Origin of the sequence: Bacillus sp. RE35, from assembly GCF_052146655.1 — a bacterium.
GTDB classification, from domain to species: domain Bacteria; phylum Bacillota; class Bacilli; order Bacillales; family Bacillaceae_G; genus Bacillus_A; species Bacillus_A cereus.
The window spans coordinates 90001-146835 of sequence record NZ_CP197377.1 but is presented as its reverse complement, the minus strand read 5'-3'; the positions used below and the strand labels follow the sequence as shown (position 1 = coordinate 146835).

The window sequence follows — 56835 nt, the reverse complement described above, 5'->3', positions numbered from 1 at the left end:
TTTACATTTCCAGTATAACATATTTTCCGAAAACTTCGTTAACGAGAGAAGCTCAAAAAAATCCTCCTTATTCTGGAGGATTTCCTTTTTCCGTGAAATAACGTAATATACCACGGTATATTGCAGCTGCTACCTTTTGCTGATATTTCTCCGAATTTAACATATACCTTTCGTTCACATTCGATAAAAAGCCGGCTTCAATTAAAGCACCTGGTGTTTTAGAATACTTTAATAAATACACATGCGAAATTGTCTTAGCAGAACGATTCGTGTTCTCTAAACTTGTTCTCAATTCAGCCTGTATAAATTTTGCAGCACGTTCATTTTCAATCGAAGAGCGGTAATAGAACGTTTGTGCGCCTTTCGATCCACTACTAGTTAAAGCATTTAAATGAATACTTGCAAAAAAGTCTACATCAGGTTTATTGATGATTTCTACACGTTTTTTTAAATCCTCTGCTTTACGTCTACTATATGACTTTGTATCTTTGTTAGCTAAATCATAATCTCCCTCACGCGTTAAAATAACTAGTGCACCTTGTTCTTGTAAATAGTCTTGTACCTTTTTTGTAATTTCAAGCGTAATATCCTTTTCTATAATATCCTTTCCACCAACAGCCCCTCCATCTGGTCCACCATGCCCAGCATCTAATACAATTACTTTCCCTGATAAGGGTAAATTCCAAGCTCGCCACGATTTTGTAATTTGAAATTCTTGCTTGACTAAAAAAAACAATACAACCGCAGCGAGTGCAAAAGAGATAATTCGAATTCTCTTCATACCTTTCCTCCTCCAGCTAGTCCCTCTAATTACTTATATGGGACAAGAGGAAAGTTTATGCTTGTCTTAATGAAGCTTTAATCGATATCTTCTTTCACCTTTTTCATACCCTTCTTGCCACCACAATCCTATAAACTGCTGACAAGATTCAAAAAGTAACTCCTCATCTTTCAACTTTATTTCTCGCATAGTCATACTCGTTAAAAATTGAAATAGCGTTTCAGTTAATTGTTGTTCTTCTTCTAAAGCTCTATATTTCACATCAAAAAACGATTCACCATAATAACCAAATTTACTGTATCTCGCTCCTAATAAATAAGATTCTATCCCTAATTCAATACAGTAATCTTCATACTGACGATGAAGCTCTTGCATTTGAAAGGCATCACGAATATTTGAACGCAATGTTTTTAATGATAATTCCCGCAACATCTTCCGCTCGTATTTTAACTGCTTTTCTTTTTGTTTTTCTTGTAAGCTGACAATGACATTCATAGTACATATAAACCTCCCTAATACGTATTAGTCTAAACTTCTAAAGAAGAAGCATACGCGCGGCGGTAGCACTAAAATATTCCAAGCTATAAAAATTGCAAAAGAGGAATGAAACATAAAAAAACCCCAACCAAAATGGTTGGGGTTTGTAGTTCGCAAAAATTAACGTTTTGAGAACTGAGGTGCACGACGTGCGCCTTTAAGACCGTATTTTTTACGCTCTTTCATACGTGCGTCACGAGTTAATAGACCTGCACGTTTTAGTGTTAGACGGTATTCTGGATCAGCTTTTAATAAAGCGCGAGAAATACCGTGACGAATAGCACCAGCTTGACCAGTGTATCCACCACCATTTACGTTTACAAGTACATCGTAGTTACCTAAAGTTTCTGTTGCAACTAGAGGTTGTTTCACTACTTCACGTAATGCAGCAAATGGGATATAGTTTTCAAAATCACGACCGTTAATGATAACGCGTCCTTCGCCTGGAACTAGGCGTACGCGCGCTACTGAACTCTTACGACGTCCAGTGCCATAGTATTGAACCTGTGCCAAAGTAAGCCCTCCTTTAATTAATTATCCGCGAAGTTCGTAAACTTCTGGTTTTTGTGCTTGGTGTGGATGCTCTGCTCCAGCATACACGTTAAGTTTCTTAGAAACTTGACGGCCTAAGCGTCCTTTTGGAAGCATGCCTTTAATTGCAAGCTCTAACATTTGTACAGGGTAGTTTGTACGCATTTCAAGAGCTGTTCTTTGCTTAAGTCCACCTGGGTGGTTAGTGTGACGGTAGTAAATTTTATCGTTTAATTTATTACCTGTTAAATGAATTTTCTCAGCGTTAATAATAATTACATGATCACCCGTGTCAACGTGTGGTGTAAATGTAGGTTTGTTTTTACCACGTAAAATGGATGCTACTTCACTAGCAAGGCGACCTAAAGTTTGACCTTCAGCATCAACCACATACCATTTACGCTCAACTTCGTTAGCTTTTGCCATAAAAGTCGTACGCATGTGTTTCCCTCCTCGTTATCTTTTCCATAGAAAAAATCTATTGTTTATCTTAAACACGATTTCCTTCCGGGGCTAATCGTGGTTTTAGAAACAATACCATATGTTATGATATACTTTTGAGTTTCTAATGTCAAGCAAATGTTACACCAGGATTAGTTGTTATAGTTTACCTCCCACAAGTAAAGCCCATGACCTGGAGCCATCTTTCCAGCAAACTGACGATTTTGTTTCGCTAAAATCTCTGGAATGCTATCAGGATCAAGCTTTCCTTGCCCTACGCTAAGTAACGTACCAACAATAATTCTGACCATATTATATAAAAATCCATTACCTACAAAACGAAAAATTATTTCATCATCTTGTTCAATTAACTCGATTTCATAAATTGTTCGCACTTTATCTTTTTTGTCAGTTTTTGCCGAACAAAAAGAAGTAAAATCATGCGTTCCAATAAAATAAGGAATTGCTTTTCTTATAGAGTTGATTTCGAGCGGGTATGGATATTGATATACGTAATTTCTACGGAATACATCCGCAGTCTTTGATAATAATACACGATAACGATATTCTTTTTTCTCAACACCGTAACGTGCATGAAATTCTTCTGTTTTTTTCTCTACTTGCCTAATAACAATATCATCTGGCAACATTGTGTTTAAAGCATTACTCCATTGCCATTCTTCAAGAGACAAAGGAGTATCAAAGTGTATTACTTGTCCTTTTGCATGAACTGTAGAATCTGTTCTACCAGATGCCTGAACACGAACAAGTTCTCCCTTATGCAATTTCTGCAATGCTTTTTCTATCTCCTGTTGAACAGTACGATGGTTCGGCTGAATTTGATAACCACAAAAATGCATGCCATCATATGCAACCGTACATTTTATTCTATCCATTTCTCTATTCTCCATTACGATCGCACCCATGCCAAAATACAAGCTAAACAAAATAAGCTGACAATCGTTACTGTATCGCTTGTTTTCCAGCGTAGTTGCCTAAATTTAGTACGTCCTTCACCACTTTGATATCCACGAGCTTCCATCGCAATGGCTAAGTCCTCTGCACGCTTAAAAGCACTGATAAACAGAGGAACGAGCAGTGAAATAATAGCTTTCATTCTATCTTTTATCGGTCCCCCGGCAAAATCAATACCACGTGACGCTTGTGCTTTCATTATTTTACTCGTTTCATCCATTAATGTCGGGATAAAACGAAGAGAAATTGACATCATTAATGCGATTTCATGAACAGGAACCTTTATACGCTTCAACGGCTTTAATAACGTCTCCAAACCATCTGTAATTTCAATAGGTGTCGTCGTTAACGTTAATAATGTCGTCATTAAAATAATAACGAAGAATCGTACAGAAATGTATATCCCTTGCTCTAATCCTTTTTCATATATCGAAAACCAACCAAGCTGGAATAGTACATCCCCCTCTTTATTTGTAAAAATATGCAGGAAAAATGTAAAAAGAAAAATCCATAAAATTGGTTTTAAGCCCGAAAGTACATAACGAATCGGCACTTTTGCAAAAAATAAAGCAATGAGTGCATATAAAAATAAAAATCCATATGAAATCGCATTATTTGCTAAGAAAACAACAAATACATATAAAAAGACAATCAGCAGCTTCGTACGTGGATCAAGTTGATGAATAAGTGAATTCCCCGGGATATATCTCCCAATAATCAACTGCTGCATGATTCATGACCACCTTTTCGTAACACCTGCACAACTTCATGAGTAAGATCCTCTAAAGATAAGGTAGCCTTTGGAATTGAAATACCAAACTTCTCTTCAATTGCACGTTTATACTTTAATGACATAGGAAGATCCACACCAATTTTCTCTAGTTCATCAGCATGTGAAAATACTTCCTCTGCACTTCCTTGCAAAAAGACCGTTCCTTTATGCATAACTACAATCTGCTCCGCATACTGAGCAGCATCCTCCATATTATGCGTTACAAGGATGACTGTAAGACCCTTCTCCTTGTGCAGATTATAAAACATCTCCATAAGTTCGTTCTGCCCTTTTGGATCTAGTCCTGCTGTAGGTTCATCTAATACAAGCACTTCAGGTTCCATTGCCAGTACACCCGCTATAGCAACACGTCTCATTTGTCCACCACTTAATTCGAACGGAGAACGTGTTAACAGTTCTGGTTCTAGCCCTACAAGTTCAATTGCCTTTCTAGCCTTTTGCCTTGCTTCGTCTACAGATACTCCAAAATTAGTAGGGCCGAAACAAATATCTTTCTCCACAGTCTCTTCAAACAACTGATGTTCTGGAAATTGAAAGACAACCCCTACTTTTTTACGTAGTGGCTTTAGCTTTTTTTCTTTCTTTCCTGCCGAAATCAAATGTTCACCAATTTGAACTGTACCATTTGTCGGCTGCAATAAACCATTTAAATGTTGAATCATCGTCGACTTTCCTGAACCAGTATGACCGATAATGGCATAATAGCCCCCACTTGGAAACGACACGTCTACATCATAAAGTGCGCGTCTTTCAAATGGAGTTTTATATTGATAACGATGTTCTACTTTTTGGAATGTAATCTCCAAAGTTCGTTCACCAAGCTTTCCATTGTAAGATGCGTATTTTGCAAGAGAATTTCATTTCTTTTTAATAATTCTGCTATTTTCACCGAAAACGGTACATCTAAGCCAATTTCTTGGAGCATATGAGAGGATTTGAAAATTTTTTCTGGAGTCCCTTCCTCTAATATTTCTCCCTTATTTAAAATAATGACACGATCTGACTGTGCCGCTTCTTCTAAATCGTGCGTAATTGATAACACGGTAATACCTTTTTGAGTAACAAGTTGTCTAACCGTTTCTACTACTTCACGTCTCCCTTGAGGGTCTAACATTGACGTTGCTTCATCTAATATTAAAATAGATGGTTGAAGTGCTAAAACGCCTGCTATTGCCACTCGCTGCTTTTGCCCACCAGATAAGGAATGAGGCTCATCATTAAGAAAATCTTCCATACGGACAAGTTGCAAGGCCTGTTCTAATCTTTCAATCATTTGTTCTCTTGGCATTCCGATATTCTCCAAGCCAAATACAACATCATCTTGCACTGTCGTTCCAACAAATTGATTATCTGGATTTTGAAATACCATTCCAATTTGTTTTCGAACATCCCATACCGTTTCCTCTGATAAAACCATTGTATCATTTACTGTAATAGTCCCTGCTTCTGGCAAAAACAAACCATTCAATAATTTTGCAAGTGTAGACTTTCCTGAACCGTTTTGTCCAATAATAGATACCCATTCTCCCTCATATAAGGAAAATGAAACATCTTTTAATGCATAAGTGGCTGCCCCAGGATATTGAAATGATATATTTTCTATCCGAAGTTTCTCTTTTTTCAATAGAAGGCACCCTTTCCTTCGCCAAGTTAGCCTATTTTTATATTTAAAAAAAAGGGCCATGACCAGTTTCTTGAAAAGAACTGTCCTGCCCTTTTAATTATCATTATACTAACTCGATAATTACCATTGGTGCTGCGTCTCCGCGACGTGGACCAATTTTTGCAATACGAGTGTATCCGCCTTGGCGCTCAGCATAGCGTGGAGCTACATCAGCGAATAGTTTTTGAAGTGCATCTTGACCAGTCTCAGCGTTAGCTACTTCATTGCGAATGAAAGCTGCTGCTTGACGACGAGCATGAAGATCTCCGCGTTTACCTAAAGTGATCATTTTTTCCACTACAGAACGAAGTTCTTTTGCACGAGTTTCTGTCGTTTGGATGCGCTCGTTGATAATTAAATCAGTAGCTAAATCACGTAACATAGCTTTACGTTGCGCACTTGTACGGCCTAATTTTCTGTATGCCATTCGTAGTTCCCTCCTTTGTTGATGGGTTTAAATCCTCAGTCGTCTTTACGTAAACCTAAACCTAATTCCTCAAGTTTATGTTTAACTTCTTCTAAGGATTTACGTCCTAAGTTACGAACTTTCATCATATCTTCTTCTGTTTTGTTCGCAAGCTCTTGTACAGTATTAATTCCTGCACGTTTTAGGCAATTATAAGAACGAACAGAAAGGTCTAGTTCTTCGATAGTCATCTCAAGAACTTTCTCTTTTTGATCTTCTTCCTTCTCGACCATAATCTCAGCATTTTGTGCTTCATCAGTTAAACCAACAAAGATATTTAAATGCTCAGTTAAGATTTTGGCACCTAAAGAGATAGCTTCTTTTGGCCCGATGCTTCCATCCGTCCATACATCAAGCGTAAGCTTATCATAATTAGCCACTTGTCCGACACGTGTCTTTTCCACTTGGTAAGTCACACGTGATACTGGAGTATAAATAGAATCAATAGGAATTACTCCTATTGGTTGATCTTCGCTTTTATTTGCATCAGCTGGCGTATACCCACGGCCACGCTTTGCAGTTAAACGCACGCGGAAATGCGCATCTTTTGCTAACGTTGCAATGTGTAAATCTGGATTTAAGATTTCTACATCACTATCGTGAGTAATATCAGCAGCTGTGACAATACCTTCGCCCTGTACATCAATTTCCAACGTCTTCTCTTCTTCAGAGTAGATTTTAAGAGCTAACTTTTTCAAGTTTAAGATGATCGTCGTAACGTCTTCTACTACGCCCTCAACTGTTGAAAATTCATGTAATACGCCATCGATTTGGATAGCAGTAACAGCGGCACCAGGGAGTGAGGATAAAAGAATACGACGTAAGGAGTTACCCAAAGTAGTACCATATCCACGCTCAAGCGGTTCAATTACGAATTTACCATATTTAGCATCTTCGTTAAGTTCAACCGTTTCGATTTTCGGCTTTTCGATTTCAATCATTAACTAAACCCTCCTTCAAAACGTCGAAACCCCGGTTAAACAAAGGTATAACCCCTGTCTAACCGAAAGTCCCCCTTAGGCAGTTCCCGATTGTGCACAACAAGCGATGTTTCTGTACGAAATTTCTCGATAATGCATCATATCCATTATAGACAAAAGGGAAAATTCTATACAGAAAAATTACACACGACGACGTTTTGGTGGACGACATCCATTATGAGGAACTGGAGTAACATCTCTAATTGCTGTTACTTCTAGACCTGCAGCTTGAAGAGCACGAATTGCAGCTTCACGACCAGCACCAGGACCTTTAACAGTAACCTCTAAAGTTTTTAAACCGTGTTCCATTGCAGCTTTAGCAGCAGTTTCAGCAGCCATTTGCGCAGCGAATGGAGTAGATTTACGAGATCCACGGAAACCAAGTGCACCAGCACTAGACCAAGAAAGTGCGTTACCGTGAGTATCTGTAAGTGTTACGATTGTGTTGTTGAAAGTAGAACGAATATGAGCTATACCAGCTTCAATATTCTTTTTCACACGTTTTTTACGAGTGTTTGTTTTACGTGCCATTGTTAGTTCAACCTCCTTTACTTATTATTTCTTTTTATTTGCTACTGTACGACGTGGACCTTTACGTGTACGAGCATTGTTTTTAGAGTTTTGACCACGAACTGGTAAACCACGACGGTGACGAAGACCACGGTAAGAACCGATCTCCATTAGACGTTTGATGTTAAGAGATACTTCACGACGAAGGTCTCCCTCAACTTTAATACGATCGATGATATCACGGATACGTCCTAATTCGTCTTCCGTTAAATCACGAACTCGTGTTTCTTCAGAAATACCTGCTTCAGCAAGAATTTTTTCAGCAGTTGTGCGACCAATGCCGAATACGTAAGTTAAAGAAATAACAACGCGTTTGTCTCGAGGAATATCTACACCTGCGATACGTGCCATTACGAATGCACCTCCTTCTGATTAACCTTGTTTTTGTTTATGTTTAGGGTTTTCACAAATAACCATTACTTTTCCACGTCTACGAATAACTTTACATTTTTCGCAGATTGGTTTAACTGACGGTCTTACTTTCATGTCTCGAACCTCCTTAAAGATTACGGAGTGCTATATTATTTAAAACGGTACGTAATACGACCACGATTTAAATCGTACGGAGATAATTCTACCGTAACTTTGTCTCCTGGTAAAATACGAATGAAGTTCATACGGATTTTACCAGAAACGTGAGCCAATACGACATGCCCATTCTCTAATTCTACTTTGAACATAGCATTTGGCAACGTTTCAAGAACGGTACCTTCGACTTCAATTACATCATCTTTAGCCATTCAATAGTTCTCCCTTCTTCAAATCAGTAACATTTTACACTGCTCTGAAATCCCGGAGAGCCAGCTACTTATAAAGTGGTAAGGATTTCGTATCCTGCTTCTGTAAGAGCAATCGTGTGCTCAAAATGGGCACACCATTTACCATCTACCGTTACCACTGTCCAGTCATCAGATAGTGTTTTTACATATCGTCTTCCTTGATTCACCATCGGCTCAACACAGATGACCATTCCCGGCTTTAATCTAGGGCCTCTATTTGGTGGACCATAGTGCGGGATTTGAGGGTCCTCATGTAAGTCTTGCCCGATTCCGTGACCAACATACTCCCTAACGATCGAGAATCCATTCTCTTCAGCATGGGTTTGAACCGCATGTGAGATATTTGATAATCTCTCGCCTGGTTTTACTTGTTCTAGACCAAGATACAACGATTTTTCTGTGACATCAAGTAGCTTTTGAACAGATTCAGAAATGTTTCCAACTGGATACGTCCATGCAGAATCTCCATGGTACCCATTGTATTTCGCACCAATATCGATACTGATGATATCGCCCTCTTTGAGCTTGCGCTTCCCTGGAATTCCGTGTACAAGCTCTTCATTTACAGAAGCACATATGCTCCCCGGAAATCCGTTGTATCCTTTAAAAGATGGCGTAGCACCATATTTTTGAATCGTCTTTTCCGCTATTTGATCGAGCTCTTTCGTTGTAATTCCTGGAGTAATGTGCTGTTTCAACTCTTGATGAGTCAAAGCAACGATCCTGCCAGCTTCTCGCATGATTTCTATCTCGCGAGGAGTTTTGCAGATTATCATTACGCTAAGCCTCCGATGAGAACATCGATATCAGCAAATACTTTATTGATATCTTGCTCACCATTAATGCTTTGTAAGTAACCAAGCTCTTCGTAGAAATCAAGCAAAGGTTTTGTTTGCTTAATATTTACATCTAAACGATTTGCTACAGTTTCTTCATTGTCATCAGAGCGTTGATATAATTCGCCACCACATTTATCGCACACATCAGCTTTTGCTGGTGGATTGAATTCTAAGTGGTAAGTCGCACCGCACTCTTTACAAATGCGACGGCCTGTAAGGCGTTTTAATAACAACCCTGAATCCACATTAATGTTTAAAACATAGTCGATTTTTTTGCCAAGATCTTTCATAATTTCTTCAAGAGCTGATGCTTGTGCAACAGTTCGTGGGAAACCGTCTAGTAAGAAACCTCTTACGCAGTCGTCTTGACTTAAACGTTCACGAACGATTCCGATTGTAACTTCATCTGGAACAAGTGCACCTTTATCAATAAAAGATTTTGCTTGTAGACCCATTTCAGTTTCAGCCTTCATAGCTGCACGGAACATGTCTCCTGTTGAAATGTGAGGGATGTTATACTTGGCAACAATCTGTTCGGCTTGTGTACCTTTACCAGCACCAGGAAGCCCCATTAAAATTAAGTTCATCCTTGTTCCCCCTCAGAGTACATGAGCATGTAGGGAAGACAATTCTTCCCACTTACTCACTGCTTGATAAACCCTTTGTAATGGCGTTTTACCAGTTGGCTTTCTAGCTGCTTCATTGTTTCTAAAGCAACGCCGACAACGATTAACATACTCGTTCCACCGATCTGTGCAGATGGAGGAAGATTTCCCAATTTCGTAAAGATAACTGGTAAGATTGCAATCGCTGCTAGGAAAATTGATCCTACAAAGGTCAAACGATACAAGATTTTTGTTAGATATTGTTCCGTATTCTTACCCGGACGAATACCTGGAACATATCCACCTTGCTTGTTTAGATTCTCTGACATTTGCTCTGGATTAACCTGAACAAATGCATAGAAATATGTGAAGGCTACAATGAGCGCAACATATATGATCATTCCCACTGGGTGAGAATAGTTAAAGTTTGCAATAATCCACTGCGATACATCATGTTTCGGGAAGAACTGTGCAATAGTCGGAGGCGTAATTAAGAATGAAACAGCAAAAATTACTGGAATAACACCAGCACTATTTACCTTAAGCGGTAAATGTGTGTTTTGTGCTCCAGCATAACCACCATTTCCTCCTGTTACACGCTTCGCATATTGAATTGGGATCTTTCTAACAGCCTGTTGAATGAAAATAACACCCACAATAACTGCTAGCACAGCTAGTAAAATCAATGCAACTTTAACGATACTCATGAACAATTGATCTCCGATATTTTGAAACTGTTGCTGATACACTTGAGATATAACACTTGGGATCGCTGCGGCAATACCGCCAAAGATAAGGATGGAAATACCATTACCTACACCTTTAGCTGTAATCTGTTCACCTAACCACATTAAAAATGCAGTACCAGCAGTCAGTACCGTAGCAATGTATAAATAAGTGCTCCAACCTGGATTCAAAATTAATTGTCCACCTACCATACCGTTAAAACCGATTGACATACCAAACCCCTGAATAAACGCAAGAACAATTGTAAAGTAACGCGTGAATTGCGTTAATTTACGACGGCCCATTTCACCTTGCTTCGACCATTCCGAAAATTTAGGAACAACATCCATCTGCAATAATTGCACGATGATGGATGCTGTAATATACGGCATGATTCCCATCGCAAAGATGGAGAAGTTTTTCAAGGCTCCACCGCCAAATGTATTTAGAATACCTAAAGCATTTAATTGATCTTGTGCCTTCAGTACGTCTCCATTTGTAAATGGCACGGGGATAAACGTGCCAATCCTGAATACGATTAACATCGCTAAAGTGAATAATATTTTACGTCTTATCTCAGCAACGCGCATAAAGTTGGAGATTGTACGAAACATTAGATCACCTCAACTGATCCGCCAGCTGCTTCAATTGCTTCTTTAGCACTTGAAGAGAACTTGTGCGCTTTAACAGTTAGTTTTTTCTCTACTGCTCCGCTTGCAAGAACTTTAACACCGTCGTTTAACTTGCTGATAACGCCAGTTTCCAGCAATAATTCAGGTGTTACTTCTGTACCATCTTCAAAACGATTTAACGTTGATAAGTTTACAATAGCAAACTCTTTACGGTTAATGTTTGTGAAGCCGCGTTTTGGTAAACGACGGAATAATGGAGTTTGACCACCTTCGAAGCCAAGACGAACACCGCCGCCAGAACGTGCGTTTTGTCCTTTATGACCTTTACCAGCAGTTTTACCGTTACCAGAACCGATACCACGACCGACACGGTTACGTACTTTACGAGAACCTTCTGCAGGTTTTAATTCATGAAGTTTCATTCCCAGGCACCTCCTTATATTAATGAGTTATCCTTAAGCTTCTTTTACAGTTACAAGGTGAGAAACTTTGTTGATCATACCAAGAATAGCAGGAGTTTCTTCCTTAACTACAGTTGAATTCAACTTTTTAAGACCTAAAGCTTCTACCGTCGCACGTTGATCTTGTGGACGACCAATTACACTACGAGTGAGGGTAATTTCTAACTTTTTCGCCATTTGTTTTCCCTCCTTAACCTAGTAGCTCTTCTACAGATTTACCGCGTAATTTTGCAACATCTTCAGCGCGCTTAAGTTCGCTTAATCCGTTCACAGTAGCGCGAATCATGTTGATTGGTGTGTTAGAACCAAGAGATTTCGAAAGAATATCTTGTACACCAGCTAATTCAAGGACCGCACGAACAGGTCCACCAGCAATAACACCAGTACCCTCAGCAGCAGGTTTTAAGAATACTTCACCAGCGCCAAAATGACCGTTGATTGTGTGTGGAATTGTTGTACCAACTAATGGTACAGCGATTAAGTTTTTCTTAGCGTCTTCGATAGCTTTACGGATTGCGTCTGGTACCTCTTGTGCTTTACCAGTACCGAATCCAACATGACCGTTTTTATCGCCAACTACAACTAGTGCAGCAAAGCGGAAACGACGACCACCCTTAACAACTTTCGCGACACGATTTATCGTAACTACACGTTCTTCAAGTTCTAATTTACTTGGGTCAATGCGATGCATCAATTTTCCCTCCTTTGACCATTAAAATTGTAATCCAGCCTCACGAGCAGCTTCAGCTAGAGCTTTAACACGGCCATGGTATAAGTAACCACCGCGATCAAATACTACTTCTTTAACGCCTTTCTCTACAGCACGCTTAGCAACTGATTCTCCAACTTTCGTAGCAGCTTCAATATTGCTAGTACCGTTAAGAGCAAGGTCTTTATCAAGAGTAGATGCACTTACTAACGTTACACCATTCACATCATCAATAACTTGAGCGTAAATATGTTGGTTAGAACGGAACACGTTTAAACGTGGACGCTCTGCAGTACCAGTAAGTTTAGCACGTACACGTGCATGTCTTTTCTTACGAGTCGCATTTTTATCAGCTTTAGTGATCATTCTTGTCACTCCTTTCTCTCACCTAACGGGTTTACTTAGCAGTTTTACCTTCTTTACGACGAACAACTTCGCCTTCGTAACGAATACCTTTACCTTTGTAAGGCTCAGGAGCACGTACAGCACGGATGTTAGCAGCGAATTCGCCAACACGTTGCTTGTCGATACCTTTAATTACGATCTTAGTTGGTGCAGGTACTTCAACTTCAAGACCTGCTTCCGGAGTCATTTCTACTGGATGAGAATAACCTACGCTTAATACAAGTTTATCACCTTGTTTTTGAGCACGGTAACCAACACCGACTAATTCAAGTCCGCGTGCGAAACCTTCAGTTACACCTTCAACCATGTTTCCGATTAAAGCACGAGTTGTACCGTGTAATGCACGGTGTTCCTTCTGTTCAGATGGACGCTCAACTGTTAATGTATTCTCTTCAATTTTGATAAGCATATCAGCATTGAAAGTACGAGTTAATTCACCTTTAGGGCCTTTTACTGTTACAGTATTGTCTTCTGCAACTGTAATAGTAACACCTGCAGGGATTTCAAGAATCTTTTTACCAATACGAGACATGTGGTCACACCTCCGTTCGTTTTAAATATATATTACCAAACGTATGCTACTACTTCTCCACCAGTTTGTAATTGACGAGCGTCTTTGTCTGTCATTACTCCCTTAGATGTAGAAACAAGAGCGATACCTAATCCGTTAAGTACACGTGGTACTTCGTCAGCTTTAGCGTAAACGCGTAAGCCAGGTTTACTGATACGTTTTAATCCAGTGATTACACGTTCATTGTTTGCACCATATTTCAGGAAAATACGAAGGATACCTTGTTTGTTATCCTCGATGTATTCTACATCACGAATGAAACCTTCACGTTTTAAAAGTTCAGCGATCTCTTTTTTGATTTTAGAAGCAGGAACCTCTAATTTCTCATGACGTACCATGTTCGCATTACGGATGCGAGTAAGCATGTCTGCAATTGGATCTGTCATCACCATGTGTTTTACCTCCTTCCCATTTGTGGGTTTTACCAACTAGCTTTTTTAACACCAGGAATTTGACCTTTATATGCAAGTTCACGGAAACAAATACGGCAAAGTTTAAATTTGCGGTATACAGAATGCGGACGACCGCAGCGTTCGCAACGTGTATACTCTTGTACTTTAAACTTAGGAGTACGCTTTTGTTTCGCTATCATAGATTTTTTAGCCACGTTTTCGCCTCCTCTACTTAGCGTTGGCTTCCATTATTTTTGGAATGGCATACCGAATTGTGTTAAAAGTTCACGAGCTTCTTCATCAGTTTTCGCTGTAGTAACGATTACGATGTCCATACCGCGGACTTTGCTTACTTTATCATAATCAATCTCAGGGAAAATAAGTTGCTCTTTAACACCTAATGTATAGTTTCCACGACCATCGAATGATTTCTTAGAAACACCACGGAAATCACGTACACGTGGTAAAGAAACTGATACTAATTTGTCGAAGAACTCATACATTTGCTCGCCGCGTAAAGTTACTTTCGCACCGATTGGCATACCTTCACGAAGACGGAAACCAGCGATTGATTTTTTAGCACGAGTTACAACAGGTTTTTGACCTGTGATTTGTGTTAATTCTTCTACTGCGTTGTCTAACGCTTTTGAGTTAGATACCGCGTCACCAACACCAGTGTTGATTACGATCTTTTCGATTTTTGGTACCTGCATTACAGATTTATAGTTAAACTTGCTCACTAGAGCAGGAGTAATTTCCTTTTGGAACTTCTCTTTAAGGCGATTCAATGAAGTGACCTCCTTTCTTAAGAAAATTATTTATCTAATAATTCACCAGATTTTTTTGCAATACGAACTTTTTTACCATCTTCTACTTTGAAGCCTACGCGAGTAGGTTCACCTGTTTTCGGATCTAAAATCATAACGTTAGAAACGTGAATAGGTGCTTCTTTAGTAATAATTCCACCTTGTGGATTTAATTGAGATGGCTTAGAGTGCTTCTTAACGATATTGACACCCTCAACGATAACACGGTTTTGCTTTGGGAAAGCCACAAGGATAACGCCTTGTTTTCCTTTGTCTTTACCAGTGATTACCTGTACTTTATCACCTTTTTTTACATGCATCTTAATTCTGCACCTCCTTAGCAAGGCAATACCTTAAATTATAGAACTTCTGGAGCTAAAGAAACGATCTTCATGAAGTTGCTATCACGTAATTCACGAGCTACTGGTCCGAAGATACGAGTACCACGTGGGCTCTTATCGTCTTTAATGATAACCGCTGCGTTTTCATCAAATTTGATGTAAGAACCGTCCGGACGACGAGCTCCGCTCTTCGTACGTACTACTACTGCTTTAACAACGTCACCTTTTTTAACAACGCCACCTGGTGTTGCTTGTTTTACCGTAGCAACGATAATGTCACCAATGTTAGCATATTTACGACCAGAGCCGCCTAATACTTTAATTGTTAAAAGTTCACGTGCACCAGAGTTGTCAGCAACTTTCAAACGAGATTCTTGTTGGATCATGTTATGAAACCTCCCTTCGGACTAAAAATTCCGATTCGTCTATTTAGATAATAACCGCTTCTTCAACGATTTCAACTAAACGGAAACGCTTAGTAGCAGAAAGCGGGCGAGTTTCCATGATTTTAACGATATCGCCAAGTTTCGCTTGGTTTTGCTCATCATGGGCTTTGTACTTCTTAGAATACTTAACACGTTTTCCGTACAAGGAATGAGTTTTGTAAGTTTCAACTAAAACTGTAATCGTTTTGTCCATTTTGTCAGACACTACACGACCAGTATAAACTTTGCGTTGGTTACGTTCGCTCACTATGCAAACCTCCCCTCAATTTATCGATTAATTCCGATCTCTCTTTCACGAACTACAGTTTTCATACGAGCAATTGCTTTACGCACTTCACGAATGCGAGTTGGATTCTCTAATTGTCCTGTAGCAAGTTGGAAGCGAAGATTAAACAACTCTTCCTTTAAAGCTTTAACTTTTGTTTCGATTTCGGCAGTGGTTAATTCACGAATATCATTAGTTTTCATTAGATTCACCACCATTTTCTTCACGTTTTACGAATTTACATTTCACAGGTAACTTGTGAGCTGCAAGACGTAATGCTTCGCGTGCTACCTCTTCAGATACACCCGCGATTTCGAACATAATTTTCCCAGGTTTTACTACTGCTACCCAGCCTTCTGGTGCCCCTTTACCGGAACCCATACGTACTTCTAGAGGTTTTGCAGTGTAAGGTTTAGAAGGGAAAATTTTAATCCATACTTTACCGCCACGTTTCATGTAACGAGTCATTGCACGACGAGCAGCTTCGATTTGACGGTTTGTAATCCATGAAGCAGCTTGTGCTTGTAAACCGAATTCACCGAAAGCAATTTCAGTTCCACCTTTAGCACGACCACGCATTTTACCACGATGCTCTCTACGATATTTTACGCGTTTTGGCATTAACATATTATTTTCCTCCTTCCTCAGAAGCTTTCTTTTTTGTAGGAAGGACTTCTCCACGGTAGATCCATACTTTTACGCCTAATTTACCGTATGTTGTATCAGCTTCAACTGCTGCATAGTCAATATCAGCGCGAAGTGTATGAAGTGGAACAGTTCCTTCACTGTAAGATTCTGCACGAGCGATATCAGCTCCGCCAAGACGACCAGAAACCTGTGTTTTAATACCTTTAGCACCTGCACGCATAGCACGTTGAATAACTTGCTTTTGTGCACGACGGAATGATACACGGTTTTCTAATTGACGAGCGATGTTTTCGCCTACTAATTTAGCGTTAAGATCAGCTCTCTTAACTTCTAAAATGTTGATGTGTACACGCTTGCCTGTTAATTGGTTAAGAGCTTTACGAAGTGCTTCAACTTCAGTACCACCTTTACCAATTACCATACCAGGTTTTGCAGTGTGAATTGTAACATTTACACGATTTGCTGCACGTTCGATTTCTACTTTAGCAACAGCAGAATCTTTTAAGCGTACATTAATGTACTCACGGATTTTGATGTCTTCATGTAATAATGTAGCGTAATCTTTCTCAGCGAACCAACGAGATTCCCAGTCACGGATAACGCCGACACGAAGACCAATTGGATTAACCTTTTGACCCATCGATTATCCCTCCTTCTTTTCTGATACCACAACTGTGATGTGGCTTGTGCGTTTGTTAATTTGGCTTGCACGACCCATTGCACGTGGACGGAAACGTTTTAACGTTGGACCTTCGTCAACGAAAACTTTTTCTACAACTAGGTTGTTAATGTCCATCTCATAATTGTGCTCTGCATTTGCGATTGCAGATTTTAAAACTTTTTCTACAACTGGAGAAGCAGTTTTTGGTGTGTGGTTAAGGATAGCAATCGCTTCACCCACTTGCTTACCTCGGATTAAGTCTACTACTAAACGAACTTTACGAGGAGCAATACGAACTGTTCTCGCTACTGCTTTAGCTTGCATTGAAGTGCCTCCTCTCATTATCTTCTAGTTTTCTTATCGTCAGCAAGGTGACCTTTGTACGTACGAGTTGGTGCGAATTCACCTAACTTATGGCCAACCATATCCTCAGTGATGTACACAGGTACGTGTTTACGACCATCATATACAGCGATTGTGTGTCCGATGAACTGAGGGAAGATTGTTGAACGGCGAGACCAAGTTTTAACAACTTGTTTTTGCTCAGATGCAACTAATTTTTCCATTTTGCTCATTAAGTGATCATCGACAAATGGTCCTTTTTTTAAGCTACGAGCCATTTTGGTGCCTCCCTTCGTGATTGGCGTACGGTTCTAGAAATGAACCGTACTACAATCCCATTATTTTTTACGACGACGAACGATAAATTTGTCAGACGCTTTGTTTTTCTTACGAGTCTTGAATCCAAGAGTTGGTTTACCCCATGGAGACATTGGAGACTTACGTCCGATTGGAGAACGTCCTTCACCACCACCGTGTGGGTGATCAACAGGGTTCATTACAGAACCACGAACTGTTGGGCGTTTACCTAACCAGCGAGAGCGACCTGCTTTACCGATTTTGATAAGTTCGTGTTGTTCGTTACCTACTTGACCGATTGAAGCGCGACAAGCAGATAATACAAGACGTACTTCACCAGAAGTTAAACGTACAAGTACGTATTTACCTTCTTTACCAAGTACTTGAGCAGATGTACCAGCAGAACGAACTAATTGTCCGCCACGACCAGGCTTAAGCTCGATGTTATGAACAACAGTACCTACTGGAATGTTGATTAATGGTAATGCGTTACCGATTTTAATGTCAGCTTCTGGGCCAGACATAACTTCCATACCTACTTCTAAAGATTTAGGAGCAAGAATGTAACGTTTTTCACCGTCAACGTAGTTAATTAATGCGATATTCGCAGAGCGGTTTGGATCGTATTCGATCGTAGCAACGCGTCCTGGAATTCCATCTTTGTTACGCTTAAAGTCGATGATACGGTATTGACGCTTATGTCCGCCACCTTGATGACGTACAGTGATTTTACCTTGGTTATTACGACCAGCCTTCTTGCTTAAAGGAGCAAGTAATGACTTTTCGGGTCTATCAGTCGTGATTTCAGCGAAATCATTCGTAGTCATGTTACGACGACCGTTAGTAGTTGGATTATACTTTTTGATTCCCATCTCAATTTCCCTCCTTCTTTAGTAAGAATTAAACGCCTTGGAAGATTTCGATTTCTTTGCTGTCAGCAGTTAGCTTAACGATTGCTTTACGACGACGGCTAGTAAAACCAGCGTGACGACCAACGCGTTTTGCTTTCGGCTTGTAGTTCATGATGTTCACTTTTTCTACTTTAACACCAAAGATCGCTTCAAGAGCATCTTTAACTTCTGTTTTATTAGATTTAACGTCCACATCGAACGTGTATTTTTTTTCAGCCATCATTTCCATAGAACGTTCAGTGATAACTGGGCGCTTAATGATATCACGAGGATCTCTCATTATGCAAGCACCTCCTCTACTTTTTCCACTGCCGCTTTTGTCATGATTAGCTTATCATGATGAAGCACGTCTAAAACGTTTACGCCATCAGCAGTGATTACTGTTACTCCAGGGATATTGCGAGCAGATAACTCTACAGATTCGTTTGCATCAGCAGTTACGATAAGAGCTTTCTTCTCAACAGTTAATCCTTTAAGTACTGCTAGCATGTCTTTTGTTTTTGGTGCATTTAACACTAGGTCTTCAAGAACTACAATGTTGTTCTCAACTACTTTAGTAGCTAATGCAGATTTGATTGCTAAACGACGAACTTTCTTAGGAAGTTTGTACGCATAGCTTCTTGGTGTAGGTCCGAATACCGTACCACCACCACGCCATTGAGGAGAGCGGATAGACCCTTGACGAGCACGTCCAGTTCCTTTTTGACGCCATGGTTTACGACCACCACCGCGAACTTCAGAGCGAGTTTTTACTTTGTGTGTACCTTGACGTAAAGATGCACGTTGCATCATTACAGCTTCGAAAAGTACAGCTTCATTTGGTTCGATACCGAAAATAGCTTCAGCTAATTCGATTTCACCAACCTGTGAACCAGTTTGGTTATATACAGTAACTTTTGGCATTGGAATTCCTCCTTCCTATTGTGAATTATTTGCTAACCTTCACAGCGCCTTGAACAACTACAAGAGATTTCTTAGCACCTGGAACGTTACCTTTTACTAGTAATAAGTTGCGCTCAGTGTCAACTTGAACGATTTCTAAGTTTTGGATAGTAACTTGGTCTCCACCCATACGTCCAGCAAGTTTTTTGCCTTTGAATACACGGTTCGGAGCAACTGGGCCCATTGAACCTGGACGACGGTGATAGCGAGAACCATGAGACATAGGTCCGCGAGATTGTCCGTGGCGTTTGATAACACCTTGGAAACCTTTACCTTTAGAAATTCCTGTTACATCAACGATTTCACCTGTAGCGAATACGTCAACTTTTACCTCTTGACCAACCTCTAATCCGTCCACGTCTGCATCGCGGATTTCGCGAATGAAGCGCTTAGGAGTTGTAGATGCTTTAGCAGTGTGGCCTTGTTCAGGTTTGTTAGTTAACTTTTCACGTTTATCTTCAAATCCTAACTGGATTGCATTGTAGCCATCAGTTTCAGTTGTTTTCTTTTGAAGAACAACGTTTGGATTAGCAGCGATAACTGTTACTGGGATTAACTCACCGTTCTCAGCAAATACTTGAGTCATACCGATCTTTCTTCCTAAGATTCCTTTGGTCATGAGTTACACCTCCTACATTTTTAAGTTATATAAATTATAGTTTGATTTCGATATCTACACCAGATGGTAAGTCTAAACGCATTAATGAATCTACTGTTTGTGGAGTAGGACTCACGATGTCGATTAGACGTTTGTGCGTGCGCATTTCGAATTGCTCACGAGAATCTTTGTACTTATGAACAGCACGAAGAATTGTGTAAACAGTTTTTTCAGTTGGTAATGGGATCGGACCAGAAACTGTTGCCCCAGAACGCTTAGCTGTTTCTACAATTTTCTCAGCTGACTGATCAAGAATACGGTGATCGTAAGCTTTTAAACGGATACGAATTTTTTCTTTTGCCATTATTTTCCCTCCTTCGTTCGCCTATTTCTAAAATAGACCTTCTCCATGGAAATTTCCCCACACCATGCCATGGCAAAGCGGCCGGGTGTGTCAGCAACCTTCCACTTCATCGCAGTCAAAGACCAACATTGTCTATTATACAATGTTATTCGTCTAGATGCAAGCATCTTTTTGTTTGCATCTGCTTTTCTCTACTTTTGCTATTATACATGGCACTTTAAAGAATTTCAAGTTTTCATCTAACAGAATTCATTTTACAGTTTCTGGATTATCTTTTGTCGTTTTTATAATACTATAGAAGAAACTCGTCAAAACAAAAAACACCCTCTTCTTCCTTATATAAACGCAAACAAAAAACCTAAGGGAAAATCCCTTAGGTTTTTTTATATCAGTTAAGATTACTCAACGATAGTAGCAACTACACCGTAACCTACTGTACGTCCACCTTCACGAATAGAGAATTTAGTTCCCTCTTCGATAGCGATTGGAGCGATAAGTTCGATAGTCATTTCGATGTTGTCACCAGGCATTACCATTTCAGTACCTTCTGGTAATTGGATGATACCAGTTACGTCAGTTGTACGGAAGTAGAACTGAGGACGGTAGTTAGCGAAGAATGGAGTGTGACGTCCACCTTCTTCTTTAGATAATACGAAAACTTCAGCTTTGAATTTAGCGTGAGCTTTTACAGAACCGCTTTTTGCAAGTACTTGTCCACGTTGGATGTCTTCACGAGCAACCCCACGAAGTAAAGCACCGATGTTGTCTCCAGCTTGAGCTTGGTCAAGAAGTTTACGGAACATCTCTACACCAGTTACAGTTGTAGAAGCATTTTCTTCAGCAAGACCGATGATTTCTACTACGTCACCAACTTTAACGATACCGCGCTCAACACGACCAGTAGCAACTGTACCACGACCTGTGATAGAGAATACGTCCTCTACAGGCATTAAGAATGGTTTGTCAGTTTCACGTTCTGGAGTTGGGATGTAAGCATCAACTTCAGCCATTAATTCAATGATTTTTGCTTCCCAATCAGCTTCTCCTTGAAGAGCTTTAAGAGCAGAACCTTTGATTACAGGAATGTCGTCGCCTGGGAATCCGTATTCAGATAATAGGTCGCGAACTTCCATTTCTACTAATTCTAATAATTCTTCGTCATCTACCATGTCGCATTTGTTTAAGAATACAACGATGTAAGGAACACCTACTTGACGAGAAAGAAGGATGTGCTCACGTGTTTGAGGCATTGGGCCATCAGCAGCAGATACTACTAAGATACCGCCGTCCATTTGAGCAGCACCAGTGATCATGTTTTTAACATAGTCAGCGTGACCTGGGCAGTCAACGTGTGCATAGTGACGAGTTTCAGTTTCGTACTCAACGTGTGCAGTTGAGATTGTGATACCGCGCTCTCTTTCTTCTGGAGCAGCATCGATTTGATCGTATCCGCGTGCTTCAGCACCACCAGCTTTTGCAAGAACTGTAGTGATCGCAGCAGTTAATGTAGTTTTACCATGGTCAACGTGGCCGATTGTACCGATGTTAACATGGGGTTTAGAACGTTCGAATTTAGCTTTAGCCATTCTAAATTCCTCCTTAGTTTATATAGGTTATTTTATATTTAGACTAGAAAGTGAAACTTACGTCCCACTTTCTAAGCTTACATAAGTAGTTATACTTGAACAATCGATAAAAATCAATTATTCACCTTTATTTTTTTTGATAATTTCTTCAGAAACAGACTTTGGTACTTCTTCATAGTGGTCAAACACCATAGAGAATGTTCCGCGTCCTTGAGTGTTAGAACGTAATGACGTTGCATAACCGAACATTTCAGAAAGTGGAACCATAGCGCGAACAACTTGTGCGTTACCGCGAGCTTCCATACCTTCTACACGTCCACGACGAGATGTTACGTCACCCATAATGTCACCCATGTACTCTTCAGGAATTACAACTTCAACTTTCATCATTGGCTCAAGAATTACTGGGCTACATTTAGAAACCGCAGCTTTAAGTGCCATAGATGCAGCGATTTTGAACGCCATCTCCGATGAATCGACATCATGGTAAGATCCGTCAACTAATGCAGCTTTAATGTCAACTAGTGGATAACCAGCTAGTACACCATTTTTAAGTGCATCTTCAAGACCTGCTCCAACAGCTGGGATGTATTCACGAGGAACTACACCACCGACGATCTTGTTTTCGAATTCGAATCCTTTACCTTCTTCGTTAGGTTCAAACTCAATCCAAACGTGACCGAATTGTCCACGACCACCAGATTGACGAGCGAACTTACCTTCAACTTTCGCAGCAGCGCGGAAAGTCTCACGGTATGCTACCTGAGGAGCACCAACGTTTGCTTCCACTTTGAATTCACGGCGCATACGGTCAACGATGATATCAAGGTGAAGTTCACCCATACCAGCGATGATAGTTTGGCCAGTTTCTTGGTCAGTGTGAGCACGGAATGTTGGATCTTCTTCAGAAAGCTTAGATAATGCTGTACCCATTTTATCTTGGTCAGCTTTAGATTTTGGTTCGATAGCTACAGAGATAACTGGCTCTGGGAATTCCATAGACTCAAGGATAACAAGGCTCTTCTCGTCACAAAGAGTATCACCAGTAGTAGTATCTTTTAAACCTACAGCAGCAGCGATATCACCAGCGTAAACTGTTGAAATCTCTTCACGGCTGTTAGCGTGCATTTGTAGGATACGACCTACACGCTCACGCTTACCTTTAGTTGAGTTTTTCACGTATGATCCAGAGTTTAACACACCAGAGTACACACGGAAGAACGTTAACTTACCAACATAAGGGTCAGTCATGATTTTGAATGCTAAAGCTGCGAATGGTTCTTCATCGCTAGACTTACGTTCTACTTCTTCATCTGTATCCGGTAGAGTACCTTTAATAGCAGGTACATCTAGTGGAGATGGAAGGTAGTCGATAACTGCGTCTAACAGAATTTGAACACCTTTGTTTTTGAATGCAGAACCACAGATTACTGGGAAGAATTCTACAGAAGTTGTAGCCTTACGGATACCAGCTTTAAGCTCTTCTACAGTGATTTCTTCACCTTCTAGGTACTTCATCATCATTTCTTCATCAAGCTCAGCTACCGCTTCAATAAGTTTTCCACGGTATTCTTCAGCTAATTCTTTGTGCTCTTCAGGAATTTCAACACGTTGAATGTCTGTTCCTAAATCGTTACCGTACATGTAAGCACACTCTTCAACAAGGTCAATGATACCATTGAACTCATCTTCAGCACCGATTGGTAACTGAATTGGATGTGCGTTTGCTTGTAAACGATCGTGGATTGTTCCTACAGAGTATAAGAAATCTGCACCGATCTTATCCATTTTGTTAACGAATACGATACGAGGTACGCCGTAAGTAGTAGCCTGACGCCAAACAGTTTCTGTTTGTGGTTCTACACCAGATTGCGCATCAAGTACTGCTACAGCGCCATCAAGTACGCGTAAAGAACGTTCTACTTCTACTGTGAAATCTACGTGTCCTGGAGTATCAATGATGTTTACACGATGACCTTTCCATTGTGCTGTAGTTGCAGCAGAAGTAATTGTGATACCACGCTCTTGCTCTTGCTCCATCCAGTCCATCTGAGATGCACCTTCGTGAGTTTCACCGATTTTATGAATACGTCCTGTGTAGTACAGAATACGCTCAGTTGCTGTTGTTTTACCAGCATCGATGTGAGCCATGATACCAATATTACGAGTGTTTTCTAAAGAGAACTCTCTTGCCATTTGGTGTCTTGCTCCTTCCATATATGGATTGGATTTTTTTATTTTAAGTAGCAAAAAAGCCACTTTATATTGTTACACATGTCAGTATGTCCAGTACTCTCATTATGTAAAACGAGCGCCCGATGAAAGGGAGAGGCATTCTCCCTCTCCACACTTCCATAAGCGACAAATAAAGCGGTTTATGCTTACATTTATTTTACGTTGAATCCTACCAACGGTAATGAGCAAATGCTTTGTTAGCTTCTGCCATTTTATGAGTGTCTTCACGTTTCTTAACAGATGCACCAGCGTTGTTAGCTGCATCTAAGATTTCGTTAGCAAGACGCTCTTCCATAGTTTTTTCACCACGAAGACGAGCGTAGTTTACTAACCAACGAAGACCTAAAGTTGTACGGCGTTCTGGACGAACCTCAACTGGAACTTGGTAGTTAGCACCACCAACACGACGAGCGCGTACTTCAAGAACAGGCATGATGTTCTTAAGAGCTTGCTCGAATACTTCCATTGGCTCTTTACCAGTACGTTCGTTTACGATATCGAACGCATTATAAAGAATTGTTTGAGATTTACCTTTTTTACCGTCAACCATCATTTTGTTGATAAGGCGTGTTACTAGCTTCGAATTGTACATTGGATCTGGTAACACGTCACGTTTCGCAACAGGTCCTTTACGAGGCATATTGAGTTCCTCCTTTCATTTTAAAGTTATTATTTTTTAGCAGGTTTTGGTCTCTTAGTACCATATTTAGAACGTCCTTGCATACGTTTGTCAACACCAGCTGTGTCAAGCGCACCACGAACGATGTGGTAACGTACCCCCGGTAAATCCTTTACACGACCACCGCGAATTAATACTACGCTATGCTCTTGTAGGTTATGACCGATACCTGGGATGTAAGCTGTAACCTCGATACCGTTTGTTAAACGTACACGAGCGTATTTACGTAACGCTGAGTTAGGTTTCTTTGGAGTCATTGTACCAACACGAGTACATACACCACGTTTTTGAGGTGCAGAGATATCAGTTGATTTTTTCTTTAAAGAGTTAAAACCTTTGTTTAACGCAGGTGATTTAGATTTCCATACTTTATCAGTACGACCATTTCTCACTAATTGGTTAATAGTAGGCATTTGATTATCCTCCCTTCGCATGTTTGTATGACCACATATCCAGGTGGTTCATTATTAGTTGAAAACAAAGTTTTTGCAAGGAAGAGCAAATGCTCTCTCCTCACAAAAACAGTTTTAACTTATTATTCCTATTGCTGAAGCTCCCACTTGAATCCCCGAAGCTTTACCAAGCTTACGAACTGATTCAACTTTTGTTATGGGCACGTTATATTGCATTGCAATACGAATGATAGCATGGGTTAACCGCATGTCAGCATCCTCTGCGATGACAACTTCTTTAACTGTACCATTTTTGATTGCTTCCAATGTGCGTTTATGACCAACGACTACATTTTCAGCAGTTGATACTTTTTGATAAGACATATAAATATCCTCCAAAGCATCGTTCAGGAGCAACCTTGATTATAGTAACATTTTGACTCATACAATGTCAACTAAGATTAATTGTTTTTATACAAAATTTATGACGGAAAATTTTACTGTTCCACATAAACCTCATCGTTTTCTACGTTCATGTCATCTTGTGTTGTTTTTACAAGATCCACTTTGCGATAACGATTCATACCTGTTCCAGCAGGAACAAGTTTACCGATAATAACATTTTCTTTTAATCCTAGAAGTTCATCGCGTTTACCCTTAATTGCTGCATCGGTTAAGACACGAGTTGTTTCTTGGAACGATGCTGCAGATAAGAATGAATCTGTTTCAAGTGAAGCTTTTGTAATACCAAGTAGAACAGGTCTAGCTGTTGCTGGTTGCTTACCTTGCAGTAAGACCTTAGCATTCGCATCAGTAAACTGATGGATATCTAGTAATGTTCCTGGTAATACATCTGTTTCACCTGCATCACTTACACGAACTTTACGTAACATTTGACGTACCATTACCTCTACGTGTTTGTCACCAATTTCTACCCCTTGCATACGGTATACTTTTTGAACTTCACGTAATAAGTATTCTTGAACCGCCGTAATGTCCGTTACTTTTAGTAATTCTTTCGGATCAATAGAACCTTCTGTTAACTCTTTACCGTGGCTAATTGGCTGTCCTGGAGTTACTTTCAGACGAGCACCGTAAGGAATAGCATACGTACGAGCTTCAACTTCACCCTGTACAACTACTTCTTGGCGATCTTTAACGTCGTTGATCGCTGCGATAACACCGTCGATTTCACTGATAACTGCCTGACCTTTCGGATTACGAGCTTCGAAGATCTCTTGGATACGAGGTAAACCTTGAGTAATATCATCTCCGGCAACCCCACCTGTATGGAATGTACGCATCGTTAACTGTGTACCTGGCTCACCGATAGATTGAGCTGCGATAATACCTACCGCTTCTCCTACTTCTACGTCTGTTCCAGTTGCTAAGTTACGACCGTAACACTTCTTACATACACCGTGGCGAGTGTTACACGTAAACGCTGAACGAATGTTTACAGTTTCAACACCCGAATTTTCAACGATATGAGCGATATCTTCAGTAATTAATTGATTTTCAGCAACTAATACTTCACCTGTTTCAGGATGTTTTACAGTTTTTCTTGCAAAACGTCCAACAAGACGATCATATAATGACTCGATAACTTCATTACCCTCTTTAATCGCACCAATTAATAAACCGCGATCTGTTCCACAATCATCTTCACGAACGATTACATCTTGTGCAACGTCAACAAGACGACGTGTTAAGTAACCAGAATCGGCAGTTTTAAGTGCTGTATCGGCAAGACCTTTACGCGCACCATGCGTAGAGATGAAGTACTCAAGTACTGTTAAACCTTCACGGAAACTCGATTTGATTGGAAGTTCGATGATACGACCAGATGGATTGGCCATAAGACCACGCATACCAGCAAGCTGAGTAAAGTTAGATGCGTTACCACGGGCACCTGAGTCACTCATCATGAAGATTGGGTTGCGTTTATTCAAGGATTTCATCAGTTTTCCTTGGATAACATCTTTTGCATTACTCCAAATAGAGATAACGCGATCGTAACGTTCTTCTTCCGTGATTAAACCGCGACGGAATTGTTTAATTACATTATCTACTTTTGCTTGTGCTTCGTGGAGAATTTCATCTTTTTCGCCTAATACAAGAATGTCAGATACCCCAACTGTAATACCAGCTTTTGTAGAGTACTTGAATCCTAAGTTTTTCATACGGTCAAGCATGCGAGACGTTTCTGTAATTTGGAAACGTTTGAACACTTCCGCAATGATGTTACCAAGGATCTTCTTGCTAAATGGCGCCACTTCTTCGCGACTAGCAATAATTTCTTTAATGTTCGCACCTTTTTCAACGAAATATTTCGCTGGTGTTTCTTTTTCAAGGTTTGAATTTGTTGGTTCATTAATATAAGGGAACGACTCTGGTAAGATTTCGTTAAATATTAATTTACCAACTGTTGTTAATAGAAGCATACTCTTTTGCTCTTCAGTAAATGTTGCGTTGTTTACTGCACTTGCAGCTACTGCAACACGTGTATGAAGATGAACATATCCATTTTGATATGCAAGCAATGCTTCGTTTGCATCTTTGAAGACCATACCTTCACCGATTGCACCTTCACGCTCAAGTGTTAAGTAATAGTTACCTAATACCATATCCTGAGATGGAGTAACAACTGGTTTACCGTCTTTCGGGTTCAAGATGTTTTGTGCCGCTAACATAAGAAGACGAGCTTCAGCTTGAGCTTCTGATGATAAAGGTACGTGAACGGCCATTTGGTCACCGTCAAAGTCCGCGTTGTATGCAGTACATACAAGTGGGTGAAGACGGATTGCGCGACCTTCTACTAATGTAGGTTCAAACGCCTGGATACCAAGACGGTGAAGTGTTGGTGCGCGGTTTAGAAGTACTGGATGTTCTTTAATCACAGACTCTAAAACGTCCCAAACTTCAGGTTGTACACGCTCGATTTTACGTTTCGCACTCTTAATGTTATGTGCTAATCCTTTTTCAACTAACTCTTTCATTACGAAAGGTTTGAACAGTTCAAGCGCCATTTCTTTTGGCAATCCACATTGATACATCTTTAAGTTCGGTCCTACAACGATTACAGAACGACCAGAGTAGTCAACACGTTTACCTAATAAGTTTTGACGGAAACGTCCTTGTTTACCTTTAAGCATGTGAGATAGTGATTTTAATGGACGGTTACCTGGCCCAGTAACTGGACGGCCACGACGACCATTATCGATTAATGCGTCTACAGCTTCTTGTAACATACGTTTTTCGTTTTGAACAATGATGCTTGGTGCACCTAAGTCCAATAGACGTTTTAAACGGTTGTTACGGTTAATTACACGACGGTATAAGTCGTTTAAGTCAGAAGTAGCAAAACGTCCACCGTCTAACTGTACCATTGGGCGTAGTTCTGGTGGGATTACTGGTAGAACATCTAAGATCATCCAAGACGGTTCATTTCCAGAGTTACGGAATGCTTCTAATACTTCTAGACGTTTAATAGCACGAGTACGGCGTTGTCCTTGTGCTGTTTTTAATTCTTCTTTTAAGAAGTCTACTTCTTTATCTAAATCGATGTCTTGTAGTAGCTTTTTAATTGCTTCTGCACCCATAGCAGCTTGGAATGTGCTACCATATCGATCACGATATGCACGGTATTCTTTTTCAGAAAGTAATTGCTTCTTATCAAGTGGTGTATCTCCACTTTCTGTTACAACATAAGAAGCGAAATAAATTACTTCTTCAAGCGCGCGAGGGGACATGTCTAAGACAAGTCCCATGCGGCTCGGGATACCTTTGAAATACCAAATATGAGATACAGGAGCAGCTAATTCGATATGACCCATACGTTCACGACGTACTTTTGCACGCGTTACTTCAACGCCACATCGATCACAAACTACACCTTTATAACGTACACGTTTGTATTTTCCGCAATGACATTCCCAGTCCTTTTGTGGTCCGAAAATACGCTCACAGAATAAGCCATCTTTTTCAGGCTTTAACGTACGATAGTTAATAGTTTCTGGTTTCTTAACTTCACCGTATGACCAAGAACGAATCTTGTCAGGTGAAGCAAGTCCAATCTTCATATATTCAAAGTTATTTACATCTATCAAGGGGCCTACCTCCCTTTTAGTCTACAGGTTATCCCAATTATTCCTTAGTTGTCTCAACTTCGACATTCAATTTATCTGCTGATTGATGATCATCGTCATCTTCTGTATCACGCATTTCAATTTCTGTATCGTCGCTAGACATCATTTTAACGTCCATACCTAAACTTTGCAGCTCTTTAATCAATACTTTGAATGATTCAGGAACGCCTGGTTCTGGAACATTTTCGCCTTTAACAATTGCTTCATAAGTCTTAACACGTCCAACAACATCATCAGACTTCACTGTTAAGATTTCTTGAAGAGTATAAGCAGCACCGTAAGCTTCAAGTGCCCAAACCTCCATCTCACCGAAACGCTGTCCACCGAACTGAGCTTTACCTCCAAGAGGTTGCTGCGTTACAAGTGAGTATGGTCCAGTAGAACGAGCATGAAGTTTATCGTCAACCATGTGCGCAAGTTTGATCATATACATGACACCAACAGATACGCGGTTATCGAATGGTTCACCAGTACGTCCGTCATACAGGATTGTTTTCGCGTCATTTGCCATACCAGCTTCTTCAATTGTGCCCCAAACATCTTCCTCACGAGCACCATCGAATACTGGTGTTGCAATGTGAATGCCAAGGTATCTTGCTGCCATACCAAGATGAAGCTCTAATACCTGACCGATATTCATACGAGATGGTACCCCTAATGGGTTTAACATGATATCGATTGGCGTACCGTCTGGTAGGTAAGGCATATCTTCTTCTGGTAAAATACGAGAAATAACACCTTTGTTACCGTGACGTCCGGCCATCTTGTCACCTTCAGAAATTTTACGTTTTTGAACGATATATGCACGTACAAGTTGATTCACGCCTGGTGGCAATTCATCGCCATCTTCACGGTTGAATACTTTTACGTCTAAGATAATACCGCCACCACCGTGTGGTACACGTAGTGATGTATCACGTACTTCACGCGCTTTTTCTCCAAAGATAGCATGTAATAGACGTTCTTCAGCTGTTAATTCTGTTACACCTTTAGGTGTTACTTTACCAACAAGTAAATCTCCATCTTTTACTTCAGCACCAACGCGAATGATACCGCGCTCGTCAAGGTTACGTAATGCGTCTTCCCCAACGTTTGGAATGTCACGTGTAATTTCTTCTGGTCCAAGCTTCGTATCACGAGCTTCTGATTCATATTCTTCAATATGAATAGAAGTGTACACATCATCTTTTACAAGGCGCTCACTCATGATGATCGCATCCTCGTAGTTATAACCGTCCCAAGTCATGAAGCCAACAAGCACGTTACGTCCAAGTGCTAGTTCACCTAATTCCATAGAAGGACCATCCGCAAGGATTTCACCTTTTACAACTTCATTTCCAACACTTACGATTGGACGTTGGTTGTAACAAGTTCCTTGGTTAGAACGAATGAATTTTTGCATTTTGTAGCGATCTAAGTCGCCTTTTACTATTTGACCGTCAACTTCTACATAGCGACGTACCCAAACTTCACGTGCTTCTACGCGCTCAACAACACCAGGATGTTTACAGATTACTGCAGCACCTGAGTCTTTTGCTGATACGTACTCCATACCTGTACCTACAATCGGAGATTCCGGATTCATTAACGGAACCGCCTGACGTTGCATGTTCGCTCCCATAAGTGCGCGGTTAGAGTCATCGTTTTCTAAGAACGGAATACAAGCTGTCGCTGCCGACACTACTTGTTTTGGAGATACATCCATGTAGTCGATGCGTTCTCTATTTGTGACAATGTTTTCACCACGGAAACGAGCTACGATATCTTCACTTAGGAATTCACCTTCGTCAGATAATTTCATATTCGCTTGGGCTACAACATAGTTATCTTCTTCATCTGCTGTTAAGTAATCAACATGCCCTGTTACAAGACCAGTTTCTGGGTCAACACGACGGTATGGTGTTTCAATGAAACCAAACTCATTTACTTTCGCGAACGAAGATAATGAGTTAATCAAACCGATGTTTGGTCCCTCTGGTGTTTCAATCGGACACATACGACCGTAGTGAGAGTAATGAACGTCACGCACTTCAAAGCCTGCGCGCTCACGCGTTAAACCACCAGGTCCTAATGCAGATAGTCTTCGTTTGTGAGTTAACTCTGCTAATGGGTTTGTTTGGTCCATAAACTGAGATAACTGAGAACTTCCGAAGAACTCTTTAATAGATGCAATAACAGGACGAATATTAATTAGTGCCTGTGGTGTAATTGCATTTGTATCTTGGATCGACATTCTCTCACGAACAACACGTTCCATACGAGAAAGACCGATACGGAATTGATTTTGTAACAGTTCTCCAACAGAACGCAGACGACGGTTTCCTAAATGGTCAATATCATCTGTATCCCCTACTTTGTATAGTAGGTTGAAGAAGTAACTGATAGAAGCAAGGATATCACCTGGTGTGATGTGTTTCACATCACGAGTAATGTTTGCATTACCAATTACATTAATTACGCGTTCGCCTTCCGACTCAGGAGCATAAATCTTAATAGATTGCAGCTCAACATCGCCTTCTACCACTCCACCCATTGGTTTCGCTGTTTTGAATCCAATGTTTTTCTCTAAGTAAGGTAAAATGCGATCAAGTGTACGACGATCTAAGATTGTTCCTTCTGCCGCTAAAATTTCACCAGTTTCTGGATCCACTAATGTTTCAGCTAAACGTTGATTAAACAATCTGTTTTTAATGTGTAACTTCTTGTTGATCTTATAGCGACCTACATTTGCTAAATCGTAGCGCTTTGGATCAAAGAAACGAGACACAAGTAAGCTCTTAGCATTTTCTACTGTTGGTGGTTCACCAGGACGTAGACGCTCATAAATTTCAAGCAATGCTTTTTCTGTGCTATCTGTGTTGTCTTTTTCTAATGTGTTGCTTAAGTATTCGTTATCACCTAAAAGCTCGGTGATTTCTTGATCAGAGCCAAACCCTAATGCGCGTAACAAAACAGTTACAGGAAGTTTACGCGTACGGTCAATACGCACATATACAACATCCTTAGCATCTGTCTCATACTCTAACCAAGCTCCGCGGTTTGGAATTACAGTAGCAGTAAAACCACGTTTTCCGTTTTTATCCACTTTGCCACTATAGTATACGCTTGGAGAGCGAACTAACTGGGAAACGATAACACGTTCTGCACCGTTAATTACGAATGTTCCAGTCTCTGTCATGAGTGGGAAATCTCCCATGAACACATCTTGTTCTTTTACTTCACCAGTTTCCTTGTTGATTAGACGCACTTTTACACGAAGTGGTGCTGCATACGTCACATCACGCTCTTTGCATTCGTCTACAGAGTATTTAGGTTCACCTAAGCTGTAGTCGATAAATTCAAGCGATAGATTTCCCGTAAAGTCTTCAATCGGAGAAATGTCTTGGAACATTTCTCGCAAACCCTCATCAAGAAACCACTGATAAGAAGAGGTTTGAATTTCGATAAGATTTGGTAACTCTAATACTTCACTAATACGGGCATAACTTCTTCGTTGGCGGTGGCGTCCGTATTGAACTAGTTGACCTGTCAACTGCTTCACCCCTCAAATCATGAGTATTATAAATGCACAAAAAAATTTGTGCAAAATCACAAATAAATACAACTACTGCTATTAGCGTAGTCTCTTTCTCTTAAAGATAAATACGTTGAGTCTTTCTACCTGCTCAAAAAAGAAAAATGGCTTCTATAAGAAAACCATCATTCTGTTTCATAATCTGCTGATTTTACTATCTTTTCCAAGAGAAACAAAAATATACATCTTTCTCAACGCAGAAAATCATATATTGGCATTGTATAATGTTAACATAGCCAAAAATAACCGTCAACGTTTTTTTGATTTTATGATATAATATCCTTTTTTCTTTTCTACAACCTCAACCTCAGAAAATACTTCTTCTAGTTTTTTTAGCGCAGACGGTGCACCTTGTTTCTTTTGAATAACAATCCAAAGTTCTCCACCTGGAACTAAATACTCCACAGCTTTTTCTAAAATCTCATGTACGATATCTTTACCCGCACGAATTGGAGGGTTAGATAGAATAGCAGCATACTTACCATCTACATTTTCATAGACGCTACTTTGAAAAATACGTATATTCTCGATTTTGTTATTAGCGGCATTTTCTTTCGCAAGCCCAAGTGCCCTCTCATTCACATCCACCATGTGAACTTCACGACCTTGAAACTCTTTCGCTAACGACAAACCAATAGGACCGTATCCGCAACCTACGTCTAATATATTACCTTTAATATCTGGCATTTGAAACGCTTCAATTAAAAGACGGGAACCAAAGTCCACTTCGTTTTTCGAGAACACCCCATGGTCAGATAAGAAAGTAAATCGAGATCCACGAAGGACAAACTCCCATCGCTTACGATCACTTTTACTAGAAGGGTCGTTAGAAAAATAATGGTCTGCCATATGGCCACCTCTTTTCTTTACAGTTAAAAAAAAAGCTCGCATGAGAGCGAGCTTTTTTTAAAGCATCAAAAGTTAATTACTTAACTTCTACAGCAGCGCCAACTTCTTCAAGTTTAGCTTTGATTTCTTCAGCTTCTTCTTTAGCAGCAGCTTCTTTGATTACTTTTGGAGTGTTGTCAACTAATTCTTTAGCTTCTTTTAAGCCAAGACCAGTGATTTCACGAACAACTTTGATAACTTTGATTTTTTGTGCACCAGCGCTAGTTAGTTCCACATCAAATTCAGTTTTCTCAGCAGCAGCTTCTCCAGCGCCACCAGCAACAGCTACAGGAGCAGCAGCAGTTACGCCGAATTCTTCCTCGATAGCTTTTACTAAGTCGTTAAGTTCTAATACAGTCATAGATTTAACTGCTTCAATGATTTGTTCTTTAGTCATTGTAAATATCCTCCCTTAAATAGGTTTGTATTGTTTTATCGATAATACGTAATTATCTTTTAAAAAATTAAGCGCCTTGCTCTTCCTTTTGGTCTGCAACTGCTTTAGTAGCAAGTGCAAGGTTACGGATTGGAGCTTGAAGAACGCTAAGAAGCATAGAAAGTAAGCCTTCACGTGATGGAAGAGTAGCAATTGCTTTAACCTCATCAAGTGTTACAAGTTTACCTTCGATTACGCCCGCTTTAATTTCTAAAGCTTCATGATCTTTAGCGAAGTCGTTTAATACTTTCGCAGGAGCAACTACATCCTCGTTACTGAACGCGATTGCGTTTGGTCCTGTTAAGAATTCATTTAACTCAGCCATTTCAGCAGATTCTGCAGCACGACGAGTTAGAGAGTTTTTGTAAACTTTGAACTCAACGCCAGCTTCACGTAATTGCTTACGTAATTCTGTTGCTTCAGAAACTGTTAAACCACGGTAGTCAACAACGATTGTAGATTTACTAGCGCGAAGTTTGTCCGCGATTTCAGTTACAACTTGTTGTTTAGTTTCGATTACTTTGCTCATGTTATTACACCTCCTGTAGATTATATAGAAGATGTACCGAAAGTGCACTAAAAACCTCCATGCCCAACTTGTAGACATGGAGGCATATAGTCACAGAAAAAAGATTCCGCTTCGTATATTAACACCTAGGTAGGAAATTAAGTCTATTGACACCTACTGTCTACGGTACACTAATTAAATTCACAACATAAATGATTATATTAAAACTTCTTTATGAAGTCAACTTCCAAAATTTACGCTAATGTAGAAACGTCTACACGTACGCCAGGTCCCATTGTAGAAGCAACTGTTACGTTCTTCATGTAAGTACCTTTTGCAGCAGCTGGCTTAACTTTTTGTAAAGTGTCAGCAATTGTTTTGAAGTTTTCTACTAATTTAGCATCTTCGAAAGATACTTTACCGATTGGAACGTGGATGTTACCAGCTTTATCAACGCGGTATTCAACTTTACCAGCTTTGATTTCGTTAACAGCTTTAGTTACATCGAAAGTAACTGTTCCAGTTTTAGGGTTTGGCATTAAACCTTTAGGTCCTAATACGCGACCAAGTTTACCAACTTCACCCATCATGTCAGGAGTTGCTACTACTACATCGAAATCGAACCAACCTTGTTGGATTTTACCGATGTAATCAGTATCGCCTACGAAGTCAGCTCCAGCAGCTTCAGCTTCTTTAGCTTTTTCACCTTTAGCAAATACTAATACACGTTGTACTTTACCAGTACCGTGTGGAAGAACAACTGCACCACGGATTTGTTGGTCAGCTTTCTTAGGGTCAACACCTAAACGGAATGCAGCTTCTACAGTTGCATCAAATTTAGCTGTGTTTGTTTTCTTTACTAATTCTACTGCTTCTGTCGCAGAGTAAGCAGCTGCACGATCAACAAGCTTTGCAGCTTCTACGTACTTTTTACCTCTTTTAGCCATTTTTATTTCCTCCTCGAATGTGGTTTTAGCGGAATAACCTCCCACGTTTACGCCTGTTTTCAGGTATAACCTGAGGATGAGCGCCATCCATTTATTTAAAAACGATAATCATTTACGATAATAAAGGTTGCGAATTGGAATTCCAGACCCGCAACCTTTTTTAAAAACAAATCGAATTAGTCTTCGATAACGATGCCCATACTGCGTGCAGTACCTTCAACCATACGCATTGCAGCTTCTACGCTAGCAGCGTTTAGGTCAGGCATTTTAGTTTCAGCGATTTCGCGTACTTTATCACGCTTAACAGTTGCCACTTTATTACGGTTTGGTTCACCAGAACCAGACTCAATACCAGCTACTTTCTTAAGAAGAACAGCAGCAGGAGGAGTTTTAGTAATGAAAGTGAATGAACGGTCCTCAAATACCGTAATTTCAACAGGGATGATAAGACCAGCTTGATCTGCTGTACGAGCGTTAAACTCTTTACAGAAGCCCATGATGTTAACACCTGCTTGTCCTAATGCTGGACCAACTGGTGGAGCTGGGTTAGCTTTACCTGCAGGAATTTGAAGCTTTACCATTTTAATTACCTTTTTAGCCACGAGACACACCTCCTTAAGTCCGTGATGTGGTCAATTGGACAGTGATTTGCCCTCCCACGTCATATTTTATCTGTAAGGATAAAATCTTTCAAAAAACGTCTCCGATAACGAAGACGTACTGACTTAAAAGATATTATCACTTTTTACAATTCATTTCAAGTTTCATTTTATAATTTTTCAATTTGATGGAAGTCAAGTTCAACTGGAGTCTCGCGACCAAACATGTCCACAAGCACGCTAACCTTTTTCTTCTCCACATCAATTTCTTCAATAGCACCTGTATAATCTGCGAATGGTCCCTCATTTACACGTACTGTCTCATGAAGTTCAAAGTCGAAATCAACCACTTCGTTATCCATTCCCATATGTTTCATAATGGTAACAACTTCCTCTTCTAATAGAGGTGATGGTTTAGATCCAGAACCAGAAGAACCAACGAACCCAGTTACACCCGGCGTGTTACGTACAACATACCAAGAGTCATCAGTCATGATTAATTCTACTAATACATAACCTGGGAACACTTTTCTTTTCATTAATTTTTCTTTTCCGTTTTTCATTTCTACTTCTACTTCTTCCGGGACAACAACACGGAAAATTTTATCTTGCATACCCATTGATTCTACACGTTTCTCTAGGTTTGCTTTTACTTTATTTTCATATCCAGAATAAGTATGGACAACATACCAACTTTTTTCCATTCATTTAGGACGAGCGTCCTTCCCTCCCTGACGTACATTTTTTTGCGCAAATGAAAAAACCCGTTCACCGGGCTTTTACACAGTTCTTATAAATAACATTATATCATGGATAAGTGCTTCTTATTCAAGAATTAACCAAGAATTAACCGAATTAAAGAAGAAATGCCCATATCAACTACTGCGAAGAAAATCGCAAAGAACACAACTGTAGCAACAACAGTCGCTGTTGAGCGGAGTAATTCATCTTTTTTAGGCCAACTTACTTTTTTCATTTCGCGACCTACATCGCCGAAAAAGTTCGTTAAACGCATCTGCGGGACCTCCAGTGTATTATTTCAATTATTTATTTTGTTTCCTTGTGAACTGTATGCTGATTGCATGTTTTACAAAACTTTTTTATTTCAAGTCGCTCTATTGAGCTCGTATCTTTCATAGTAGAGTAGTTTCGATTTTTACACTCTTCACATGAGAGTACAACTTTTTTCCTCATTAGTTACACCAACCTTGTAACATTATGTCCCTAAAAATGTATCATACAATAAAAGACAATGTCAATGACATGCATTTTGTACTCTCTACAAAAGAAAACAGGTGATTTATTTTACACCTGTAGCACTTGTTACTTCTTATGAATTTAAAGTTGTACTTTCTCTCATTTCCATATATCGTTCCAATTTTCTCTTTACTCTTTGTAAAGCGTTATCAATAGATTTCACATGCCTGTTTAACTGTTCTGAAATCTCTTGATAAGAACGACCATCTAAATATAAAGAAAGCACTTTCCTTTCTAAATCGCTTAATAATTCAGATATTTTTGATTCTATGTCTGTATATTCTTCCTGGCTAATGATCATCTCTTCAGGATCAGTCACCTTCGCTTCAGAAATAACATCCAATAACGTTCGATCAGATTCCTCATCGTAAATCGGCTTATCTAAAGACACATACGAATTTAAAGGAATATGTTTTTGTCTTGTTGCCGTTTTAATAGCGGTAATAATTTGTCGAGTGATACATAGTTCAGCAAATGCTTTGAATGAAGACAGCTTGTCCTCTTTATAATCACGAATTGCTTTAAACAACCCTATCATACCTTCTTGAACAATGTCTTCTCGATCGGCACCCACTAAAAAGTAAGATCTTGATTTCGCACGAACAAAGTTCTTATACTTGTGAATTAAATATTCTAGAGCGTCAGTATTACCTTTTCGAACTAACTCAACGATTGCCTCATCCTCTAAATCACGAAATGTAACGTCGCCTATACTTACGAAGCCTGCTTCCACCTTGATCCCTCCGACCGCTATTTATTTAGCAATATTATACAGTAAAAAGATAAAGAGCGTCAATGCTTCAACGCTCTCCTCTTCTTAATTTTTCTAATTTTTCTGTAATATCTTTACTAAATATCTTTCGCATGGCGGGCTGCTGTTCTTTCGTGTCTTTTGTGCGCCTTCTTACTTGTTGTTCCATCGCTTGTACTTCCAACTCTAATTCACGCGCAGATTTTCGAAGGGCACCTTGCCCAAATATAACCCATTGTTCTGTATAATCCGAAGTCGCAACATATATTTGTGTATTTATATTTCTAAGCTCTATCGCAAGTTGCTCTATCTTTTCGTCTGCAGTTTGATTCTTTCGTGTGAATATTACTTCTACACGAGATTGTTTCATCTTTTTTTCAATACCATGGACTGTATAGGCATCAAAGACTATCATCACTTTTGTACCTGTATAACCTTGATAATCCGCCATCTTATCAATAAGCGCATCTCTTGATGATTGTAAATCTACATCCCGCAGTTTCTTCAAATCTCCCCAAGCTCCGATAATGTTGTAACCGTCAACGATTAAAATATCGTTCATTTTTTATTTACCAATTTCGTGACGTTTACGATATACCTCATACATTAACAAACTTGCGGCTACTGAAGCATTTAAGGATGTAACTTTACCAACCATCGGTAAAGTGATTAAGAAATCACACTTTTCACCAATAATACGACTCATACCTTTTCCTTCACTACCAATTACTAACCCAATCGGCATTGTACCATCTAAATTACGGTAATCCGTTTTCCCTTTAGCATCTGTACCAGCAATCCAAAGTCCACGCTCTTTTAATTCATCAATTGTACGAGATAAGTTTGTTACGCGCGCAACAGGAATGTATTCAATCGCTCCTGTTGATGCTTTCGCAACTGATGCTGTAAGTCCCACAGCTCTTCTCTTCGGAATAATAATTCCATGAGCTCCTGTTGCATCAGCAGTACGCATAATAGAACCTAGGTTATGCGGATCTTCAATCTCATCTAAAATCAAGAAGAATGGATCTTCATTACGTTTTTCTGCCACTTTGAATAAATCTTCTAACTCTGCATACTGATATGCAGCTACTTGAGCAATTACACCTTGATGATTACCCTCAACTAATTGATCTAACTTTTTCTTTGGTGCATGTTGTAAAATAATCTTATTTTCTTTCGCTAACGCTAGTACAATTTGTACTTGTCCTTTGGCAGCACCTTCTGCGATCCAAATTTTATTAATATCTCTCCCTGATCTTAACGCTTCAATTACAGGGTTACGTCCGATAATATATTCACTAGTCATGATGATGTGCCCCCTTCCTTTTCTTCTAAAACTGCAATTGCCTTATATACAATTTCGTCTAATCTTTCACGATTATTTAATAAATGATGATAACCAATTAGCGCTTCAAAGGCTGTACTATGTCGATATGTTTGTACATCCGTATTTTTCGGAACTGTACCTGAATTTGCATTACGCCCTCTTCTTAATACCGCCTCTTCTTCCTCTGTCAAAAATGCCGTCTCTAATAAATGATAAACAACTTTCGCCTGTGCTTTTGCTGAAACAAAGCTCGTCCCTAAGCGGTGTAATTGATTAGGGCGAACTTTTCCTTTTTGAAGGAGGTGATAGCGGATATATTGTTCATATACCGCATCACCCATATACGCTAACGCCAAGCTGTTTAATTGCTTTGCATCGATCATCCTTATCCTCTTTTCCATCTTGTACCTTGAGCGGTATCTTCTAAAATAATATTACGTTCTTTTAAATCGTCACGAATTTGATCAGACAATGCAAAATCACGATTTTTACGAGCTTCAATGCGCTTTTGGATAAGCTCTTCAATTTCTTCATCCAGTAATTCTTCTTTTGATAATTCTAATCCTAAAATATCAAATAACGTTTCCAGTTGTTTTACGTATGCTTCAATCACAACTTTAGATGTATGCTCTTCAAGTAAATATTGATTTGCATGATTTGCTACGTTGTATAATTCGGTAATTGCATTTGCAGTGTTAAAGTCATCATTCATTGCCTCTTCAAATGCAGTCTGGAATTTCTCTATTTCAGCTAACCATTTCTCATTATGATCCGTTAAATCCGTACTACTCTCCATACGATGCTTTAAGTTTCCATAAGCTGTTTTAATTCTTTCCAGTCCATTATTCGTACTTTGTAATAACTCTTCACTAAAGTTAATCGGGTGACGATAGTGTACTGATAACATAAAGAATCTAATTAACTGCGGGTCGTATTGCTTAATAATATCGTGAACTAAAATAAAGTTACCAAGCGATTTAGACATCTTCTCATTGTTAATATTAATATATCCATTATGCATCCAGTAACGTGCAAACGTTTTTCCAGTCAATGCCTCTGACTGCGCAATTTCATTTTCATGATGTGGGAAAGCCAAGTCTTGACCACCAGCATGAATGTCAATTGTATCCCCTAAGTACTTACGCGCCATTGCTGAGCATTCAATATGCCATCCTGGACGTCCTTGCCCCCAAGGGCTTTCCCAGAAGATTTCTCCTTCTTTCGCAGCTTTCCATAAAGCAAAATCAAGAGGGTCTTGTTTCTTTTCCCCTACCTCAATACGAGCACCGTGACGTAAATCTGCGATTGGTTGATGTGATAATTTACCGTAACCTTCGAATTCCTTCGTCTTAAAGTACACATCACCCTCTGATTCATATGCATACCCTTTATTCACAAGTTCTTGAATAAATTCAATAATGATATCCATATTTTCTGTTACACGAGGATGAACTGTTGCGTGTTTGCAACCTAGTGCTGTTACATCTTCAAAGTACGCTTCAACAAAACGATCAGCAATTGTCGGTACATCTTCACCTAATTCGTTTGCCGCTTTAATTAATTTATCATCTACATCCGTAAAGTTAGATACATATTGCACATCGTATCCTTTGTATTCTAAATAACGACGCACTGTATCGAATACCATAGGAGGCCTTGCATTCCCAATATGAATGTAGTTATAAACTGTAGGTCCGCATACATACATCTTTACCTTATTTTCTTCTAATGGAACAAACTCTTCTTTTTGACGTGTTAACGTATTATAAATGTGAATAGTCATTTTTATCCTTCCTTTCTACCTTTAATTCCAATTGTTTCTTCAATTTATCAAGTTCTACTTCCATAGCCTTTAATTTATCAAAAATCGGATCCGGAAGGTCAGAGTGATTTAATTCTTGACCAATCTTTACTCCATTTTGAATAACGACACGGCCAGGTATACCTACAACTGTAGAATGTGCAGGAACTTCTTTTAATACGACAGACCCTGCTCCGATTTTAGAATTCTCTCCCACAGTAATAGAACCAAGAACTTTAGCACCCGTCGCAATTAATACATTATCCTGAATTGTTGGATGCCTCTTTCCTTTTTCTTTTCCTGTACCACCTAATGTAACCCCTTGATAAATCGTTACATTATCACCAATTTCACAAGTTTCTCCGATTACAACTCCCATTCCATGATCTATGAAAAAACGTCGACCAATAGTTGCTCCTGGATGGATCTCAATGCCAGTAAAAAAGCGGCTCACTTGTGAAACAAAACGTGCAAGAAAGAAAAAATTTTTTTTATAAAAAGCATGTGCAATTCGATGGGCCCAAACTGCATGTAATCCAGAGTAAGTTAAAATGACTTCGAAATAACCTCTTGCCGCTGGATCCTGTTCAAAAACGACTTCAATATCTTCCCGAAGCCTCTTAAACATCGGTGTTCCCTCCCCTTTATGGGCTGCTTTTTTGTCGAGCGAACTAACTCCCCTAACTCATCACTTCTCCCCTAATTCTTTATATAAGGAGATAAATTCTATATTCATACCTATTTACACGGTATAAAAAAAAGGCGTCTCTGTCATATTGACAGAGACGCCTTTTAAGCGCGGTTCCACTCTGTTTAGGCTTAAAAAAGCCTCAAACTCATCCATGATAACGGTGTAAACCGCTTCTGCTTACTTTGCGGCCTAAGACATCCCACGAAGCAATTCGCTGTTCAGCAGAAGACTCGAAGGGGCATTTCAAAAATCCGCTTATAAACCACTCCCAGCCTAAAGGTGGTTCTCTCTGTAAAAAGCCTGATTTTCTACTTCTCCTTCTCGTCGCTTTTCCTTATTAGGTTTTAGGTATACTTATTATATTTCTAAACCTAGAAAATGTTAACCAATTACTTTTTGAAGACGATTTAAAACTTTTTCTTTTCCAAGAAGTGCAATAGCATTCGGAAGCTCTGGACCATGCGTTTGTCCTGTAGTTGCAACACGGATTGGCATAAATAAATTTTTACCTTTATGTCCTGTTTCCTTTTGAACTGCTTTAATCGCTGCCTTAATTGCTGCTGGCTCCATTGCTTCTAGAGCTTCTATTTGACCAGCAAATGCACGAAGTACTTCAGGTACTTGTTCACCATTTAATACTTCTTGTCCTTCTTCTTCATAATCAACATGATCTTTAAAGAACATTTCAGAAAGCTCTACAATTTCAGCTCCAAAACTCATTTGTTCATGGTATAAAGCAATTACATCACGAATCCAAGCTTGGTCTTGTTCGCTTAAAGTTTCTCCCACACGTCCAGCTTTCACTAAATGCGGTAAGCTTAACTCTACAACCGTATCTAAATCTTGCTTTTTCATATACTGGTTGTTCATCCATTTTAGTTTTTGAGAATCAAATAATGCAGGTGATTTTGATAAACGAGCTGCATCGAACATTTTGATAAACTCATCTTTAGAGAAGATTTCTTCTTCTCCTACCGGAGACCAACCTAGTAATGCAATAAAGTTAAAGATTGCTTCTGGAAGATACCCAAGCTCTTTATATTGCTCAATAAATTGAATAATAGATTCATCACGCTTACTTAACTTTTTACGACTTTCATTAACAATTAGAGTCATATGACCGAATTGTGGAATATCCCAGCCGAAAGCTTCATAAATCATCATTTGTTTCGGTGTATTTGAAATATGATCATCACCACGAAGTACATGTGTAATTTCCATTAGATGATCATCTACTGCTACTGCAAAGTTATAAGTTGGAATTCCATCCTTTTTCACAATAACAAAATCACCGAAATCATTTGAATGGAACGCAACTTCATCTTTTACAATATCTTTGAATGTGTAGTCACGATCAGCTGGTACACGGAAACGAATACTTGGAATACGTCCCTCAGCTTCAAATTCTTTCACTTGTTCTTCAGTTAATTCACGGTGGTTACCTGCGTAACGAGGTGTTTCACCGCGAGCGATTTGTCCTTCACGCTCTGCTTCTAGCTCTTCTTCTGTCATATAACATTTATAAGCTAGACCACGCTCTAATAAATCTTCATATAATTTTTTATAAATATCTAAACGCTCTGTTTGGCGATATGGTCCAAATTCACCACCAACATCAACACCTTCATCCCAGTCCATACCGAGCCATTTCAAGTATTTTAATTGGCTTTCTTCTCCACCAGCCACGTTACGTTTTACATCAGTATCTTCAATACGAATAATAAATTTGCCATCTAAATGACGAGCAAATAAATAATTAAATAATGCCGTACGCGCATTTCCGATATGTAAGTGTCCTGTTGGACTTGGCGCGTAGCGCACTCTCACTTGCTTTTCCATAATTGGTACACCTTCCATTCTTAATGTCAACACATTCTATAATTGTACACCAAAAAAATGTGATTATCCATCTTACGAATTAAAAACCATTATTTTTTCTGTAATAAAACAACCGCTTGAGAAGCAATCCCTTCTTCTCTACCTGTAAATCCTAATTTTTCTGTTGTTGTTGCCTTTACATTAATGTTATCGATAGACGTTTCTAACAGTTCACTAATGCGCTTACGCATACTCTCAATATGTGGTGCCATTTTTGGTTTTTGAGCAATAATTGTACAATCTAAATTTCCTAACTCGTAACCTTGTTCACGCACAAATTCCCAAACTTTTTGTAACAATACAGCTGAATCTGCATCTTTAAAAGCTGGGTCTGTATCAGGAAAATGCTTTCCGATATCTCCTGCTGCAATCGCACCTAAACATGCATCAGCAATCGTATGTAACAATACATCTGCATCTGAATGGCCGATTAATCCTTTCTCGTGTGGAATTGTAATTCCACCGATAATCAACGGGCGCCCTTCCGCAAATTCATGTACATCAAAACCTTGTCCAATTCGAAACATCCTTACTTCCTCCTTAAGCTAAACTACTGAGCTTTATGACTCTATATTATATCGCTATCCTTATAAAGAAAAGCCCGGCTGTTGCCGAGCTTTTCTTTATTAACACGTCATCAATGTTATTTCTTTTGAACACGTAGGAAACTTTCAGCAATTAATAGATCTTCCGGAGTCGTCACTTTAATATTATAGTAACTCCCCTCTACTACACCTACTTGCTTCCCAACACGTTCTACGAGACTTGCATCATCTGTGCCAAGAAAACAACTTTGCTTTGCGCTTCTATGAGCTTCTAGCAAAAGAGAAACAGAGAATCCTTGCGGTGTTTGTACAGCGTTAAGTTGAGATCGCTCTACCGTTTCTACAACAACACCCTGCTCTACTTTCTTAACAGTATCTTTTACTGGCACTGCACAAATGGAAGCTCCATATTTTTCTGCTGCAGTTAATACATCGCGAATCACTTTATTCGTTACGAACGGGCGCGCCCCGTCATGCACAAGAACATATTCGACACCACTCGCATACTGAAGTGCGTTATAGACGCTATCTTGTCTTTCGGCTCCACCCTGAATGAATTGTACGTGCTTTTCAATCTGGTACTTCTGCATTAACTCTTCAAAATACGGGCGTTCTTCTTCGTTAATTGCCATAATAATACTTTTGCACGCTTTATCTTTTTCAAAAGCACGCAATGTGTGCACAATAATTGGTACTTCATCTATAAGTAAAAATAACTTATTTTTACCAGCACCCATTCGTTTTCCTTGGCCCGCTGCCGGAATAATTAATGTATACATATTAATAATCCTCTACTTATAATGCTTTTTCTAGCAATTTACGTTTTGCGAAAATCATACGACCAGCCGATGTTTGTAATACGCTAGTAACAAGTACGTCAAGTTGTGAACCCACATACTCTCTACCATCTTCTACTACAATCATCGTACCATCATCTAAGTATGCAACACCTTGATTTTGTTCTTTACCATCTTTCACAACATAAACACTTAATTCTTCACCAGGGAGTACGACTGGTTTAATCGCATTAGCTAAATCATTAATGTTTAACACCGTAACCCCTTGTAATTCAGAAACTTTGTTTAAATTGAAATCGTTTGTTACTACAGTTCCACCAGTGATTTTTGCCAACTTTACAAGCTTGCTATCTACTTCTTGGATATCATCGAAATCGCCTTCATAAATTTCTACCGGAATTGGCATCTCCTTTTGAATACGATTTAAAATGTCTAGCCCTCTGCGGCCACGATTACGCTTTAAAGCATCTGAAGAATCGGCAATATGCTGAAGCTCTTCTAATACGAATTGCGGAATGACAATTGTTCCTTCTAAAAACTTTGTTTGGCAAATATCTGCAATACGTCCGTCAATAATTACACTCGTATCGAGAATTTTCCAATGAGTCGTAGATTTTTCTGCTTCGACCTCTACCTCTTCATTCTCACTATTGTTTTTCTTCTTACCTCCGCGTTGGGGTAATGTAAATAATCCTAGCAATTCATTCCTCTTTTTAAATCCTACTTGGAATCCTAAATATCCAAGTAAAAGGGTGAAGAACACTTGCAACACCGTACTAATAACTGGAATTGTAAATTCACGAATTGGTATCAAAATTAAATATGCAACAATAAGACCAGAGATTAATCCTAATGTACCAAATAAAACATCTGCTACAGGCGCCTTTACAAGAGCCTCTTCAATATGCTTAATAAGTTGAACAATATAATCTACAAGCCAAAATGTTGTTAAAAATAAAATAATTGCACCAATAATTGCACGAACATACGATCCTTCCAACAAAGGAACCGCACCGATATCTAATACATTAATAATTTTTGGGATTAAGTAAATCCCTAACGCTCCCCCGATCACTAAAAAGAAGAGCTGTACAATCCGTTTTAACATCCAACCACCTCCTACTCATTATTAACCATTGTTTCGCTAATCAAAACGCCGAATGCAAAAGCGGACGTGTTTTTTTGTAAATAGTTTTATTTACCAATATATCATATCATATACCAAAAATGTTCTAGTGTCGTTATATTATAGAATCAATGTAATATTCTTAATTGTGTCTACTCATATAGAGATGCTCTTGAATTCTTTTTAGACCTTCTCGTATTTTCTTCGCTCTCACTTCTCCAATTCCTTCCACATCATCCAATTCATTAATAGTTGCTCGGCAAACACCTTGCAATGTTTTAAATCGATTAATTAAATTCTCGATAATAAGTGGCGGAACACGAGAAATCTTGCTTGTGATTCGGTACCCTCTAGGTGTCACACTTTCTTCTAAACTTGTTTGTCCTGGATAGCCAAGTAATTTAACTAAATCACTATCCTCTAAAAGTTGTGTATTTGCAAGATCTTGTAACTTTTTCAAGATTTGATGATGGTCTTGTGTTTTCTCCTGGTGATAATCTTTAATTAACAATGCTGCCTCTGCCTCTAAATCAGCTAGTAATTCTGTAAGCTGTAAACGAATTAACCTACCTTCTGTTCCTAACTCATGAATATAGCTCAATATTTCATTTTTAATACGCAGCACCATTTCAACACTATGTAAAACGTGAACCACCTCGGACATTGTAACGACCTCTTCAAATTCTAGAATACCCAAATTCGTAATGCCGTCATTCCATACAGCCTTATATTTTTCTAGCGTTTGAATTGCTTGATTTGCCTTCGTTAAAATGACACCTATATCTTTTAATGTATAACGTAAGTTCCCTTGATATAGCGTAATTACATTACGTCTTTGTGAAATGGCCACAACAAGGCTGCCCGTCTGCTTTGCTACACGCTCTGCTGTTCGGTGACGCATACCTGTTTCAATAGAATCAATAGATGAATCTGGAACTAACTGTGCGTTTGCAATTAAAATTTTACTTCCAGTTTCATTTAAAATAAGTGCTCCATCCATTTTTGCTAATTCATATAAACTAGCAGGAGAGAATGCGCAATTAATATGAAAACCACCATCAACAATGCTTTTAATCTGTTCATTATACCCAAGAACAATTAGTCCCCCCGTTTGTGCGCGAAGTACATTATCTATCCCTTCGCGCAGTGGTGTTCCTGGGGCCACGAGCTGTAAAATGTTAATCATACTTTTGACACGTTGCTTATTTTCTTCCATAGCCTAGCCTCCTAATGTCAAACGAAGCGCTTCTCCCAAATTAGAAACACCTACAACCTCAATCCCCTCTGGAATTGTCCATCCCCCTAAATTTTTTCTAGGAATGATAGCACGTTGAAATCCTAATTTAGCTGCTTCTTGTACACGTTGTTCAATTCTTGATACTCTTCTTATTTCTCCAGTTAATCCAACTTCTCCTATTACCGCATCAGTTGGTGCCGTAGATTTATCTCTAAAACTTGAAGCTATACTTAAGGCAACAGCTAAATCAATTGCCGGTTCGTCTAATTTCAAACCACCAGCTACTTTTAAATACGCATCTTGATTTTGTAATAGTAAACCTGTTCTTTTCTCTAGTACCGCCATAATAAGCGAGACACGATTATGATCAATTCCTGTCGCCATTCTTCGAGGATTTCCAAAACTAGTAGGGGAAATTAATGCCTGTATTTCTACTAAAACTGGTCTTGTTCCTTCCATTGAGGCAACTACTGTTGAACCTGCAACTCCAACTGGTCTTTCCTCAAGGAAAATTTCAGAAGGATTTAATACTTCTGCAAGGCCAAGTTCTTTCATTTCAAAGATACCCATTTCATTCGTAGAACCAAAACGATTCTTTACAGCTCGTAAAATACGATATGTATGGTGTCGATCTCCTTCAAAGTAAAGAACTGCATCGACCATATGTTCTAGCATACGCGGTCCCGCAATTGCACCTTCTTTTGTCACATGTCCTACGATGAAAATTGGGATTCCCTTTGTTTTTGCAAGTTTCATTAATTCTGCTGTACATTCACGTACTTGCGCCACACTACCAGGAGCTGATGTCACCTCAGGTAAATGTATCGTTTGAATAGAATCAATAACAACAAAAGCAGGATTCATCTCTTCAATATGTGCTGCAATACGCTGTAAATCTGTCTCTGATACAACAAATAGATTACTACCATTTACATGTAAACGATCTGCACGAAGTTTAATCTGCTTTGCTGACTCCTCACCTGATATATACAATACATCATATGAAGCATCTGCTAATTGCGAGGAAATCTGTAATAATAACGTTGATTTTCCAATCCCAGGGTCCCCACCAATAAGTACTAAAGATCCATCTACAATTCCGCCACCTAGTACACGGTTAAACTCTTGAAATTTTGTTTCAATACGTGCCTCAGACTTTGTTTCTACTTCTGTAAGACGTCTTGGTTTTGTTACTTCTGTTTGAATTGCATTTGCATAATTTAGGCGTCTAGATGATACAACGGGTTCCATCTCTTCAACAAGCGAATTCCATTGACCACACCCTGGACATTTACCCATATATTTTGGTGATTGATAACCACACTCTTGACATGTGAATTTTGTTTTCTTTTTAGCCATATCTTTTTATATTTCACTTCGCTTTCATCTATAAACATTTGACCTTCTCGTACAAGAAAGAGGGCTATCTCGTAGCCCTCTTAGTTTGTCTATACTTATTTTACCTTTTCAGCACTATGAATGACAAATGTTTCCCCTTCTACATCAAAGATAACTTTTTGACCTTTCTCAATAGCACCTTTTAAAAGTTCTTCCGATAGTCTATCTTCTACATGCTTCTGAATTGCTCTACGTAGTGGACGAGCACCATATTCACGATCAAACCCTTTATCAGCAATAGCTGCAATCGCTCCTTCTGTTAAGTGCAATTCAATTTCTTGTTCTTTTAAGCGACTCACTAGCTGATTTACCATAAGAGTCACAATTTCTTGAATATGTTTTTTCTCAAGCATATGGAATACGATAATTTCATCAATACGGTTTAAGAATTCTGGACGAAATGCCTTTTTCAGCTCATCCATTACTTTACCTTTCATATCCGAATAATCACGGCTTTCATCTTGTACGTTAAATCCAAGATGTTTGTTACGTTTTAACGCCTCAGCACCAACGTTAGACGTCATAATAACAATCGTATTACGGAAATCAACTGTACGTCCTTTAGAATCAGTTAAACGACCATCTTCCAATACCTGTAGTAGAATATTAAATACATCAGGATGTGCCTTCTCTACTTCATCTAATAGGACAACTGAATAAGGCTTACGACGAACCTTCTCTGTTAATTGTCCGCCTTCTTCATACCCAACATATCCTGGAGGAGAACCAACTAAGCGAGAAGTTGAATGTTTCTCCATATACTCAGACATATCAATGCGAATCATTGCATCCTCATCACCGAACATAGATTCTGCCAATGCTCTTGCTAATTCTGTTTTACCTACACCTGTTGGCCCTAAGAAAATAAATGAACCAATTGGACGTTTCGGATCTTTCAATCCTGCTCTTGCACGACGAACAGCTTTCGCTACAGCCACTACAGCTTCATCCTGACCGATGACACGATCATGAAGAATGGATTCTAAGTTTAATAATTTATCAGTCTCTGTTTGTGCAAGTTTAGAAACAGGGATACGTGTCCATGTAGAAACGACATTTGCAATATCTTCTACCGTAACCTCTGAATTTTCTTTTCCTTGTTGTTCTTTCCACTGACGTTTTGTATCTTCCAACTTCTCACGTAAGCGTTGTTCCATATCACGTAAGGAAGCAGCCTTTTCAAACTCTTGACTTTGTACAGCCGCATCTTTTTCTTTTCGAATTTCCTCAAGCTTCACTTCAAGCTCTTTTAAGTTTGGTGGTGTTGTATAAGAACGCAAGCGAACTTTTGAAGCAGCTTCATCAATTAAATCAATTGCTTTATCTGGTAAGAAACGATCCGTAATATAACGATCTGAAAGTTTTACAGCTGCATCAATTGCATCATCTGTAATAGACACACGGTGATGCGCCTCATAACGATCGCGTAATCCTTTCAAGATTTGAGTTGATTCTTCTAGACTCGGCTCATCAACATGAATTGGCTGGAAACGTCTCTCTAAAGCTGCATCCTTTTCAATATATTTACGATACTCATCTAAAGTTGTCGCACCAATACATTGTAATTCTCCGCGTGCTAAAGATGGTTTTAAAATATTCGATGCATCGATTGCACCTTCTGCTCCACCTGCACCGATTAATGTATGAAGTTCATCAATAAATAGAATAATATTCCCTGCTTGACGTATTTCATCCATTACTTTCTTTAAACGATCTTCAAACTCACCACGATATTTCGTCCCAGCTACCACTGTTCCCATATCTAGTGTCATAACACGCTTATCTCTTAACGTTTCAGGAACTTCATTATTTACGATTTGCTGTGCTAACCCTTCAGCAATTGCTGTTTTACCTACACCAGGCTCTCCAATTAACACTGGATTGTTTTTTGTTCTACGGCTTAACACTTCAATTACACGTTGAATTTCTTTACTACGTCCAATAACAGGATCCAAACGATTCTCACGTGCAACAACTGTTAAGTCGCGCGCTAAACTGTCTAGTGTCGGTGTATTTGCATTTGTCGATGAACCACCTTGGTGACCTGAACTTGCTTCGTTACTTCCAAGAAGTTGTAACACTTGTTGTCTTGCTTTGTTGAGGCTTACACCTAAATTATTTAATACACGTGCCGCTACACCTTCACCTTCACGGATTAAGCCAAGTAAAATATGTTCTGTTCCAACGTAAGAATGTCCTAGCTTACGCGCTTCATCCATAGACAATTCAATAACTTTTTTAGCACGAGGTGTATAATGTACAGTTTGAGAAGCTTCTGTTCCACGTCCAATTAACGCTTCTACCTCTTTTTGCACTTTTTCCGGGCTCAATCCAAGAGCAATTAACGCTTTTGCTGCAATTCCTTCACCTTCGCGTACAAGCCCAAGTAAAATATGTTCTGTTCCAATATTATTATGCCCAATGCGAATTGCTTCCTCTTGAGATAAAGCTAATACTTTCTGTGCTCTTTCTGTAAATCTTCCAAACATCATAGAAATCGCCTCCTACTTGCGCTTAGTTTTTTTCAATACGTAATCGCTCACGGATTAAGGTTGCTCTTCGATAATCTCTTTCTTCTGGTCCTAAAGGTCCTCCTGCGTATTGTTGTAAAATACCTGGTTGCGTAAGAACCATTAGCTCAGTCAAAATATTTCTCGATATACCTTTTATATATCCTAGATCAATACCAAGTCGTACATCCGATAAGCAAGTTGCCGCTTCTGCAGATTGAATTAAACGACTGTTTGCTAGTATACCGTAAGAACGATAAACCTTATCTTCAAGCTCAATACTCGAATTTTGTACAATTAATTCTCTGGCCAATTTTTCTTGTTGTATAATTTGCTGCATGACACTCTTTAAATCTGCAATAATATCTACTTCGGATTTCCCTAGCGTCATTTGATTTGATACTTGAAATATATTACCTAACGCTTCGCTACCTTCACCGTATATTCCTCTTACTACTAACCCTAATTTTTGAATTACTTGTATAATACGGCTAATTCTTTTTGTTAAAACCAGCCCTGGTAAATGAATCATTACAGAAGCTCTTAATCCTGTACCAACGTTAGTAGGACAACTCGTAATATATCCAAGTGATTCATCAAAAGCATATTCAACCTCTTTCTCAATCCAATTATCTATTTGATTAGCGCTTTGAAGCGCCTTTGATAACTGTAGCCCTGGAAATAGGCACTGAATCCTAATGTGGTCTTCCTCATTAAGCATCACACTAATGTGTTCGCTTTCTGATAACAGACATGCTCCATATTCGGTCCCTGCGAGATTTGGACTAATTAAATGCTTTTCGACTAAAACTCTCCTTTGAAGAGGCGTTAATTCATTCATTTTTAATAATCCAAACTTCCCAAAGGGCTCTACCGATTTATTTATAAATTTCTTTTTAAATAATTCTTGAACCTGTTGAGCTTCCTCTTCGTTTTGCATAGTAGAAAATTGATATTGCTTAAAATTACGAGCCAAACGAATTCGACTACTTAAAACAATATCAGAATCAGGGCCATCCCCCTTCATCCATGGACTAATCGCTTCATTCATAATTTTGTCCAGTGACATAGAACTACTCCCCCTCTCTATGCTCACTAAGCTGAGTTTCAAGCCCTCGAATTTCATCTCTTACCTCAGCAGCTTTCTCAAACTCCTCATTCTGTACATATTGTTTCAGAATAAGTTTTAGTTCATCTAATTCTTTCTTTAAGTGGATATTTCCTTCCATTCGTTCCGGAATTTTTCCACAATGTTCTGTATGTCCACCATGAAGTCGCTTTAACAATGGGTTTAAATGTCCTTTAAATGTATCGTAACAAGAAGCACAACCAAGGCGTCCCACCTTTGTAAAATGTTCGTATGTCATCTTACAACCTGGACATCTTATTGTATTTGTATTTGAAAACCCGTTTTTTCCTTCTCCAAACATTGTTGATTCACCGTGTAATAAACCAGCAAATACATCATGAAATGAAAAGTTAGACTGTGATGATTGAAAGAAAGACGTATAGCCACTTTGCTCTGCACATTGCTCACAAAGATGAACTTCCGCCTTCTTCTCGTTGATTACTTTTGTATAATGTAAAGTTGCTGGTCTTATATTACAGTTTTGACAAGTCATCAATATCCCCACCTTTACAACAGGAACGATCTACCTCATGATACTTTTCATACATTACTAGATTGTCCTCTTTCCTTAATCCATTTAGATAAAAGTACATGCTCTTTTTCAAAACTTCTACAATATTTAACTGCCCTATCTTAATTATCATTCTTTTACAAAAGCTGTATTTATTTATATTTCAGTGTTCTTAACATTGCGCATAATATTCGAGCCCTAAGTTCATCTCGAGAAGGAATATCCATTGATAATACAGAACGATCTAGTACACTTAACATTAGTTTTGCTTCACGGCCTGTTATGATTCCCTCTTCTAATAAACGTATAATCATACTCTCTGCATTCCCTTGTGCAACGCTATGATCAATCATATGAAGCATTTGATCAATAATGTCTATATCATCATGCAGTTTGACTTTTATAATGCGAATGTAACCTCCTCCACCACGTTTACTTTCTACTATAAATCCTCTTTCTAATGTAAAACGGGTATTGATTACATAATTGATTTGAGATGGTACGCACTCGAATCGATCCGCAATCTCATTTCTTTTGATTTCAATCACATTATTATTACTTAAGTCAATAACTTGCTTTAGATATTGCTCAATGATATCAGATATATTTCTCATTTATCCGCCACCTTTATTGACTTTGACTATCTTTGACTTTAATTATATACGTATTAATAAAATTTGCAACTCTTTTGCTTATTCACTATCCTAGCCACATTCCCCTGCATTTAATCAAAATAGTAATTATTTAAGCACATTTTTTTAATTACTATGGATTATAAAAGAAAACACGAAAAAACACGAGTCATTTGACTCGTGTTTAGTTGCTTGGCGACGTCCTACTCTCACAGGGACAAGGTCCCAACTACCATCGGCGCTAGAGAGCTTAACTTCCGTGTTCGGTATGGGAACGGGTGTGACCTCTCTGCCATCATCACCAAACTATTGAAGGTATATTCCTTCAAAACTAGATAACATTTGCTACATATTATATGGTTAAGTCCTCGATCTATTAGTATTCGTCAGCTCCACATGTCACCATGCCTCCACCTCGAACCTATCAACCTGATCATCTTTCAGGGATCTTACTAGCTTACGCTATGGGAAATCTCATCTTGAGGGGGGCTTCATGCTTAGATGCTTTCAGCACTTATCCCTTCCGCACATAGCTACCCAGCTATGCCCTTGGCAGAACAACTGGTACACCAGCGGTGCGTCCATCCCGGTCCTCTCGTACTAAGGACAGCTCCTCTCAAATTTCCTACGCCCACGACGGATAGGGACCGAACTGTCTCACGACGTTCTGAACCCAGCTCGCGTACCGCTTTAATGGGCGAACAGCCCAACCCTTGGGACCGACTACAGCCCCAGGATGCGATGAGCCGACATCGAGGTGCCAAACCTCCCCGTCGATGTGGACTCTTGGGGGAGATAAGCCTGTTATCCCCGGGGTAGCTTTTATCCGTTGAGCGATGGCCCTTCCATGCGGAACCACCGGATCACTAAGCCCGACTTTCGTCCCTGCTCGACTTGTAGGTCTCGCAGTCAAGCTCCCTTATGCCTTTGCACTCTACGAATGATTTCCAACCATTCTGAGGGAACCTTTGGGCGCCTCCGTTACACTTTAGGAGGCGACCGCCCCAGTCAAACTGCCCACCTGACACTGTCTCCCGGGTCGATAAGACCCGTAGGTTAGAATTTCAATACAGTCAGGGCGGTATCCCACCAGCGCCTCCACCGAAGCTAGCGCTCCGGTTTCCATGGCTCCCGCCTATCCTGTACAAACTGTACCAAAATTCAATATCAGGCTACAGTAAAGCTCCACGGGGTCTTTCCGTCCTGTCGCGGGTAACCTGCATCTTCACAGGTACTATAATTTCACCGAGTCTCTGGTTGAGACAGTGCCCAAATCGTTACACCTTTCGTGCGGGTCGGAACTTACCCGACAAGGAATTTCGCTACCTTAGGACCGTTATAGTTACGGCCGCCGTTTACTGGGGCTTCAGTTCAGAGCTTCGCTTACGCTAACCCCTCTCCTTAACCTTCCAGCACCGGGCAGGTGTCACCCCCTATACTTCGCCTTACGGCTTCGCAGAGAGCTGTGTTTTTGCTAAACAGTCGCTTGGGCCTATTCACTGCGGCTTTCCGTTAAGAAAGCACCCCTTCTCCCGAAGTTACGGGGTCATTTTGCCGAGTTCCTTAACCAGAGTTCTCTCGCACACCTTAGGATTCTCTCCTCGCCTACCTGTGTCGGTTTGCGGTACAGGCACCTTTTATCTCGCTAGAAGCTTTTCTTGGCAGCGGGGAATCAAAGACTTCGCTCCATAAGGAGCTTCCCCATCACAGCTCAGCATACGCGATAAGCGGATTTGCCTACTTATCAGCCTAACTGCTTGGACGTGCACAACCAATCGCACGCTTCTTCTATCCTTCTGCGTCCCTCCATTGCTCAAACGATAAAGAGGTGGTACAGGAATATCAACCTGTTGTCCATCGCCTACGCCTGTCGGCCTCGGCTTAGGTCCTGACTAACCCTGAGCGGACGAGCCTTCCTCAGGAAACCTTAGGCATTCGGTGGACGGGATTCTCACCCGTCTTTCGCTACTCATACCGGCATTCTCACTTCTAAGCACTCCACCAGTCCTTCCGGTCTGACTTCACTGTCCTTAGAACGCTCCCCTACCACTGATACCATTGGTATCAATCCGCAGCTTCGGTGGTGTATTTAGCCCCGGTACATTTTCGGCGCAGAGTCACTCGACTAGTGAGCTATTACGCACTCTTTAAATGGTGGCTGCTTCTAAGCCAACATCCTAGTTGTCTAAGCAACTCCACATCCTTTTCCACTTAATACACACTTTGGGACCTTAGCTGGCGGTCTGGGCTGTTTCCCTTTTGACTACGGATCTTATCACTCGCAGTCTGACTCCTAAGGATAAGTCATTGGCATTCGGAGTTTGACTGAATTCGGTAATCCGATGAGGACCCCTAGTCCAATCAGTGCTCTACCTCCAAGACTCTTACACTTAAGGCTAGCCCTAAAGCTATTTCGGGGAGAACCAGCTATCTCCAGGTTCGATTGGAATTTCTCCGCTACCCACACCTCATCCCCGCACTTTTCAACGTGCGTGGGTTCGGGCCTCCATTCAGTGTTACCTGAACTTCACCCTGGACATGGGTAGATCACCTGGTTTCGGGTCTACGACCACGTACTAAACGCCCTATTCAGACTCGCTTTCGCTGCGGCTCCGCCTCTTCAGCTTAACCTCGCACGGGATCGTAACTCGCCGGTTCATTCTACAAAAGGCACGCCATCACCCGTTAACGGGCTCTGACTATTTGTAGGCACACGGTTTCAGGATCTCTTTCACTCCCCTTCCGGGGTGCTTTTCACCTTTCCCTCACGGTA

At 39.7% G+C, this 56835-nt stretch carries 69 protein-coding genes, 2 rRNA genes and 2 other annotated features (1 of these 73 only partly in view); all 71 genes read right to left on the bottom strand.

Annotation, left to right across the window (positions count from 1 at the left end; all coding sequences use genetic code 11):
* Positions 1-67: 67 nt before the first annotated feature.
* The gene (gene cwlD, locus ACTL4X_RS00850; RefSeq protein ID WP_000822439.1) at positions 68-781 is read right to left on the bottom strand and encodes an N-acetylmuramoyl-L-alanine amidase CwlD; all 714 of its coding nucleotides are present in this window, start codon (positions 779-781) and stop codon (positions 68-70) included.
* A gap of 66 nt (positions 782-847) precedes the next feature.
* A complete protein-coding gene (locus ACTL4X_RS00845; RefSeq protein WP_001101005.1) occupies positions 848-1276 on the bottom strand; it encodes a DUF2521 family protein in 429 nt (142 codons plus the stop codon).
* A 162-nt stretch (positions 1277-1438) separates the two neighbouring features.
* Entirely contained in the window at positions 1439-1831 is a 393-nt protein-coding gene (gene rpsI / locus ACTL4X_RS00840) for a 30S ribosomal protein S9 (protein WP_000079986.1), read from the bottom strand.
* A 21-nt stretch (positions 1832-1852) separates the two neighbouring features.
* Entirely contained in the window at positions 1853-2290 is a 438-nt protein-coding gene (gene rplM / locus ACTL4X_RS00835; protein ID WP_001260793.1) for a 50S ribosomal protein L13, read from the bottom strand.
* 152 nt (positions 2291-2442) lie between these two features.
* Positions 2443-3186, bottom strand: coding sequence for a tRNA pseudouridine(38-40) synthase TruA (gene truA, locus ACTL4X_RS00830; protein WP_002164804.1), 744 nt, complete (start codon positions 3184-3186; stop codon positions 2443-2445).
* Positions 3187-3200: 14 nt separating this feature from the next.
* Positions 3201-3995, bottom strand: coding sequence for an energy-coupling factor transporter transmembrane component T family protein (locus tag ACTL4X_RS00825; protein WP_001186526.1), 795 nt, complete (start codon positions 3993-3995; stop codon positions 3201-3203).
* Positions 3983-4864: an energy-coupling factor ABC transporter ATP-binding protein gene (locus ACTL4X_RS00820; RefSeq protein ID WP_000406536.1), complete on the bottom strand. Its 882-nt coding sequence runs from the start codon at positions 4862-4864 to the stop codon at positions 3983-3985. The genes ACTL4X_RS00825 and ACTL4X_RS00820 overlap by 13 nt, the downstream gene beginning before the upstream one ends.
* On the bottom strand, positions 4840-5682 hold the full coding sequence (locus ACTL4X_RS00815) for an energy-coupling factor ABC transporter ATP-binding protein (RefSeq protein ID WP_000711757.1): 843 nt from the start codon (positions 5680-5682) through the stop codon (positions 4840-4842). Before ACTL4X_RS00815 ends, ACTL4X_RS00820 begins: the two co-directional genes overlap by 25 nt.
* A gap of 103 nt (positions 5683-5785) precedes the next feature.
* Positions 5786-6148 (bottom strand): 50S ribosomal protein L17, encoded by a 363-nt coding sequence (gene rplQ, locus ACTL4X_RS00810; protein ID WP_000331490.1) that lies wholly within the window; start codon positions 6146-6148, stop codon positions 5786-5788.
* Positions 6149-6183: 35 nt separating this feature from the next.
* Entirely contained in the window at positions 6184-7128 is a 945-nt protein-coding gene (locus tag ACTL4X_RS00805; RefSeq protein WP_000569643.1) for a DNA-directed RNA polymerase subunit alpha, read from the bottom strand.
* A 180-nt stretch (positions 7129-7308) separates the two neighbouring features.
* A complete protein-coding gene (rpsK, locus tag ACTL4X_RS00800; RefSeq protein WP_000101798.1) occupies positions 7309-7698 on the bottom strand; it encodes a 30S ribosomal protein S11 in 390 nt (129 codons plus the stop codon).
* Between the two features lie 24 nt (positions 7699-7722).
* Positions 7723-8088 (bottom strand): 30S ribosomal protein S13, encoded by a 366-nt coding sequence (gene rpsM / locus ACTL4X_RS00795; protein WP_000090788.1) that lies wholly within the window; start codon positions 8086-8088, stop codon positions 7723-7725.
* Positions 8089-8109: 21 nt separating this feature from the next.
* Positions 8110-8223, bottom strand: coding sequence for a 50S ribosomal protein L36 (gene rpmJ, locus ACTL4X_RS00790; protein WP_000868344.1), 114 nt, complete (start codon positions 8221-8223; stop codon positions 8110-8112).
* Positions 8224-8258: 35 nt separating this feature from the next.
* Entirely contained in the window at positions 8259-8477 is a 219-nt protein-coding gene (gene infA, locus ACTL4X_RS00785; RefSeq protein WP_001029884.1) for a translation initiation factor IF-1, read from the bottom strand.
* 68 nt (positions 8478-8545) lie between these two features.
* Positions 8546-9292 (bottom strand): type I methionyl aminopeptidase, encoded by a 747-nt coding sequence (gene map, locus ACTL4X_RS00780; protein ID WP_000582539.1) that lies wholly within the window; start codon positions 9290-9292, stop codon positions 8546-8548.
* Positions 9292-9942, bottom strand: a complete 651-nt coding sequence (locus ACTL4X_RS00775; RefSeq protein WP_001048989.1) for an adenylate kinase — start codon at positions 9940-9942, stop codon at positions 9292-9294. The genes map and ACTL4X_RS00775 overlap by 1 nt, the downstream gene beginning before the upstream one ends.
* A 56-nt stretch (positions 9943-9998) precedes the next feature.
* Complete coding sequence (gene secY / locus ACTL4X_RS00770) at positions 9999-11300, bottom strand: preprotein translocase subunit SecY (RefSeq protein ID WP_000490117.1); 1302 nt, start codon at positions 11298-11300, stop codon at positions 9999-10001.
* Complete coding sequence (gene rplO / locus ACTL4X_RS00765; protein ID WP_000766081.1) at positions 11300-11740, bottom strand: 50S ribosomal protein L15; 441 nt, start codon at positions 11738-11740, stop codon at positions 11300-11302. Before rplO ends, secY begins: the two co-directional genes overlap by 1 nt.
* Positions 11741-11773: 33 nt before the next feature.
* Positions 11774-11956, bottom strand: coding sequence for a 50S ribosomal protein L30 (gene rpmD / locus ACTL4X_RS00760; RefSeq protein WP_001085234.1), 183 nt, complete (start codon positions 11954-11956; stop codon positions 11774-11776).
* Between the two features lie 13 nt (positions 11957-11969).
* Positions 11970-12470 carry a 30S ribosomal protein S5 gene (gene rpsE / locus ACTL4X_RS00755; protein ID WP_000554646.1) on the bottom strand — a complete coding sequence of 167 codons (501 nt, stop codon included), beginning with the start codon at positions 12468-12470 and terminating at the stop codon, positions 11970-11972.
* Between the two features lie 21 nt (positions 12471-12491).
* Positions 12492-12854, bottom strand: coding sequence for a 50S ribosomal protein L18 (rplR, locus tag ACTL4X_RS00750; RefSeq protein WP_000628816.1), 363 nt, complete (start codon positions 12852-12854; stop codon positions 12492-12494).
* Positions 12855-12885: 31 nt separating this feature from the next.
* Positions 12886-13425: a 50S ribosomal protein L6 gene (gene rplF, locus ACTL4X_RS00745; RefSeq protein ID WP_000086558.1), complete on the bottom strand. Its 540-nt coding sequence runs from the start codon at positions 13423-13425 to the stop codon at positions 12886-12888.
* A gap of 32 nt (positions 13426-13457) precedes the next feature.
* On the bottom strand, positions 13458-13856 hold the full coding sequence (rpsH, locus tag ACTL4X_RS00740; RefSeq protein WP_000245511.1) for a 30S ribosomal protein S8: 399 nt from the start codon (positions 13854-13856) through the stop codon (positions 13458-13460).
* Positions 13857-13885: 29 nt separating this feature from the next.
* Complete coding sequence (gene rpsN, locus ACTL4X_RS00735; protein ID WP_001085700.1) at positions 13886-14071, bottom strand: 30S ribosomal protein S14; 186 nt, start codon at positions 14069-14071, stop codon at positions 13886-13888.
* A 33-nt stretch (positions 14072-14104) separates the two neighbouring features.
* Complete coding sequence (rplE, locus tag ACTL4X_RS00730; protein WP_001080831.1) at positions 14105-14644, bottom strand: 50S ribosomal protein L5; 540 nt, start codon at positions 14642-14644, stop codon at positions 14105-14107.
* A 26-nt stretch (positions 14645-14670) separates the two neighbouring features.
* Positions 14671-14982 carry a 50S ribosomal protein L24 gene (gene rplX, locus ACTL4X_RS00725; protein ID WP_000558200.1) on the bottom strand — a complete coding sequence of 104 codons (312 nt, stop codon included), beginning with the start codon at positions 14980-14982 and terminating at the stop codon, positions 14671-14673.
* 38 nt (positions 14983-15020) lie between these two features.
* On the bottom strand, positions 15021-15389 hold the full coding sequence (rplN, locus tag ACTL4X_RS00720) for a 50S ribosomal protein L14 (RefSeq protein WP_000615912.1): 369 nt from the start codon (positions 15387-15389) through the stop codon (positions 15021-15023).
* A 43-nt stretch (positions 15390-15432) separates the two neighbouring features.
* Positions 15433-15696 carry a 30S ribosomal protein S17 gene (rpsQ, locus tag ACTL4X_RS00715; protein WP_000004106.1) on the bottom strand — a complete coding sequence of 88 codons (264 nt, stop codon included), beginning with the start codon at positions 15694-15696 and terminating at the stop codon, positions 15433-15435.
* A 20-nt stretch (positions 15697-15716) separates the two neighbouring features.
* Positions 15717-15917: a 50S ribosomal protein L29 gene (rpmC, locus tag ACTL4X_RS00710; RefSeq protein ID WP_000855718.1), complete on the bottom strand. Its 201-nt coding sequence runs from the start codon at positions 15915-15917 to the stop codon at positions 15717-15719.
* Positions 15907-16341, bottom strand: coding sequence for a 50S ribosomal protein L16 (rplP, locus tag ACTL4X_RS00705; protein WP_000928969.1), 435 nt, complete (start codon positions 16339-16341; stop codon positions 15907-15909). Before rplP ends, rpmC begins: the two co-directional genes overlap by 11 nt.
* A 1-nt stretch (position 16342) precedes the next feature.
* Positions 16343-17002 (bottom strand): 30S ribosomal protein S3, encoded by a 660-nt coding sequence (rpsC, locus tag ACTL4X_RS00700; protein WP_000529956.1) that lies wholly within the window; start codon positions 17000-17002, stop codon positions 16343-16345.
* Between the two features lie 3 nt (positions 17003-17005).
* The gene (gene rplV / locus ACTL4X_RS00695) at positions 17006-17347 is read right to left on the bottom strand and encodes a 50S ribosomal protein L22 (RefSeq protein WP_001148024.1); all 342 of its coding nucleotides are present in this window, start codon (positions 17345-17347) and stop codon (positions 17006-17008) included.
* A 17-nt stretch (positions 17348-17364) separates the two neighbouring features.
* Positions 17365-17643, bottom strand: coding sequence for a 30S ribosomal protein S19 (gene rpsS, locus ACTL4X_RS00690; RefSeq protein WP_000124454.1), 279 nt, complete (start codon positions 17641-17643; stop codon positions 17365-17367).
* Between the two features lie 60 nt (positions 17644-17703).
* Positions 17704-18534 carry a 50S ribosomal protein L2 gene (gene rplB / locus ACTL4X_RS00685; RefSeq protein WP_000511583.1) on the bottom strand — a complete coding sequence of 277 codons (831 nt, stop codon included), beginning with the start codon at positions 18532-18534 and terminating at the stop codon, positions 17704-17706.
* Between the two features lie 28 nt (positions 18535-18562).
* Positions 18563-18853: a 50S ribosomal protein L23 gene (gene rplW, locus ACTL4X_RS00680; protein WP_001205558.1), complete on the bottom strand. Its 291-nt coding sequence runs from the start codon at positions 18851-18853 to the stop codon at positions 18563-18565.
* On the bottom strand, positions 18853-19476 hold the full coding sequence (rplD, locus tag ACTL4X_RS00675) for a 50S ribosomal protein L4 (protein WP_001127258.1): 624 nt from the start codon (positions 19474-19476) through the stop codon (positions 18853-18855). Before rplD ends, rplW begins: the two co-directional genes overlap by 1 nt.
* 25 nt (positions 19477-19501) lie before the next feature.
* Entirely contained in the window at positions 19502-20134 is a 633-nt protein-coding gene (rplC, locus tag ACTL4X_RS00670; RefSeq protein WP_000160207.1) for a 50S ribosomal protein L3, read from the bottom strand.
* 34 nt (positions 20135-20168) lie between these two features.
* Complete coding sequence (gene rpsJ, locus ACTL4X_RS00665) at positions 20169-20477, bottom strand: 30S ribosomal protein S10 (protein ID WP_001040596.1); 309 nt, start codon at positions 20475-20477, stop codon at positions 20169-20171.
* A 398-nt stretch (positions 20478-20875) separates the two neighbouring features.
* The gene (gene tuf, locus ACTL4X_RS00660) at positions 20876-22063 is read right to left on the bottom strand and encodes an elongation factor Tu (protein ID WP_001029614.1); all 1188 of its coding nucleotides are present in this window, start codon (positions 22061-22063) and stop codon (positions 20876-20878) included.
* A 117-nt stretch (positions 22064-22180) separates the two neighbouring features.
* Positions 22181-24259, bottom strand: a complete 2079-nt coding sequence (gene fusA, locus ACTL4X_RS00655; protein WP_000090370.1) for an elongation factor G — start codon at positions 24257-24259, stop codon at positions 22181-22183.
* Positions 24260-24467: 208 nt separating this feature from the next.
* Positions 24468-24938 (bottom strand): 30S ribosomal protein S7, encoded by a 471-nt coding sequence (gene rpsG, locus ACTL4X_RS00650; protein ID WP_001137491.1) that lies wholly within the window; start codon positions 24936-24938, stop codon positions 24468-24470.
* A gap of 29 nt (positions 24939-24967) precedes the next feature.
* Entirely contained in the window at positions 24968-25390 is a 423-nt protein-coding gene (rpsL, locus tag ACTL4X_RS00645; RefSeq protein ID WP_001142341.1) for a 30S ribosomal protein S12, read from the bottom strand.
* A 114-nt stretch (positions 25391-25504) separates the two neighbouring features.
* On the bottom strand, positions 25505-25753 hold the full coding sequence (locus ACTL4X_RS00640; protein WP_000121836.1) for a 50S ribosomal protein L7ae-like protein: 249 nt from the start codon (positions 25751-25753) through the stop codon (positions 25505-25507).
* 113 nt (positions 25754-25866) lie between these two features.
* On the bottom strand, positions 25867-29478 hold the full coding sequence (rpoC, locus tag ACTL4X_RS00635; RefSeq protein ID WP_000567939.1) for a DNA-directed RNA polymerase subunit beta': 3612 nt from the start codon (positions 29476-29478) through the stop codon (positions 25867-25869).
* 37 nt (positions 29479-29515) lie between these two features.
* Entirely contained in the window at positions 29516-33049 is a 3534-nt protein-coding gene (gene rpoB / locus ACTL4X_RS00630; protein ID WP_000147552.1) for a DNA-directed RNA polymerase subunit beta, read from the bottom strand.
* Between the two features lie 291 nt (positions 33050-33340).
* Positions 33341-33940 carry a class I SAM-dependent methyltransferase gene (locus ACTL4X_RS00625; protein WP_000763289.1) on the bottom strand — a complete coding sequence of 200 codons (600 nt, stop codon included), beginning with the start codon at positions 33938-33940 and terminating at the stop codon, positions 33341-33343.
* 76 nt (positions 33941-34016) lie between these two features.
* Positions 34017-34376 carry a 50S ribosomal protein L7/L12 gene (gene rplL / locus ACTL4X_RS00620; RefSeq protein WP_000159736.1) on the bottom strand — a complete coding sequence of 120 codons (360 nt, stop codon included), beginning with the start codon at positions 34374-34376 and terminating at the stop codon, positions 34017-34019.
* Positions 34377-34443: 67 nt separating this feature from the next.
* Positions 34444-34944 (bottom strand): 50S ribosomal protein L10, encoded by a 501-nt coding sequence (gene rplJ / locus ACTL4X_RS00615; protein ID WP_000048716.1) that lies wholly within the window; start codon positions 34942-34944, stop codon positions 34444-34446.
* A gap of 39 nt (positions 34945-34983) precedes the next feature.
* Positions 34984-35128: a sequence feature (ribosomal protein L10 leader region), on the bottom strand.
* A 49-nt stretch (positions 35129-35177) separates the two neighbouring features.
* Entirely contained in the window at positions 35178-35870 is a 693-nt protein-coding gene (rplA, locus tag ACTL4X_RS00610) for a 50S ribosomal protein L1 (RefSeq protein WP_001987630.1), read from the bottom strand.
* A 176-nt stretch (positions 35871-36046) separates the two neighbouring features.
* The gene (rplK, locus tag ACTL4X_RS00605; protein WP_001085872.1) at positions 36047-36472 is read right to left on the bottom strand and encodes a 50S ribosomal protein L11; all 426 of its coding nucleotides are present in this window, start codon (positions 36470-36472) and stop codon (positions 36047-36049) included.
* A gap of 167 nt (positions 36473-36639) precedes the next feature.
* Entirely contained in the window at positions 36640-37173 is a 534-nt protein-coding gene (gene nusG, locus ACTL4X_RS00600) for a transcription termination/antitermination protein NusG (protein WP_000415794.1), read from the bottom strand.
* Between the two features lie 131 nt (positions 37174-37304).
* Entirely contained in the window at positions 37305-37484 is a 180-nt protein-coding gene (gene secE / locus ACTL4X_RS00595; RefSeq protein ID WP_001241323.1) for a preprotein translocase subunit SecE, read from the bottom strand.
* Between the two features lie 32 nt (positions 37485-37516).
* Positions 37517-37663 carry a 50S ribosomal protein L33 gene (rpmG, locus tag ACTL4X_RS00590; protein WP_014481927.1) on the bottom strand — a complete coding sequence of 49 codons (147 nt, stop codon included), beginning with the start codon at positions 37661-37663 and terminating at the stop codon, positions 37517-37519.
* Positions 37664-37799: 136 nt separating this feature from the next.
* Positions 37800-38459 carry an RNA polymerase sporulation sigma factor SigH gene (locus ACTL4X_RS00585; protein ID WP_000387193.1) on the bottom strand — a complete coding sequence of 220 codons (660 nt, stop codon included), beginning with the start codon at positions 38457-38459 and terminating at the stop codon, positions 37800-37802.
* A gap of 67 nt (positions 38460-38526) precedes the next feature.
* Entirely contained in the window at positions 38527-39039 is a 513-nt protein-coding gene (locus tag ACTL4X_RS00580) for an NYN domain-containing protein (RefSeq protein ID WP_000997886.1), read from the bottom strand.
* A 3-nt stretch (positions 39040-39042) separates the two neighbouring features.
* Positions 39043-39786: a 23S rRNA (guanosine(2251)-2'-O)-methyltransferase RlmB gene (gene rlmB / locus ACTL4X_RS00575; protein ID WP_000200237.1), complete on the bottom strand. Its 744-nt coding sequence runs from the start codon at positions 39784-39786 to the stop codon at positions 39043-39045.
* Positions 39783-40190: a Mini-ribonuclease 3 gene (locus ACTL4X_RS00570; RefSeq protein ID WP_000564261.1), complete on the bottom strand. Its 408-nt coding sequence runs from the start codon at positions 40188-40190 to the stop codon at positions 39783-39785. The genes rlmB and ACTL4X_RS00570 overlap by 4 nt, the downstream gene beginning before the upstream one ends.
* 2 nt (positions 40191-40192) lie before the next feature.
* The gene (gene cysS / locus ACTL4X_RS00565) at positions 40193-41590 is read right to left on the bottom strand and encodes a cysteine--tRNA ligase (RefSeq protein ID WP_000152276.1); all 1398 of its coding nucleotides are present in this window, start codon (positions 41588-41590) and stop codon (positions 40193-40195) included.
* Entirely contained in the window at positions 41571-42236 is a 666-nt protein-coding gene (cysE, locus tag ACTL4X_RS00560; RefSeq protein ID WP_000476494.1) for a serine O-acetyltransferase, read from the bottom strand. The genes cysS and cysE overlap by 20 nt, the downstream gene beginning before the upstream one ends.
* Positions 42237-42386: 150 nt before the next feature.
* Positions 42387-42633, bottom strand: a binding site (T-box leader).
* A 47-nt stretch (positions 42634-42680) separates the two neighbouring features.
* Positions 42681-44138 carry a glutamate--tRNA ligase gene (gene gltX, locus ACTL4X_RS00555; protein ID WP_000415143.1) on the bottom strand — a complete coding sequence of 486 codons (1458 nt, stop codon included), beginning with the start codon at positions 44136-44138 and terminating at the stop codon, positions 42681-42683.
* A gap of 89 nt (positions 44139-44227) precedes the next feature.
* Positions 44228-44704, bottom strand: a complete 477-nt coding sequence (gene ispF / locus ACTL4X_RS00550; RefSeq protein WP_000488386.1) for a 2-C-methyl-D-erythritol 2,4-cyclodiphosphate synthase — start codon at positions 44702-44704, stop codon at positions 44228-44230.
* A gap of 116 nt (positions 44705-44820) precedes the next feature.
* A complete protein-coding gene (gene ispD / locus ACTL4X_RS00545; RefSeq protein WP_000288284.1) occupies positions 44821-45501 on the bottom strand; it encodes a 2-C-methyl-D-erythritol 4-phosphate cytidylyltransferase in 681 nt (226 codons plus the stop codon).
* A gap of 16 nt (positions 45502-45517) precedes the next feature.
* Positions 45518-46627, bottom strand: a complete 1110-nt coding sequence (locus ACTL4X_RS00540; protein ID WP_000919677.1) for a PIN/TRAM domain-containing protein — start codon at positions 46625-46627, stop codon at positions 45518-45520.
* Between the two features lie 160 nt (positions 46628-46787).
* Positions 46788-47861 carry a DNA integrity scanning diadenylate cyclase DisA gene (disA, locus tag ACTL4X_RS00535; RefSeq protein ID WP_000392163.1) on the bottom strand — a complete coding sequence of 358 codons (1074 nt, stop codon included), beginning with the start codon at positions 47859-47861 and terminating at the stop codon, positions 46788-46790.
* Between the two features lie 3 nt (positions 47862-47864).
* Positions 47865-49241 carry a DNA repair protein RadA gene (gene radA / locus ACTL4X_RS00530; protein WP_001085202.1) on the bottom strand — a complete coding sequence of 459 codons (1377 nt, stop codon included), beginning with the start codon at positions 49239-49241 and terminating at the stop codon, positions 47865-47867.
* 95 nt (positions 49242-49336) lie between these two features.
* Complete coding sequence (gene clpC, locus ACTL4X_RS00525; RefSeq protein WP_069357942.1) at positions 49337-51772, bottom strand: ATP-dependent protease ATP-binding subunit ClpC; 2436 nt, start codon at positions 51770-51772, stop codon at positions 49337-49339.
* A 22-nt stretch (positions 51773-51794) separates the two neighbouring features.
* Positions 51795-52859 carry a protein arginine kinase gene (locus ACTL4X_RS00520; RefSeq protein ID WP_000050843.1) on the bottom strand — a complete coding sequence of 355 codons (1065 nt, stop codon included), beginning with the start codon at positions 52857-52859 and terminating at the stop codon, positions 51795-51797.
* A gap of 4 nt (positions 52860-52863) precedes the next feature.
* Positions 52864-53412, bottom strand: coding sequence for a UvrB/UvrC motif-containing protein (locus ACTL4X_RS00515; protein WP_000128398.1), 549 nt, complete (start codon positions 53410-53412; stop codon positions 52864-52866).
* 170 nt (positions 53413-53582) lie between these two features.
* Positions 53583-54044, bottom strand: a complete 462-nt coding sequence (ctsR, locus tag ACTL4X_RS00510; protein ID WP_001244558.1) for a transcriptional regulator CtsR — start codon at positions 54042-54044, stop codon at positions 53583-53585.
* A 208-nt stretch (positions 54045-54252) separates the two neighbouring features.
* A 5S ribosomal RNA gene (rrf, locus tag ACTL4X_RS00505) occupies positions 54253-54368 on the bottom strand.
* A gap of 50 nt (positions 54369-54418) precedes the next feature.
* Positions 54419-56835: ribosomal RNA gene (locus ACTL4X_RS00500) — 23S ribosomal RNA — on the bottom strand (it continues 505 nt past the right edge of the window).

What these genes read in the sequence shown, in the direction of transcription:
- rpsL (WP_001142341.1), bottom strand. Translation starts at nt 25,390, where the DNA reads ATGCCTACTATTAACCAATTAGTGAGAAATGGTCGTACTGATAAAGTA.
- nusG (WP_000415794.1), bottom strand. Translation starts at nt 37,173, where the DNA reads ATGGAAAAAAGTTGGTATGTTGTCCATACTTATTCTGGATATGAAAAT.
- rplD (WP_001127258.1), bottom strand. Translation starts at nt 19,476, where the DNA reads ATGCCAAAAGTTACTGTATATAACCAAACTGGTTCACAGGTTGGTGAA.
- ACTL4X_RS00570 (WP_000564261.1), bottom strand. Translation starts at nt 40,190, where the DNA reads ATGATCGATGCAAAGCAATTAAACAGCTTGGCGTTAGCGTATATGGGT.
- map (WP_000582539.1), bottom strand. Translation starts at nt 9,292, where the DNA reads ATGATAATCTGCAAAACTCCTCGCGAGATAGAAATCATGCGAGAAGCT.
- disA (WP_000392163.1), bottom strand. Translation starts at nt 47,861, where the DNA reads ATGGAAGAAAATAAGCAACGTGTCAAAAGTATGATTAACATTTTACAG.
- ACTL4X_RS00825 (WP_001186526.1), bottom strand. Translation starts at nt 3,995, where the DNA reads ATGCAGCAGTTGATTATTGGGAGATATATCCCGGGGAATTCACTTATT.
- ctsR (WP_001244558.1), bottom strand. Translation starts at nt 54,044, where the DNA reads ATGAGAAATATATCTGATATCATTGAGCAATATCTAAAGCAAGTTATT.
- secE (WP_001241323.1), bottom strand. Translation starts at nt 37,484, where the DNA reads ATGCGTTTAACGAACTTTTTCGGCGATGTAGGTCGCGAAATGAAAAAA.
- rpsS (WP_000124454.1), bottom strand. Translation starts at nt 17,643, where the DNA reads ATGGCTCGTAGCTTAAAAAAAGGACCATTTGTCGATGATCACTTAATG.
- rplF (WP_000086558.1), bottom strand. Translation starts at nt 13,425, where the DNA reads ATGTCTCGTATTGGTAAAAAGATTCTTGAAATCCCTGCAGGTGTTACT.
- tuf (WP_001029614.1), bottom strand. Translation starts at nt 22,063, where the DNA reads ATGGCTAAAGCTAAATTCGAACGTTCTAAACCCCATGTTAACATCGGT.
- ACTL4X_RS00775 (WP_001048989.1), bottom strand. Translation starts at nt 9,942, where the DNA reads ATGAACTTAATTTTAATGGGGCTTCCTGGTGCTGGTAAAGGTACACAA.
- rpmC (WP_000855718.1), bottom strand. Translation starts at nt 15,917, where the DNA reads ATGAAAACTAATGATATTCGTGAATTAACCACTGCCGAAATCGAAACA.
- radA (WP_001085202.1), bottom strand. Translation starts at nt 49,241, where the DNA reads ATGGCTAAAAAGAAAACAAAATTCACATGTCAAGAGTGTGGTTATCAA.
- ACTL4X_RS00625 (WP_000763289.1), bottom strand. Translation starts at nt 33,940, where the DNA reads ATGGCAGACCATTATTTTTCTAACGACCCTTCTAGTAAAAGTGATCGT.
- rpsJ (WP_001040596.1), bottom strand. Translation starts at nt 20,477, where the DNA reads ATGGCAAAAGAAAAAATTCGTATCCGTTTAAAAGCTTACGATCACCGT.
- infA (WP_001029884.1), bottom strand. Translation starts at nt 8,477, where the DNA reads ATGGCTAAAGATGATGTAATTGAAGTCGAAGGTACCGTTCTTGAAACG.
- rpsE (WP_000554646.1), bottom strand. Translation starts at nt 12,470, where the DNA reads ATGCATCGCATTGACCCAAGTAAATTAGAACTTGAAGAACGTGTAGTT.
- cwlD (WP_000822439.1), bottom strand. Translation starts at nt 781, where the DNA reads ATGAAGAGAATTCGAATTATCTCTTTTGCACTCGCTGCGGTTGTATTG.
- rplN (WP_000615912.1), bottom strand. Translation starts at nt 15,389, where the DNA reads ATGATCCAACAAGAATCTCGTTTGAAAGTTGCTGACAACTCTGGTGCA.
- rplL (WP_000159736.1), bottom strand. Translation starts at nt 34,376, where the DNA reads ATGACTAAAGAACAAATCATTGAAGCAGTTAAATCTATGACTGTATTA.
- rpsM (WP_000090788.1), bottom strand. Translation starts at nt 8,088, where the DNA reads ATGGCACGTATCGCAGGTGTAGATATTCCTCGAGACAAACGCGTTGTT.
- truA (WP_002164804.1), bottom strand. Translation starts at nt 3,186, where the DNA reads ATGGATAGAATAAAATGTACGGTTGCATATGATGGCATGCATTTTTGT.
- fusA (WP_000090370.1), bottom strand. Translation starts at nt 24,259, where the DNA reads ATGGCAAGAGAGTTCTCTTTAGAAAACACTCGTAATATTGGTATCATG.
- rplB (WP_000511583.1), bottom strand. Translation starts at nt 18,534, where the DNA reads ATGGGAATCAAAAAGTATAATCCAACTACTAACGGTCGTCGTAACATG.
- rpsK (WP_000101798.1), bottom strand. Translation starts at nt 7,698, where the DNA reads ATGGCACGTAAAACAAACACTCGTAAAAAACGTGTGAAAAAGAATATT.
- gltX (WP_000415143.1), bottom strand. Translation starts at nt 44,138, where the DNA reads ATGGAAAAGCAAGTGAGAGTGCGCTACGCGCCAAGTCCAACAGGACAC.
- rplO (WP_000766081.1), bottom strand. Translation starts at nt 11,740, where the DNA reads ATGAAACTTCATGAATTAAAACCTGCAGAAGGTTCTCGTAAAGTACGT.
- rplM (WP_001260793.1), bottom strand. Translation starts at nt 2,290, where the DNA reads ATGCGTACGACTTTTATGGCAAAAGCTAACGAAGTTGAGCGTAAATGG.
- secY (WP_000490117.1), bottom strand. Translation starts at nt 11,300, where the DNA reads ATGTTTCGTACAATCTCCAACTTTATGCGCGTTGCTGAGATAAGACGT.
- ACTL4X_RS00805 (WP_000569643.1), bottom strand. Translation starts at nt 7,128, where the DNA reads ATGATTGAAATCGAAAAGCCGAAAATCGAAACGGTTGAACTTAACGAA.
- rpmD (WP_001085234.1), bottom strand. Translation starts at nt 11,956, where the DNA reads ATGGCGAAAAAGTTAGAAATTACCCTCACTCGTAGTGTAATTGGTCGT.
- ispD (WP_000288284.1), bottom strand. Translation starts at nt 45,501, where the DNA reads ATGTATACATTAATTATTCCGGCAGCGGGCCAAGGAAAACGAATGGGT.
- rplQ (WP_000331490.1), bottom strand. Translation starts at nt 6,148, where the DNA reads ATGGCATACAGAAAATTAGGCCGTACAAGTGCGCAACGTAAAGCTATG.
- rplR (WP_000628816.1), bottom strand. Translation starts at nt 12,854, where the DNA reads ATGATCACTAAAGCTGATAAAAATGCGACTCGTAAGAAAAGACATGCA.
- clpC (WP_069357942.1), bottom strand. Translation starts at nt 51,772, where the DNA reads ATGATGTTTGGAAGATTTACAGAAAGAGCACAGAAAGTATTAGCTTTA.
- rplP (WP_000928969.1), bottom strand. Translation starts at nt 16,341, where the DNA reads ATGTTAATGCCAAAACGCGTAAAATATCGTAGAGAGCATCGTGGTAAA.
- ACTL4X_RS00640 (WP_000121836.1), bottom strand. Translation starts at nt 25,753, where the DNA reads ATGTCTTATCAAAAAGTATCAACTGCTGAAAATGTAGTCGTTGGTCAT.
- rplJ (WP_000048716.1), bottom strand. Translation starts at nt 34,944, where the DNA reads ATGAGCAAAGTAATCGAAACTAAACAACAAGTTGTAACTGAAATCGCG.
- rlmB (WP_000200237.1), bottom strand. Translation starts at nt 39,786, where the DNA reads ATGACTAGTGAATATATTATCGGACGTAACCCTGTAATTGAAGCGTTA.
- rpmG (WP_014481927.1), bottom strand. Translation starts at nt 37,663, where the DNA reads ATGAGGAAAAAAGTTGTACTCTCATGTGAAGAGTGTAAAAATCGAAAC.
- rpmJ (WP_000868344.1), bottom strand. Translation starts at nt 8,223, where the DNA reads ATGAAAGTAAGACCGTCAGTTAAACCAATCTGCGAAAAATGTAAAGTT.
- cysS (WP_000152276.1), bottom strand. Translation starts at nt 41,590, where the DNA reads ATGACTATTCACATTTATAATACGTTAACACGTCAAAAAGAAGAGTTT.
- rplA (WP_001987630.1), bottom strand. Translation starts at nt 35,870, where the DNA reads ATGGCTAAAAGAGGTAAAAAGTACGTAGAAGCTGCAAAGCTTGTTGAT.
- rpsG (WP_001137491.1), bottom strand. Translation starts at nt 24,938, where the DNA reads ATGCCTCGTAAAGGACCTGTTGCGAAACGTGACGTGTTACCAGATCCA.
- rplX (WP_000558200.1), bottom strand. Translation starts at nt 14,982, where the DNA reads ATGCATGTAAAAAAAGGTGATAAAGTACAGGTAATCACTGGTAAAGAC.
- cysE (WP_000476494.1), bottom strand. Translation starts at nt 42,236, where the DNA reads ATGTTTAAGAGGCTTCGGGAAGATATTGAAGTCGTTTTTGAACAGGAT.
- rpsH (WP_000245511.1), bottom strand. Translation starts at nt 13,856, where the DNA reads ATGGTGATGACAGATCCAATTGCAGACATGCTTACTCGCATCCGTAAT.
- rplW (WP_001205558.1), bottom strand. Translation starts at nt 18,853, where the DNA reads ATGAGAGATCCTCGTGATATCATTAAGCGCCCAGTTATCACTGAACGT.
- rpsC (WP_000529956.1), bottom strand. Translation starts at nt 17,002, where the DNA reads ATGGGTCAAAAGGTTAATCCAATTGGTCTTCGTGTCGGCGTTATCCGT.
- rplC (WP_000160207.1), bottom strand. Translation starts at nt 20,134, where the DNA reads ATGACCAAAGGAATCTTAGGAAGAAAGATCGGTATGACTCAAGTATTT.
- ACTL4X_RS00845 (WP_001101005.1), bottom strand. Translation starts at nt 1,276, where the DNA reads ATGAATGTCATTGTCAGCTTACAAGAAAAACAAAAAGAAAAGCAGTTA.
- ACTL4X_RS00540 (WP_000919677.1), bottom strand. Translation starts at nt 46,627, where the DNA reads ATGTTAAAACGGATTGTACAGCTCTTCTTTTTAGTGATCGGGGGAGCG.
- ACTL4X_RS00580 (WP_000997886.1), bottom strand. Translation starts at nt 39,039, where the DNA reads ATGAACGATATTTTAATCGTTGACGGTTACAACATTATCGGAGCTTGG.
- ACTL4X_RS00515 (WP_000128398.1), bottom strand. Translation starts at nt 53,412, where the DNA reads ATGACTTGTCAAAACTGTAATATAAGACCAGCAACTTTACATTATACA.
- ispF (WP_000488386.1), bottom strand. Translation starts at nt 44,704, where the DNA reads ATGTTTCGAATTGGACAAGGTTTTGATGTACATGAATTTGCGGAAGGG.
- rplV (WP_001148024.1), bottom strand. Translation starts at nt 17,347, where the DNA reads ATGCAAGCTAAAGCAGTAGCGAGAACAGTTCGTATTGCTCCTCGTAAA.
- ACTL4X_RS00520 (WP_000050843.1), bottom strand. Translation starts at nt 52,859, where the DNA reads ATGTCACTGGACAAAATTATGAATGAAGCGATTAGTCCATGGATGAAG.